Annotated in this window: 55 protein-coding genes (1 of these 55 running past the window's edge); 31 read left to right on the top strand and 24 right to left on the bottom strand. The window is 61.7% G+C overall.

The genetic code is table 11. The features are described from left to right. From EGN72_RS08170 to EGN72_RS08150, 5 genes are all read right to left on the bottom strand, one after another. A protein-coding gene (locus EGN72_RS08170) for a LuxR C-terminal-related transcriptional regulator (RefSeq protein ID WP_127046409.1) crosses the window boundary here: on the bottom strand, nt 1-56 show its start. It extends 457 nt beyond the left edge of the window; only the first 56 of its 513 coding nucleotides appear in the window; it begins with the start codon at nt 54-56; its stop codon lies beyond the left edge, outside the window. Continuing rightward, complete coding sequence (locus tag EGN72_RS08165) at nt 46-597, bottom strand: cytochrome b/b6 domain-containing protein (RefSeq protein ID WP_127046407.1); 552 nt, start codon at nt 595-597, stop codon at nt 46-48. Before EGN72_RS08165 ends, EGN72_RS08170 begins: the two co-directional genes overlap by 11 nt. Before the next feature lie 23 nt (nt 598-620). Continuing rightward, nucleotides 621-878, bottom strand: a complete 258-nt coding sequence (locus EGN72_RS08160; RefSeq protein WP_127046405.1) for a PepSY domain-containing protein — start codon at nt 876-878, stop codon at nt 621-623. Nucleotides 879-1,027: 149 nt separating this feature from the next. Then, complete coding sequence (locus tag EGN72_RS08155; protein WP_127046403.1) at nt 1,028-1,468, bottom strand: heme-degrading domain-containing protein; 441 nt, start codon at nt 1,466-1,468, stop codon at nt 1,028-1,030. Nucleotides 1,469-1,480: 12 nt separating this feature from the next. Beyond that, entirely contained in the window at nt 1,481-2,113 is a 633-nt protein-coding gene (locus tag EGN72_RS08150; protein WP_127046401.1) for a TetR/AcrR family transcriptional regulator, read from the bottom strand. 123 nt (nt 2,114-2,236) lie between these two features. Here EGN72_RS08150 and EGN72_RS08145 point away from each other — a divergent pair, with 123 nt between their 5' ends. The 14 genes from EGN72_RS08145 (at nt 2,237) to EGN72_RS08080 (ending at nt 15,985) form a co-directional block, all read left to right on the top strand. Beyond that, nucleotides 2,237-3,487 (top strand): Zn-dependent hydrolase, encoded by a 1,251-nt coding sequence (locus EGN72_RS08145; RefSeq protein ID WP_127046399.1) that lies wholly within the window; start codon nt 2,237-2,239, stop codon nt 3,485-3,487. Next, on the top strand, nt 3,487-3,756 hold the full coding sequence (locus tag EGN72_RS08140) for a hypothetical protein (protein WP_127046397.1): 270 nt from the start codon (nt 3,487-3,489) through the stop codon (nt 3,754-3,756). The genes EGN72_RS08145 and EGN72_RS08140 overlap by 1 nt, the downstream gene beginning before the upstream one ends. Nucleotides 3,757-3,780: 24 nt before the next feature. After that, nucleotides 3,781-4,512 carry an endo alpha-1,4 polygalactosaminidase gene (locus tag EGN72_RS08135; protein ID WP_127046395.1) on the top strand — a complete coding sequence of 244 codons (732 nt, stop codon included), beginning with the start codon at nt 3,781-3,783 and terminating at the stop codon, nt 4,510-4,512. A 101-nt stretch (nt 4,513-4,613) separates the two neighbouring features. Continuing rightward, complete coding sequence (gene hydA, locus EGN72_RS08130) at nt 4,614-6,065, top strand: dihydropyrimidinase (protein WP_127046615.1); 1,452 nt, start codon at nt 4,614-4,616, stop codon at nt 6,063-6,065. A 52-nt stretch (nt 6,066-6,117) separates the two neighbouring features. Beyond that, complete coding sequence (locus EGN72_RS08125) at nt 6,118-6,900, top strand: ABC transporter ATP-binding protein (RefSeq protein WP_127046393.1); 783 nt, start codon at nt 6,118-6,120, stop codon at nt 6,898-6,900. Between the two features lie 102 nt (nt 6,901-7,002). Next, nucleotides 7,003-7,893, top strand: coding sequence for an ABC transporter permease (locus tag EGN72_RS08120; RefSeq protein WP_127046391.1), 891 nt, complete (start codon nt 7,003-7,005; stop codon nt 7,891-7,893). Continuing rightward, nucleotides 7,893-8,843, top strand: coding sequence for an ABC transporter permease (locus EGN72_RS08115; protein ID WP_127046389.1), 951 nt, complete (start codon nt 7,893-7,895; stop codon nt 8,841-8,843). The genes EGN72_RS08120 and EGN72_RS08115 overlap by 1 nt, the downstream gene beginning before the upstream one ends. A 73-nt stretch (nt 8,844-8,916) precedes the next feature. Beyond that, the gene (locus EGN72_RS08110; protein ID WP_127046387.1) at nt 8,917-9,222 is read left to right on the top strand and encodes a hypothetical protein; all 306 of its coding nucleotides are present in this window, start codon (nt 8,917-8,919) and stop codon (nt 9,220-9,222) included. Nucleotides 9,223-9,228: 6 nt separating this feature from the next. After that, the gene (locus EGN72_RS08105; RefSeq protein WP_127046385.1) at nt 9,229-9,894 is read left to right on the top strand and encodes a class I SAM-dependent methyltransferase; all 666 of its coding nucleotides are present in this window, start codon (nt 9,229-9,231) and stop codon (nt 9,892-9,894) included. Between the two features lie 225 nt (nt 9,895-10,119). Further along, complete coding sequence (locus tag EGN72_RS08100; RefSeq protein WP_127046383.1) at nt 10,120-11,103, top strand: ABC transporter substrate-binding protein; 984 nt, start codon at nt 10,120-10,122, stop codon at nt 11,101-11,103. Nucleotides 11,104-11,276: 173 nt separating this feature from the next. Then, the gene (locus EGN72_RS08095; protein ID WP_127046381.1) at nt 11,277-12,581 is read left to right on the top strand and encodes a short-chain fatty acyl-CoA regulator family protein; all 1,305 of its coding nucleotides are present in this window, start codon (nt 11,277-11,279) and stop codon (nt 12,579-12,581) included. An 81-nt stretch (nt 12,582-12,662) separates the two neighbouring features. Continuing rightward, a complete protein-coding gene (locus EGN72_RS08090; RefSeq protein ID WP_127046379.1) occupies nt 12,663-13,031 on the top strand; it encodes a response regulator transcription factor in 369 nt (122 codons plus the stop codon). Continuing rightward, a complete protein-coding gene (locus EGN72_RS08085; protein ID WP_127046377.1) occupies nt 13,028-13,303 on the top strand; it encodes a hypothetical protein in 276 nt (91 codons plus the stop codon). The genes EGN72_RS08090 and EGN72_RS08085 overlap by 4 nt, the downstream gene beginning before the upstream one ends. Then, on the top strand, nt 13,304-15,985 hold the full coding sequence (locus EGN72_RS08080) for an ATP-binding protein (RefSeq protein WP_127046375.1): 2,682 nt from the start codon (nt 13,304-13,306) through the stop codon (nt 15,983-15,985). Nucleotides 15,986-16,033: 48 nt separating this feature from the next. Here the strand turns inward: EGN72_RS08080 and EGN72_RS08075 are convergent, their stop codons facing one another. Further along, complete coding sequence (locus EGN72_RS08075; protein WP_127046373.1) at nt 16,034-16,489, bottom strand: hypothetical protein; 456 nt, start codon at nt 16,487-16,489, stop codon at nt 16,034-16,036. Between the two features lie 142 nt (nt 16,490-16,631). On the opposite strand from EGN72_RS08075, the gene EGN72_RS08070 reads away from it, so the two are divergent. Continuing rightward, on the top strand, nt 16,632-17,054 hold the full coding sequence (locus tag EGN72_RS08070) for a SufE family protein (protein WP_127046371.1): 423 nt from the start codon (nt 16,632-16,634) through the stop codon (nt 17,052-17,054). A 90-nt stretch (nt 17,055-17,144) separates the two neighbouring features. Next, nucleotides 17,145-18,395 (top strand): calcium-binding protein, encoded by a 1,251-nt coding sequence (locus EGN72_RS08060; RefSeq protein ID WP_158623161.1) that lies wholly within the window; start codon nt 17,145-17,147, stop codon nt 18,393-18,395. 34 nt (nt 18,396-18,429) lie between these two features. On the opposite strand, the gene EGN72_RS08055 is transcribed toward EGN72_RS08060, so the two are convergent. The 6 genes from EGN72_RS08055 to modA form a co-directional block, all read right to left on the bottom strand. Next, nucleotides 18,430-20,226: an aminopeptidase P family protein gene (locus tag EGN72_RS08055; RefSeq protein WP_127046367.1), complete on the bottom strand. Its 1,797-nt coding sequence runs from the start codon at nt 20,224-20,226 to the stop codon at nt 18,430-18,432. Continuing rightward, nucleotides 20,227-22,101: a cobaltochelatase subunit CobT gene (cobT, locus tag EGN72_RS08050; protein ID WP_127046365.1), complete on the bottom strand. Its 1,875-nt coding sequence runs from the start codon at nt 22,099-22,101 to the stop codon at nt 20,227-20,229. A gap of 71 nt (nt 22,102-22,172) precedes the next feature. After that, nucleotides 22,173-23,150 (bottom strand): cobaltochelatase subunit CobS, encoded by a 978-nt coding sequence (gene cobS, locus EGN72_RS08045; RefSeq protein WP_127046363.1) that lies wholly within the window; start codon nt 23,148-23,150, stop codon nt 22,173-22,175. 129 nt (nt 23,151-23,279) lie between these two features. Next, on the bottom strand, nt 23,280-24,386 hold the full coding sequence (gene modC, locus EGN72_RS08040; protein WP_370323219.1) for a molybdenum ABC transporter ATP-binding protein: 1,107 nt from the start codon (nt 24,384-24,386) through the stop codon (nt 23,280-23,282). Beyond that, nucleotides 24,386-25,060, bottom strand: coding sequence for a molybdate ABC transporter permease subunit (gene modB / locus EGN72_RS08035; protein WP_127046359.1), 675 nt, complete (start codon nt 25,058-25,060; stop codon nt 24,386-24,388). Before modB ends, modC begins: the two co-directional genes overlap by 1 nt. Next, the gene (modA, locus tag EGN72_RS08030) at nt 25,060-25,797 is read right to left on the bottom strand and encodes a molybdate ABC transporter substrate-binding protein (RefSeq protein ID WP_127046357.1); all 738 of its coding nucleotides are present in this window, start codon (nt 25,795-25,797) and stop codon (nt 25,060-25,062) included. Before modA ends, modB begins: the two co-directional genes overlap by 1 nt. A gap of 143 nt (nt 25,798-25,940) precedes the next feature. Between modA and tgt the strand changes: the two genes are divergently transcribed. The 6 genes from tgt to EGN72_RS08000 are packed head-to-tail and all read left to right on the top strand — an operon-like array spanning nt 25,941 to nt 29,879. Further along, complete coding sequence (gene tgt, locus EGN72_RS08025) at nt 25,941-27,071, top strand: tRNA guanosine(34) transglycosylase Tgt (protein ID WP_127046355.1); 1,131 nt, start codon at nt 25,941-25,943, stop codon at nt 27,069-27,071. A 57-nt stretch (nt 27,072-27,128) separates the two neighbouring features. Beyond that, nucleotides 27,129-27,764: a heme ABC exporter ATP-binding protein CcmA gene (ccmA, locus tag EGN72_RS08020; protein WP_127046353.1), complete on the top strand. Its 636-nt coding sequence runs from the start codon at nt 27,129-27,131 to the stop codon at nt 27,762-27,764. Beyond that, nucleotides 27,761-28,417, top strand: a complete 657-nt coding sequence (gene ccmB, locus EGN72_RS08015) for a heme exporter protein CcmB (RefSeq protein WP_127046351.1) — start codon at nt 27,761-27,763, stop codon at nt 28,415-28,417. The genes ccmA and ccmB overlap by 4 nt, the downstream gene beginning before the upstream one ends. 52 nt (nt 28,418-28,469) lie before the next feature. Next, nucleotides 28,470-29,198: a heme ABC transporter permease gene (locus EGN72_RS08010; protein ID WP_127046349.1), complete on the top strand. Its 729-nt coding sequence runs from the start codon at nt 28,470-28,472 to the stop codon at nt 29,196-29,198. A gap of 2 nt (nt 29,199-29,200) precedes the next feature. Continuing rightward, nucleotides 29,201-29,359 carry a heme exporter protein CcmD gene (ccmD, locus tag EGN72_RS08005; protein WP_370323218.1) on the top strand — a complete coding sequence of 53 codons (159 nt, stop codon included), beginning with the start codon at nt 29,201-29,203 and terminating at the stop codon, nt 29,357-29,359. Next, nucleotides 29,352-29,879 (top strand): DsbE family thiol:disulfide interchange protein, encoded by a 528-nt coding sequence (locus EGN72_RS08000; RefSeq protein WP_127046345.1) that lies wholly within the window; start codon nt 29,352-29,354, stop codon nt 29,877-29,879. Before ccmD ends, EGN72_RS08000 begins: the two co-directional genes overlap by 8 nt. Nucleotides 29,880-29,908: 29 nt before the next feature. On the opposite strand, the gene EGN72_RS19155 is transcribed toward EGN72_RS08000, so the two are convergent. Further along, nucleotides 29,909-30,055: a hypothetical protein gene (locus tag EGN72_RS19155; protein WP_158623160.1), complete on the bottom strand. Its 147-nt coding sequence runs from the start codon at nt 30,053-30,055 to the stop codon at nt 29,909-29,911. A 134-nt stretch (nt 30,056-30,189) separates the two neighbouring features. After that, nucleotides 30,190-32,877, bottom strand: coding sequence for an aconitate hydratase AcnA (acnA, locus tag EGN72_RS07995; RefSeq protein WP_127046343.1), 2,688 nt, complete (start codon nt 32,875-32,877; stop codon nt 30,190-30,192). A gap of 258 nt (nt 32,878-33,135) precedes the next feature. On the opposite strand from acnA, the gene EGN72_RS07990 reads away from it, so the two are divergent. Continuing rightward, the gene (locus tag EGN72_RS07990; RefSeq protein WP_127046341.1) at nt 33,136-33,837 is read left to right on the top strand and encodes a thioredoxin family protein; all 702 of its coding nucleotides are present in this window, start codon (nt 33,136-33,138) and stop codon (nt 33,835-33,837) included. 6 nt (nt 33,838-33,843) lie between these two features. On the opposite strand, the gene EGN72_RS07985 is transcribed toward EGN72_RS07990, so the two are convergent. The 8 genes from EGN72_RS07985 to dddP form a co-directional block, all read right to left on the bottom strand. Next, nucleotides 33,844-34,710 carry a lysophospholipid acyltransferase family protein gene (locus EGN72_RS07985; RefSeq protein ID WP_127046339.1) on the bottom strand — a complete coding sequence of 289 codons (867 nt, stop codon included), beginning with the start codon at nt 34,708-34,710 and terminating at the stop codon, nt 33,844-33,846. Then, a complete protein-coding gene (locus EGN72_RS07980; RefSeq protein WP_127046337.1) occupies nt 34,710-35,612 on the bottom strand; it encodes a DMT family transporter in 903 nt (300 codons plus the stop codon). The genes EGN72_RS07985 and EGN72_RS07980 overlap by 1 nt, the downstream gene beginning before the upstream one ends. 106 nt (nt 35,613-35,718) lie before the next feature. Further along, on the bottom strand, nt 35,719-36,798 hold the full coding sequence (locus EGN72_RS07975) for a flagellar motor switch protein FliG (RefSeq protein ID WP_233587081.1): 1,080 nt from the start codon (nt 36,796-36,798) through the stop codon (nt 35,719-35,721). Nucleotides 36,799-36,897: 99 nt separating this feature from the next. Continuing rightward, nucleotides 36,898-37,053, bottom strand: coding sequence for a carbohydrate-binding module family 14 protein (locus EGN72_RS07970; protein WP_127046335.1), 156 nt, complete (start codon nt 37,051-37,053; stop codon nt 36,898-36,900). Nucleotides 37,054-37,108: 55 nt separating this feature from the next. Continuing rightward, the gene (locus EGN72_RS07965; protein WP_127046333.1) at nt 37,109-37,645 is read right to left on the bottom strand and encodes a tetratricopeptide repeat protein; all 537 of its coding nucleotides are present in this window, start codon (nt 37,643-37,645) and stop codon (nt 37,109-37,111) included. Nucleotides 37,646-37,766: 121 nt separating this feature from the next. After that, nucleotides 37,767-39,071 (bottom strand): adenylosuccinate lyase, encoded by a 1,305-nt coding sequence (gene purB, locus EGN72_RS07960; RefSeq protein ID WP_127046331.1) that lies wholly within the window; start codon nt 39,069-39,071, stop codon nt 37,767-37,769. A 93-nt stretch (nt 39,072-39,164) separates the two neighbouring features. Then, nucleotides 39,165-40,385, bottom strand: coding sequence for an alpha/beta fold hydrolase (locus EGN72_RS07955; RefSeq protein WP_127046329.1), 1,221 nt, complete (start codon nt 40,383-40,385; stop codon nt 39,165-39,167). 71 nt (nt 40,386-40,456) lie between these two features. After that, complete coding sequence (gene dddP, locus EGN72_RS07950; RefSeq protein ID WP_127046327.1) at nt 40,457-41,806, bottom strand: dimethylsulfonioproprionate lyase DddP; 1,350 nt, start codon at nt 41,804-41,806, stop codon at nt 40,457-40,459. Between dddP and EGN72_RS07945 the strand changes: the two genes are divergently transcribed. The 4 genes from EGN72_RS07945 to EGN72_RS07930 all read left to right on the top strand — a co-directional run bounded on the left by EGN72_RS07945 (nt 41,805) and on the right by EGN72_RS07930 (nt 47,874). Beyond that, nucleotides 41,805-42,713: a DUF3445 domain-containing protein gene (locus tag EGN72_RS07945; protein ID WP_233587080.1), complete on the top strand. Its 909-nt coding sequence runs from the start codon at nt 41,805-41,807 to the stop codon at nt 42,711-42,713. The genes dddP and EGN72_RS07945 overlap by 2 nt on opposite strands. 130 nt (nt 42,714-42,843) lie before the next feature. Next, nucleotides 42,844-44,292, top strand: coding sequence for an IMP dehydrogenase (guaB, locus tag EGN72_RS07940; RefSeq protein WP_127046325.1), 1,449 nt, complete (start codon nt 42,844-42,846; stop codon nt 44,290-44,292). Nucleotides 44,293-44,295: 3 nt separating this feature from the next. Beyond that, a complete protein-coding gene (locus tag EGN72_RS07935) occupies nt 44,296-45,462 on the top strand; it encodes an RsmB/NOP family class I SAM-dependent RNA methyltransferase (RefSeq protein ID WP_127046323.1) in 1,167 nt (388 codons plus the stop codon). Between the two features lie 117 nt (nt 45,463-45,579). Beyond that, a complete protein-coding gene (locus tag EGN72_RS07930; protein ID WP_370323226.1) occupies nt 45,580-47,874 on the top strand; it encodes an ATP-binding protein in 2,295 nt (764 codons plus the stop codon). Between the two features lie 6 nt (nt 47,875-47,880). Here EGN72_RS07930 and EGN72_RS07925 read toward each other — a convergent pair whose 3' ends face one another. Next, nucleotides 47,881-48,477: a hypothetical protein gene (locus EGN72_RS07925; protein WP_127046321.1), complete on the bottom strand. Its 597-nt coding sequence runs from the start codon at nt 48,475-48,477 to the stop codon at nt 47,881-47,883. Between the two features lie 192 nt (nt 48,478-48,669). Between EGN72_RS07925 and recA the strand changes: the two genes are divergently transcribed. The 4 genes from recA (at nt 48,670) to EGN72_RS07905 (ending at nt 53,822) form a co-directional block, all read left to right on the top strand. Continuing rightward, nucleotides 48,670-49,743 carry a recombinase RecA gene (recA, locus tag EGN72_RS07920; protein WP_127046319.1) on the top strand — a complete coding sequence of 358 codons (1,074 nt, stop codon included), beginning with the start codon at nt 48,670-48,672 and terminating at the stop codon, nt 49,741-49,743. Between the two features lie 142 nt (nt 49,744-49,885). Continuing rightward, a complete protein-coding gene (gene alaS / locus EGN72_RS07915) occupies nt 49,886-52,543 on the top strand; it encodes an alanine--tRNA ligase (RefSeq protein WP_127046317.1) in 2,658 nt (885 codons plus the stop codon). Beyond that, on the top strand, nt 52,544-52,834 hold the full coding sequence (locus EGN72_RS07910) for a DUF1330 domain-containing protein (protein ID WP_127046315.1): 291 nt from the start codon (nt 52,544-52,546) through the stop codon (nt 52,832-52,834). 193 nt (nt 52,835-53,027) lie between these two features. Then, entirely contained in the window at nt 53,028-53,822 is a 795-nt protein-coding gene (locus tag EGN72_RS07905) for a class II glutamine amidotransferase (protein WP_127046313.1), read from the top strand. A gap of 378 nt (nt 53,823-54,200) precedes the next feature. Here the strand turns inward: EGN72_RS07905 and typA are convergent, their stop codons facing one another. Beyond that, on the bottom strand, nt 54,201-56,018 hold the full coding sequence (gene typA / locus EGN72_RS07900; RefSeq protein WP_127046311.1) for a translational GTPase TypA: 1,818 nt from the start codon (nt 56,016-56,018) through the stop codon (nt 54,201-54,203). Nucleotides 56,019-56,237 lie beyond the last annotated feature (219 nt).

Raw genomic sequence — 56,237 nt, 5'->3', positions numbered from 1 at the left:
AAAACCCCCCGCCGCAGCGATAGCCGTCTGGAGCGTTGCTCCGTTTCAGTGGTCATCCACACGCTTTCTTCCGGTCACCATGGCCCGGATCAGGTTTTCAGAATGGCGATAGCTGGCCAGCAGCACCCCGCCAATATGCAAGGCGATCAGCACAAGCAGCCCATTGGCCAAGGCTTCATGTGCCTCTTCGACCCAGTTTTTGCCGAAATACCGATCCATACCCATCATATAGCCTGTCGCACCGATCAGGCCAAGCGTGACCAGCAGCGCCACGATCATTGCGGCCCCGGCCGGGTTATGGCCCAGATAGCGCGCCTCGCGTCCGCGCAGGATATCGCGCAGATAGCCAATCAGGCGGGCAGGGCCGGGCAGAAAGCTGGCAAACCGCGCATGGCGCGACCCGATAATCCCCCAGCCCAGACGAAAGGCCAGAAGGGCCAGCACGATATAGCCAAGGTTGCGATGGATCTTGCGCAGATCTTCGGTCAGATAGGCCCCTGCGACCATCGCGACCAAGGACCAGTGAAAGAGGCGCAAGCCGATATCCCAGACGCGGACCGTTGTGCCCGTTGCGCGGGGGTGCGTTTTATGTGTCATGCTGCGCCTCCCTCTCTGGTCGCTCAATCCGCGATACGGTCGAGTTCGGTGCCGGTGTTCGGGTCAAAGAACACCTCCATCTTGGTGCCGTTCAGCGTGCCGTAAATTTCATAGCAGCCCCCGTCATTGATCTTGAAGGCAAGAACCTTGCCGCCTTCGTCTTCAAAGCTTTTCAGCGATTCCCAAACGGGTTTCAGGGTTTCGCCGGGGGTGCAGGCGGGTTCGGCCAGAACCGGGGCGGCAAGGGCGGTGAAGGCGGCGGTCAGCAAAAAGCGTTTCATGGTTGGTCCAGTGTGTTGCAAACCCTCAACGACATGTTGCGGGCTGCGGACTGGATAGCCGGGCAGGTTGCGGCTGGGATATTGGTCTGGGGCTTAGATGGGCCGTGTAAACCAAAGTTTACGGCTGGCTTTTTGCCCGGAGCGGGGCCTTAGCCCGCGCTGCCAAGCACTTTGGCGATGCCGCGCAGCACCAGCGCGTGATCTTCCAGTTGTGGCAGGCCCGACACTGTGGCCACCGCCACCATCAAGCCATTGGTCAGCCGGATCGGCACCGCGCCGCCATGGGTGGCATATTCGGCGGGCGACAGGCCGTCGCTGGTTACATCCGCGCCTTTCACCGCCTTGGCCTGCCCCACCGCGAGCGAGGATTGATGGTATTTCAGCACCGTGTTGGATTTGCGCCGCGCCCAATCATCGTTCAGCGGGGTGGAACCGGGCAAAGCCGCGTGGAAATAGCACCGGGTGGCGCTGCGGATATTGATGACCACGGGCAGGCTGTCGGCCTGCGCCAGTTCCACCAGTGCCAGCCCAAGGGCCAAGGCAGTGCTTTCGTCAAAATGCGCAAAGCGCGGGTCGGTTTCGCCTGTCATCCTCTGTTCCCCCTATACCACGCCAATGCCGCGCAGGATGATATCCTTGACCTGTTGCTTGGCCATCTGCCAATCCGCATCCGACAAGGGCTTGCCATTGTTGAGCGTTTCGACCTGATGCCCGAAATCGGCGTAATGCTGGGTGGTGGCCCATAGCATATACAGCAAATGGCGCGGGCTGATCGGGGCCATCTTTCCGGCATCAATCCAGCCTTGGATCACGGCAATCCGCCCTTCGGTCCAGTCGCGCAGCGTGCCTTCCAGATAATCCTGAATGACCGGCGCGCCATGCATCACCTCGGACGCCCAGACCTTGGACCCATTGGGATGGCGGCGCGAGATTTCCATCTTGGCGTCAATATAGGCCCCGATGCCACTGGCCGGGTCTGCGGCATTGTCAAAACTGTCGGCGGCATGCAGCCAGATTTCAAAGATATCCTGCACCACACGGCGATAGAGATCCTCTTTCGTGGCAAAGTAGTAATGCAGATTGGCCTTTGGCAGGCCCGCAAGATCAGCGATAAGCTGCATCGTGGCCCCGCCAAACCCGGCCTCGGCGAATACTTTTTCCGCCGCAGAAAGGATCGCCCGCTCATTTTCGCGGCGCGTCTCAAGGCGTTTGGAAGGGCGGGTCTGGCTTGTCATCGGCGGCTTTGCGAATTTTCTTGACCGCTTGGTCAGGTTGTGTTGCGCTATGATCAAAGCATAGGGCGGCGAGGAGACTCGCGGCAAGGGGCAATAGACCCCAGCGGCAACGGGAGAGATAAGATGGCGGCATCAGGGCAGAACCTTCGGATTGATAAAGAACGCCTGTGGGACAGCCTGATGGAAATGGCAAAGATCGGCCCCGGCGTGGCGGGCGGTAACAATCGCCAGACCCTGACGGATGATGATGCCAAGGGCCGCGCGCTGTTTCAAAGCTGGTGTGAGGCGGCGGGGATGACCATGGGTGTCGACACCATGGGCACCATGTTTGCCACCCGCGCGGGCACTGACCCGGCGGCGCTGCCGGTCTATATGGGCAGCCATCTGGATACCCAGCCGACGGGCGGCAAATATGATGGGGTGTTGGGCGTCTTGGGCGCGCTGGAAGTGGTGCGCAGCCTGAATGATGCGGGCATCAAGACCAAGCACCCGATCGTGGTGACAAACTGGACCAATGAAGAAGGCACCCGCTTTGCCCCGGCCATGCTGGCCAGTGGGGTCTTTGCCGGGATGCATGACCAAGACTGGGCCTATGCCCGCCGCGATGCCGAGGGCAAAGCCTTTGGCGATGAGTTGAAGCGTATCGGCTGGGTCGGGCAGGAGCAGGTCGGCGCGCGCAAGATGCATGCGATGTTGGAACTGCATATCGAACAGGGCCCGATACTGGAGGCCGAGGGCAAGGATGTGGGCGTTGTTACCCATGGGCAGGGGCTTTGGTGGTTGCAGATCACCCTCACCGGCAAGGATGCCCATACCGGCAGCACGCCGATGAACATGCGGGTGAATGCGGGGCTTGGCATGGCGCGGATCACCGAGCGCGTGCATCAGATCGCGATGAGCCACCAACCAGGTGCGGTGGGGGCGGTGGGGCATGCCAATGTCTACCCCAATTCGCGCAATGTGATCCCCGGCAAGGCGGTGTTCACGGTGGATATCCGCAGCCCCGATCAAGCCAAGCTGGACGCGATGAAAGCCGAAGTGACACGCGCTGCCCATGCGGTGGCGGCAGAGCTGGGTCTGGGGGTGGAGATCGAAGATGTCGGGCATTTTGATCCCGTGACCTTTGATCCGGGCTTGGTGAAAGTGGTGCGCGCCTCGGCTGAACGCTTGGGCTATAGCCATATGGATATCATTTCCGGCGCGGGGCATGATGCCTGCTGGATCAACCGCGTGGCACCCACCGTGATGATCATGTGCCCCTGTGTCGACGGGCTCAGCCATAATGAGGCCGAGGAAATCACGCCGGAATGGGCGGCTGCGGGAACGGATGTGATGTTCCACGCGGTGCTTGACGTGGCGCAGGTGGTGCCGTGATGCGCGGGCTGATGGTTTTGCCCTTGCTGCTGGCGGCTTGTGTGGCGCAAGCGCCAGACCCGCAGGCAGCAGGCCCAAAGGCGGCGGACCCCGAGGCAGCGGGCTTCACCCCGATTGACGTGGCCTATAACGCGGACCTGAAACGCTATTTGCCACCCGGCGTTTCGGCCTCAAACCTGCTGCTGAGCGCCGATACCTGCTATTATTATGAGCAAGACGGAAAGATTTTGCCCGTCAGAACCGAAGCCGGGCGCTATTGCATAGGCTAGCTTTGGGCGAAAGGGGAACAGGCCATGAGTATTCTGCTTGCGTCTTTGGTGCTGATCGAGATCGGTGAAAGCTTTGACGTGCAATATACCGAACCTTACCGGCTGGACCGGAAGGTGCAGACTCTGGTTCTGGATGCCGATGAGTTTGGCCCCGAAACCGTGCTGGGGCTGCGGGCTGCGGGCACCAAGGTCATGTGTTATGTCTCGGTCGGGACGCTGGAAACCTATCGGGCGGATTTTGACGCCTTTCCGGCCAAGGCGATTGGCAAGGGCCTGCCGGATTGGCCCGAAGAACGCTATATCGACATTCGCCACAAGGCGATCTTGCCGCTGATGGAACAGCGGTTTCAAAAGTGCAAGGATGCCGGGTTTGAAGGGATCAGCCCGGACAATATGGACGTCTATGCCAATGAGAGCGGCTTTGATCTGAGCGAGGCGGATGCCGTGGCCTATGTGACGGCGCTGGCGCAAATGGCGCATGGCATGGGGTTGCTGATCGGCCACAAGAACGCGCCGGACCTTGCCGGGGCCTTGTCGGCGCAGTTGGATTTCGTGATCACCGAAAGCTGCTGGAAATGGGATTTCTGCGATGCGTATCAAAGCTATACCGAGGCGGGGAAGCCGATTTTCGATATTGAATATACTGATGATTTCCCCGATTTCGACGCGGCCTGCTTGCGCGCGCGTGAGGTTGGGATTTCGATGATCCTGAAAGCGCGGGATTTGACGGGGGAAACCTACCAAAGCTGCCGCTAGGGCGGAGGCCGGGGGGCTGTCTGCCCCCCGGACCCCCCGAGGATATTTGAAAATAGATGAATGAGGCGAAAGCCTTTAACGGCGAAACGGGAGATGGCGCGATGAGCACGGTTATCAAGAACGGCACGATTGTGACGCATGATCTGACCTATAAGGCGGATGTGTTGATTGAAGGCGGGCGGATTGCGGCGATCGGGCCGGGGCTTTCGGGGAACGAGTTGCTGGATGCGACGGGGTGTTTTGTGATGCCCGGTGGGATTGATCCGCATACGCATCTGGAGATGCCGTTCATGGGCACCTATTCCAGCGATGATTTTGAAAGCGGGACGCGGGCGGCGCTGGCGGGGGGCACCACGATGGTGATTGATTTCGCCTTGCCCAGCCCCGGGCAGGGCCTGCTGGACGCGTTGGAGATGTGGCACAATAAATCGGGCCGGGCCAATTGCGATTACTCCTATCACATGGCGGTGACATGGTGGGGGGAGAATGTGTTTGAGGATATGGCGAAGGTCGTGGACAAGGGTATCACCAGCTTCAAGCATTTCCTCGCCTATAAGGGCGCGCTGATGGTCAATGATGACGAGCTTTATGCCTCTTTCCAGCGGGTTGCGGCATTGGGTGGGATTGCCATGGTGCATGCCGAGAATGGCGATGTGGTGGCCGAACTGTCGGCGCGGCTGCTGGCAGAGGGTAACACCGGGCCCGAGGCGCATGCCTATTCCCGCCCGCCGCAGGTGGAAGGCGAGGCCACGAACCGTGCGATCATGATTGCCGATATGGCAGGGGCGCCGCTTTATGTGGTGCATACCTCGTGCGAGGATAGTCATGAGGCCATTCGCCGCGCGCGGGCGCAAGGCAAACGCGTCTGGGGGGAGCCGTTGATCCAGCATCTGACGCTGGATGAGAGCGAGTATTTCAACCCTGATTGGGACCATGCCGCGCGCCGCGTGATGAGCCCGCCGTTCCGCAACAAGCAGCATCAGGACAGCCTGTGGGCCGGATTGGCCAGCGGGTCGCTTTCGGTGGTGGCGACGGATCATTGTGCGTTCACCACCGAGCAGAAGCGCTTTGGCATGGGGGATTTCACCAAGATCCCGAATGGCACGGGGGGGCTGGAGGACCGGATGCCGATGCTGTGGACCAATGGGGTGAACACGGGCCGGATCACGATGAATGAGTTTGTGGCGGTGACCTCGACCAATGTGGCCAAGATTTTCGGGATGTATCCGAAGAAAGGGGCTGTGGCCGTTGGGTCGGATGCCGATCTGGTGGTATGGGACCCGGCGAAGGAAAAGGTGATTTCGGCAGGGGCGCAGCAATCTGCCATTGATTACAATGTGTTTGAAGGCAAAGCGGTGAAGGGTTTGCCGCGCTTCACGCTGACGCGGGGCCAGGTGGCGGTGCATGATGGCGAGATCCGTTGCCAGGAAGGCCATGGCGAATTTGTGGCGCGAGAGCCGAACGGGGCTGTGAACCGGGCTTTGAGCACCTGGAAGGATTTGACGGCGCCGCGTCCGGTGCAGCGGTCAGGCATCCCGGCGAGTGGGGTGTGATGTGCGGCTGTGATGCATTAGGGTCGACGAGAAACGTGAAGGAGAGGCCCGAGTGACGGGAACGGTGATTGAAGCCAAGGGCGTCGGCTTGACGTTTCAGACGGGAGACGGGCCAGTGCATGCGCTGAAAGGCGTGGATCTGGTGATTGAAAAGGGGGATTTTGTCTCGTTCATCGGGCCGTCGGGCTGTGGCAAGACCACGTTCTTGCGCTGCATGGCGGCGCTGGAAACCCCGACCGAGGGCAAACTGACCGTGAACGGGATGAGCCCGGAAGACGCGCGGCAGGCGCGGGCCTATGGCTATGTGTTTCAGGCGGCGGGGCTTTACCCTTGGCGCACGATTGGTGGGAATATCCGTTTGCCGCTGGAGATCATGGGCCTGTCCAAGGCCGAGCAGGCAAGCCGGGTGGAGCGGGTGCTGGAGCTGGTGGATCTGAAAGGCTTTGGCAAGAAGTACCCCTGGCAGCTTTCGGGCGGGATGCAGCAGCGGGCCAGCATCGCGCGGGCGCTGAGTTTTGACGCCGATATTTTGCTGATGGATGAACCTTTTGGCGCGCTGGATGAGATTGTGCGCGACCATCTGAATGAGCAGCTTTTGGCGCTGTGGGCGCGGACGGAAAAGACGATTGCCTTTGTGACCCACTCCATCCCCGAGGCGGTGTATCTGTCCACCAAGATCGTGGTAATGAGCCCGCGACCGGGACGGATTGCCGATGTGATTGAGAGCCCTTTGCCGCGCGAACGCCCTTTGGATATTCGCGACAGCCCGGAGTTTATTGCGGTGGCGCATCGGGTGCGGGATGGGTTGCGGGCGGGGCATTCCTATGACGATTGAGCGCATGGGGCAGGGCGCGGGGGACAGTCTGTCCCCCCTTGGCCTTGCGGCCAATTCCCCCCTGGAAGGTATTTTTGCCAAGATGAAAACCGGGGGCGGGGTATGAGATCTTTTGGCCCGGTTCTGGTCGTCCTGGGGGTTATTTTGGCGATCTGGTATGCGGCGGCGGTGCTGATGAACGCGCAATGGGAGCGCGATCAGGCAAGCCGTGCCGGGGCCGTGATTGGCTGGGCCGAGATTCTGCCTGCGACCCTGCGGCAAGAGCGCCCGGTCTTGCCCGCGCCGCATCAGGTGGCGGCGGAATTCTGGGCGCTGACATGGGGCGAGGAAGTCTCTGGGCGGCGCGGGATTGTGCGCTCGGGCAGCCTGTCGAACCGGGGGTTGGTTTTGCATGCCTGGGTGACATTGTCGGCGACGATGCTGGGTTTTGTCATCGGGGCGGGTTTTGGCATTTTGCTGGCGGTGGGCATTGTGCATAACCGGGCGATGGATGCCTCGGTCATGCCTTGGGCAATTGCGAGCCAGACCATTCCGATTGTGGCGATTGCGCCGATGATCATCGTGGTGTTGAATTCGATCGGGGTGTCGGGTTTGGTGCCCAAGGCGATCATCGCGGCGTATTTGAGCTTTTTTCCCGTGGTGGTGGGCATGGTGAAAGGGTTGCGCAGCCCGGATGCGATGCAGTTGGACCTGTTGCGCACCTATAATGCGACGGCGCTGCAAGGCTTGTGGAAGCTGCGGCTGCCGGCGGCGATGCCGTTTCTCTTTGCATCGCTGAAGGTTGGGGTGGCGGCGTCCTTTGTGGGAACGATTGTGGCGGAGCTGCCTTTGGGTGGGGCCGGGTTGGGCACGCGTTTGCTGGCGGGGTCTTATTACGGGCAGACGATTCAGATCTGGGCAACCTTGGTGATGGCAAGCCTGCTGGCGGCGGCGATGGTGGCCGTGGTCGGTGGTATTCAGGCGCGGGTTCTGACGCGGATGGGGATGAGGTAATGAGCAGAACGGCGAGCGGAACGGCCGATATCACGCGCAGGGCCTCGGACTTTCTGTTTGGTCTGGACGGGCTGATCGCCCTGATAGCGGGTGCGCTGGTGGTGCTGGCATGGGATTGGCGGGTCACGGTGTTGTTGGCGCTGTGGCTGGGGGCCTGGCTGGTGAACAACGGGTTGTCGCGGTTGGGCGGGCGCTGGCGCATGCGCTTGGTGCCGGTGATCTTTGGCCTGACCATCTTGGCTTTGTGGGAGATGACGGTGACGATGTTTGCCGTGCCATCGGTCATTTTGCCGGGGCCGCTTGCAATTGCGGCCCGTTTTGCCAGCAGCCTTGATGTGCTTTGGGCCGATTTCGTGCAGACCTTTGTGAAGGGTGCGCTGAGTGGCTATGCGATGGGTTGCGGGGCGGCGGTGCTGACGGCCATCGCGGTGGATAGGTCGGCCTTCTTGCAGCGCGGGCTGTTGCCGGTGGGCAATTTTGTCGCCGCTTTGCCGGTGGTGGGTATCGCGCCGATTTTGGTGATGTGGTTCGGCTTTGACTGGCAATCCAAGGCGGCGGTGGTTGTGGTGATGGTGTTCTTTCCGGTTCTGGTGAACACAGTTGCCGGGTTGCAGGCCAGCGACCGGATGCAGCGCGATCTGATGGCCACCTATTCGGCCAGCTATGCGCAAGCCTTGTTCAAGCTGCGCTTGCCCGCGGCGATGCCGTTCATCTTCAACGGTTTGAAAATCGCCACCACTCTGGCGATGATCGGCGCGATCGTGGCAGAGTTTTTTGGCAGCCCGACACAAGGCATGGGCTTTCGCATCAGCACCGAGGTCGGGCGGCTGGGGCTGGATATGGTCTGGGCCGAGATTGCGGTGGCGGCCATCGCCGGATCGGCCTTCTACGGCGTTGTCGCGGTGATCGAGCGGCGCGTCACCTTCTGGCACCCCAGCCAGCGCCGCTGAGAATCCGCATGAAGCGAATCGGCAACGGGTGTAGTCTTTGCCCATTATTGCCACGCTTTTTGAGGGGGAACCCATGGACTCCAAGGAATTTGCAGTGATGGCCAATACGTTCAAGGCGCTGATTGCCGCCAATGAACAACAGATCAAGGTTTTACAGGTTGTCAACAAAGGGTATCAGCAGGCCTTGGCCGCCGCGCTGAAGGCGCAAAAGATCAAGGAAAAGGCCGAGGTCGAAAAGGTGCTTTACGAGATCATGAAGGTCGCGCGGGATGCCGAGAAAATGGCCCAGCAGGCGCGCAAGGAACAGGCGATTTCCGAGGCGCAATCCAAGCTGGCCCATAAGCAGATGGCCACGGCCCAGAAAAACGCCAAGGGCTGAGGCGCTGTGCTGCCCGACGGCTCCCCCCAGTTCTATCTGTATCAAAGCGTATTTGCCGATGCGCTGGCCGAGATGGAGCGGGCGGCGGCGCTGAACCAGCGGCTGGTGCGGTTGGTCGACGGGTTTTGCGCGGATTTGCTGGGCGCGGATGTGACCGATGCGGCAGAGGTGCTGCCGGAGGGCAGTTTTGGTTATATCGCCTATGATCTTGCGCTGTTTCTGGGCGATATGCAGGTGCTGGACGGGCTTTTGGCCAAAGATCCTGATTATGCCAGCGCCGGGCTGCGCTATCGTCCGGTGCGCTATCTGGAGATTGGCTGTGGGGCAGGGCGCAACCTGCTGGCGCTGAAATACAGCGAGGCGCTGGATTGGGTGGCGCTGCACGGCTTTGATATTCAGGCCGCCCTGATCGCTGCCGGGCAATCGCGGTTGGGGCTGGCCGAGGAGTTGTTTGTCGCGGACGCGATGACGGCCGATTACAGCGCCTATGATGTGGTGTTTTCCTACCGTCCGTTTCGCGATGACGCGTTGCAAAAACGGTTTGAGGCGCATTTGCACAAGAGCCTGCCGGTGGGGGCCTATGTGGTGGCGCCCTTGTCGCTGAACGCCGCGCCCTCACGCCGGATGCGGCTGATGGGGGACAGCAACCATATCTGGAAAAAGGTCGCCTGAGCCTGTTTTCGGCGCGCTGCCCAAGCGGCGGGCAAAACGGTTTCGCTTTGGGCAAAGCGCATGCGAAATCTGCGCTAAACCACAAGAAAGGCGCAGAAAATCATGAGATTCTATTTGCGGGGCGGGGGGGGGACGCGTCTATACTGTCGCCATGACGATGACGACAGCGGGCGTTTTGCCCGGATCACAAAGAGGCCGCAGAGCGGCCCGAACAGGGAGATCACGATGAAAAAGCTGGTAGCAGGAACGATGGCCGCGGTGTTGATGGGCTCTGCGGCTTGGGCTGCGGATGATGTGACCTTGCAGTTGAAATGGGTCACGCAGGCGCAGTTTGCGGGCTATTATGTGGCGGCTGAAAAAGGCTTTTACGAAGAAGAGGATCTGAACGTCACCATCAAGCCGGGTGGCCCCGATGTAGCCCCGGTGCAGGTGCTTATGGGCGGTGGGGCCGATGTGATGGTGGACTGGATGCCTTCGGCTTTGGCGGCCCGCGAACAGGGCGCACCGGTGGTCAATATCGCGCAGCCGTTCAAATCATCGGGCATGATGCTGACCTGCCTGAAGGAAAGCGGCGTGGCCAGCCCGGCGGATTTCAAGGGCAAGACCTTGGGCGTCTGGTTCTTTGGCAATGAATACCCGTTCCTGAGCTGGATGAGCACGCTTGGCATTCCCACCACGGGCGGCGCTGATGGGGTAGAGGTGCTTAAGCAAGGCTTCAACGTCGATCCGCTGTTGCAAAAGCAGGCGGCCTGCATTTCCACCATGACCTATAACGAATATTGGCAGGTGATTGATGCCGGTATCGCGGCCGAAGACCTTGTCACCTTCAAATATGAAGACGAAGGCGTCTCGACGCTGGAGGACGGGCTTTATGTGCTGGAGGCTAATCTTGCCGACCCGGCCTTTGAGGATAAGATGGTGCGCTTTGTGCGGGCCTCGATGAAGGGCTGGAAATATGCCGAAGAAAACCCGGATGAAGCGGCGATGATCGTCTTGGACAATGACGAAACCGGCGCGCAGACCGAAGCGCATCAAAAGCGGATGATGGGCGAAGTGGCCAAGCTGACCGCAGGGTCCAACGGCGCGCTGGATATGGCAGATTATGAGCGGACGGTCGCCACGCTGCTGGGCGGCGGGTCTGATCCGGTTATCTCCAAGACGCCGGAAGGGGCCTATACCACTGCGATCACCGACAAGGCGCTGCAATAACTCAGCCACCGCTTGACCATTGGGGCGCGCCATCTGGTGCGCCCTTTTGCATGTGGCCCGCGCTTGAAACTGGCGCGTGAGACTGCCGCCAAAAACCGGGGCTTGGCCGTGTTTTCAGGATTTGTAAAACGCCGCTTGTCGTGTAAATTTGCTGTCACGCAGGAGGGTTGACCATGCCGATGACAGGATTGACAGGCAGCCGCGTGCGCGAGCGGCGGCTGGCGGCGGGCATCGGGCAGGCCGATCTGGCGCGGGCAGCGGGGATTTCGCCGTCCTACCTCAACCTGATCGAACATAACCGCCGCCGCATCGGCGATGAGGTCCTGAACCGGCTTGCGGGTGTGTTGGGCGTGGATGTCGGACTGCTGGCCGAAGGGGCCGAGGCGGGCATCCTGCAAGACCTGCGCGCGGCAGCCGAAATGGCCGCCAGCACCAAGCCCGAGATGGAGCGGCTTGACGAATTGCTGGGCCGCTTTCCGGGCTGGGCCGATTTGCTGGCGGTGCAGTTTCGCCGTATCGGCCATCTGGAGCGGATGGTTGCCGCGCTGAATGACCGCATCAGCCATGACCCGCATCTGTCGCAAGCCTTGCATGAGGTGTTGTCGGCGGTCAGTTCGGTGCGGTCCACGGCGGCGATTCTGGCTGAAACCGAAGACATAGAACCCGAATGGCGGGCGCGGTTTCATGGCAATCTGCATGCCGATAGTGAACGGTTGGCGCAGGGGGCAGAGGCGCTGGTCGCATATCTTGACGGGTCAGAGCAAGAGGCCGACACCGGGGCCGCCGCCCCGCAAGAGGAGTTGGAGGATTGGCTGGCCGAACGCGGCTGGCATCTGGCGGCACTGGAGGCAGGGGCCGCAGGCATTGCGGGGTTGGAGCCAGAGGTGGCCGCGCTTGCCTCGGGCGCGGCGCGGGCCTTGGCCAAGGATTGGATCGTGCAGGCCGCAGCAGATGCCGAAAGCCTGCCACTGGCCGCGTTTGAGGCGGCCTTGGACAAGGACGGCACCGGGGACCCGTTGCGGCTTGCCCAGCATTTTGGCACCGATGTTCTGGCCGTGTTCCGCCGCCTCGCCTTTCGTAAGGATGCGCCCGAAGGTCTGGTGGTCTGCGACGGCTCTGGCGCGCTGTTGGTGCGCAAACCGGTGGAGGGGTTTTTGCTGCCACGGCACGGGTCTGCCTGCGCGCTTTGGCCGTTGTATTCCGCGCTGGCACGGCCCGCCCAGCCGATTTCGGCCTATGCCGAGATGCCGGGCCTTGCCCCGCGCCGCTATCAGTTGCGGGCCTATTGCGCGGTGCAGCACCCTTTGGGCTTTGCCGGGCCGGAATTGCGCGACGCCGCCATGCTGATCGCGCCTTTGTCGGCGGCGACTGGGGCCGAGGCGCAGGCCGCGTTGAAAATCGGCAGTTCCTGTCGTATCTGCCCCCGCGCGGGCTGCATTGCCCGGCGAGAGCCGTCGATCATGGCCGAAACCGGGTGATGATCTTTTGACAGTCGCGCAGGAAGCCGCAATACTCTGCTGAGGCGATACCGCATCGGTCTTTGGGGGAGGGGGCGCGGCTTGGGCAAACATGTTTTGCTGATAGAGGATGAGCCGAATATCGCAGAGGCGATCCGGTTCATCCTGACCCGTGACGGCTGGCAGGTCAGCACCTATGCGGGCGGCGAGGGGGCGGTGCAAACGGTGCAGGCACAACGCCCCGATGTGCTTATTCTGGATGTGATGTTGCCGGGGATGAGCGGATTTGAAATCCTCAGCCAGTTGCGGGCGATGCCGGAATTTGCCGATCTGCGCGTGCTGATGCTGACCGCCAAAGGCCAAGGGCGCGACCGCGAGACGGCGGAACAGATGGGGGCTGATATGTTCATGACCAAACCCTTTTCCAACGCGGACATTCTGGCCTCGGTCCGGGCCTTGGTTGCACCGTGAAGCGGCCCTTGTTCCTTGCCCGGCGCAGTTACCGCCAGCGGCGCTTGCGCGATGCGGCGCGGCTGTTGCCCATTCTTGCGGGGTTTCTGATTATCCTGCCGATGCTATGGGGTGATGCCGATAGTGATTTGCGGCGCACGGCCAGCGACGGGATTTACCTGTTCGCCGTCTGGTTGTTCCTGATCGTCGCGGCGGCCCTTGTCGCGCGCAACCTGACGGAGGAGCCTGAAATCCGGGCAAAACATCCGCTGGATGCCGAGGATAAGCGTTAAATGCCCTTTAATCTTCTGGTCGTTGCCGCACTTGCCTATGTGATCTTTCTGTTTCTGGTCGCCTTCGTGGTCGAACGGCGCGCGGCTTTGGGGGCGGCAGGGTGGCTGCGCTCTCCGCTTATTTATACGCTGTCGCTGTCGGTCTATTGCACGGCATGGACGTTTTACGGCGCGGTGGGCTATGCCGCGCGGTCGGGGCTGGAATATCTGACCATCTATCTTGGGCCGACGATTGTGTTCGTGGGCTGGTGGTGGGTGCTGCGCAAGCTGGTGCGGATCGGGCGGCAAAACCGCGTCACCTCCATCGCGGATCTGATTTCCAGCCGCTATGGCAAATCCAACCTGCTGGGCGTGATTGTAACGGTGATCTGCGTGATGGCGGCCACGCCATATATCGCGCTGCAATTGCAATCGGTCACGCTGTCTTTCGGGGTGTTTGCCAGTGCGACAGCAGATGGCTGGGCCAAACCGGATGGTGATGTCACCTCGATCTGGGTGGCAGGGGGCCTGGCGCTGTTCACCATTTTATTCGGCACCCGCAATCTGGATGCCAATGAACAGCATACCGGCGTTGTCACCGCCATCGCGGTCGAGGCGGTGGTGAAACTGGTCGCCTTGGTCGGGGTGGGGGTGTTCGTGGTCTGGGGCATCGCCGGGGGGCCCGCCGATATTCTGGCGCGGATTGATGCCAGCCCGATGTCGGAGTGGCATATGAAACCCTCGCGCTGGTCGGGGCTGATCTTTTTGTCGGCGGCGGCGGTGATCTGCTTGCCGCGCATGTTTCAGGTGCTGGTGGTCGAAAACAGCGATGAGCGGCATCTGGCCACGGCAAGCTGGGCCTTCCCGCTCTATGTCTTTGCGATGAGCTTGTTTGTCGTGCCCATCGCCGTGGTGGGGCTGGAGGTGATGCCCGAAGGCGCGAACCCTGACCTGTTCGTGCTGACCCTGCCGCTGAACCAAGGGCAAGGCGGTTTGGCGATGCTGGCCTTTCTGGGCGGGTTTTCCAGCGCCACGTCGATGGTGATCGTGGCGGCGATTGCATTGGCGACGATGGTCTCCAACCATATCGTCATGCCGTTCTGGTTGTCGCTGCGCCCTGCCAAGGCGGTGCCGGGCGATGTGCGGCGGTTGGTTCTGCTGTCGCGGCGGCTGTCGATCGGGGCAATTCTGGCCTTGGGCTATGCCTATTACCGCGGTTCTGGCGGCTCGGCGGCGCTGGCGGCGATTGGCCTGATCTCTTTTGTCGGGGTGGCGCAGATTTTGCCCGCGATGCTGGGCGGTATCTTCTGGCGCGGGGCCACGCGGATCGGCGCGGTGCTGGGCCTGTGCATCGGCTTTGCGGTCTGGGCCTATACGCTGTTTTTGCCGTCCTTCGGGGCGGATGCGGTTTTGTCGGCGCAGGTGATGGCCGAGGGGCCGCTGGGCCTGCATTGGTTGCGCCCGCAAGCCTTGTTCGGGGTGGAAGGGATGGACCCGCTGATCCATGCGCTATTCTGGTCCATCGCGCTGAATACGATCGCCTTTTGCGCAGGCTCACTGCTCACCTTTCCTGGCCCGGTAGAGCGGGTGCAGGGCGCGGCCTTTGTGAACGCCTTTGAATCCGAGGCAGGGCAGGCGCGCGGCTGGTCCATGCAAGGGGCCGAAGGGGCCGAGGACCTGTTGGTCATGGCACAGCGTATCTTGGGCGATGACGAAGGGCTGAGTTTCTTTGAGGCCGAAGCCCGCGCCCAAGGCCGTGCGGGCTATTTGCCCGACCCGACGCCTGCCTTTATCGACCTGCTGGAACGGCGGCTGGCAGGGTCTGTCGGGGCGGCCACGGCCCATGCCATGATTTCACAGATCGCAGGCCGCGCGGCGGTTTCGGTCGAGGATCTGATGGCCGTGGCCAATGAGGCCGCGCAGATCATGGAATATTCCGCCACGCTGGAGGAACAGCAAGAGGAACTGACCCGCACGGCGCGGCAATTGCGCGATGCCAATGAAAAGCTGACCCAGCTTTCGGTGCAAAAAGACGCCTTCCTCAGCCAGATCAGCCATGAATTGCGCACGCCCATGACCTCGATCCGCGCCTTTTCCGAAATTTTGACCGAAGGTGATCTGCCCAGCGAACTGGTGGCGAAATATGGCGGCGTGATCCATGAGGAAACCAAACGCCTGACGCGGCTGCTGGATGATCTGCTGGACCTGAGCGTGCTGGAAAACGGCACGGTGCAGTTGAACCTTGAACTGAGCAATCTGCGCAACATGATTGACCGGGCGCTGGCGGCGGCCAGCCATACCCAGCCCAACCGCAGCTTCATCATCCATCGCGATCTGCCGGGAGAGGATATCTTTCTGCGCACCGACAGCGACCGCTTGACGCAGGTTTTCATCAACCTGATTTCCAACGCCCGCAAATATTGCGACGCCGAACACCCGGAATTGCGCATCTTGGTCCGGCGCAAGGGCGGGCGCGTCACCGTGGATTTCATCGACAATGGCAGCGGGATTCCCAAGGACAAGCAAGCCTTGATCTTTGAAAAATTCGCCCGGTTGACGGATCAGACCAAAGCGGGCGGGGCCGGGCTTGGCCTTGCGATCTGCCGCGAGGTGATGGCAAATCTTGGCGGCACCATCGGGTATCTGCCGGGGCGCTGGGGGGCGGCTTTCCGCGTCACCTTGCCTTTGCGGCTGGAAAAATAGAACCTGCGGCGCGGTGTCGGGCTGGGGCCGTTGCCGCCAGCCCAGAGATCAGCGGCGGCTGGTGCGCGCGTTGGTTTCGCCTTGCACGGTGATCTGGCGAATGCTGTCCAGCTTGATATTGGACAGGAAGGCCGCCACCGTCACTTCGCGCGATTGCGGTGTGGAAACAGCCGCGCCGCCCAGCGGTGGGAAAACACGGAAATCATAGACGATCTTGCCATCTTCCACCGGGCGCGCGACCAGCTCGGCGTCCCAATAGCCTTGGGTCGGCGGCAGGCCCGTGGCGCGGATGATCACCCCGCCGGGCATTCTTTCCAGTTGCATTTCAGTGACTTGCGACACCAATAAGCGCGGATCGGCAGGCCGTTCCGTCGGTGAAAGCACTGCAACGGTTTCCTCTGACCCGCCAAACCAGTTGAACGGGTTCAGGCGTGATTTCCCAATCGTTGAACAGGCCCCAAGGGCAAGGGTTGCGCAAAGGGCGGCGATCAGCGGTTTGTTCATGGCGTTTTCCCGGTCATCTCTGCCCCTTGGGTAGCCGAAAGCGAAGCGTTTGAAAAGCACTAGCTTTCGTGAAACCGCGCCCGTGCTGGACCTTGGGGGCGATCCGCGCTACCTCTGACCCAATCAGCACCGGAGCATCCCCATGGCCAGCGCCGCCTTTGAAGACCTTGCCGAAACCTTTGCCTTTCTGGACGATTGGGAAGACCGCTATCGTCATGTGATCGACATGGGCAAGGAAATGCCCGCGCTGGACCCGGCCTTCAAGGTGCCGCAGTTGAAGGTGGAAGGCTGCGCCAGTCAGGTCTGGTTGCGCCCCTTGCTGGAAGGCACCGGGCCACAGGCGATTTTTGACTTTGAAGGCGAAAGCGATGCGATGATCGTGCGCGGGTTGATCGCGGTTCTGCACGCGCTCTATTCCGGTCTGACAGTGGCAGAGGTGCTGAAGGTTGACGCCCCGGCTGAACTGGCCCGGCTTGGGCTGAATGAACACCTGTCTTCGCAACGCTCTAACGGGGTGCGGTCGATGGTGGACCGTATTCGCGAAACGGCTGCCAAAGCCGCTTGATTGTTTCTAAAATCGCTATTGCCAGAGGCCTTAGAATAGCGGCTATTCATTCATGTTTACCTTGTTTTCTGGATTTAACCGGAGGTTGCCATGCTTGAGCTGTTTCTGGTGCCATTGTTGGCGGCGATGTTGCTAGGTGTTTCTGTCGCCAACAGCGGTGACTCGGACGATGATGCTGCGCCGCGCGATGTCGATGAGGGCGGCGAGGGTGGTGAAGGCGGCGGCGACGGTGGTGAAGGCGGCGGCGAGGGTGGTGAAGGCGGCGAAGGCGGTGGCGGCGAAGGTGGTGGTGGAACCGGCTCGGCGCCAACCGCTGGCGATGACTTGCTGACCCTTGGCCCCGAAGCACGCGGCACAGTCGATGCGCTTGCGGGAGATGACACGATCACTGTCACAGCCGCAACAGGCGGCACGTTTGAAGATGTAACCCCGTTCCAATTTGCGTGGAACACGGACTCCAGCGATGCGCCTTTGCAGGTGCAGGGCGGGGCGGGCGATGACAGCATCACCGTCACGGGCAACGGGGTAGAGGTGAACGGCGGCGAAGGCGCCGATGAGATCCGGGTCGAAGGGCTGCGCAATGCCGTGATCTTTGGCGGTGACATGGATACGGTTCAGGGGCAGGCCGCCGAAAGCCCGGCGCTGTCGGCGAATGATCTGGATGTGATTTACAATCTGACAGGCCGCGCGACTTTCTTTGGTGGCACGTCAGATGAGGTGGTCGCCACCACCGGCGCAGGCGCGGTTGTCAACGGGGGCGGCGGCAACGATGTTCTGCGCGATTTCGGCGGTTCGGTCACGCTTTCGGGGGGCGAGGGCAATGACACCTTGCAAGCAGACCTCAGCGAAAGCGCGTTTCTCCCCTCGGCCACGGATTCCTTGGGCTTCTACCTTGGCAATGATGCAGATGTGCTGTTTGGCGGCGCGGGCGATGACCTGCTGCTTGCCAGCCATGGTGATACGCTGACAGGCGGCGCGGGCGTGGACCGGTTTGGCATTTACACCGATAATAACGGTGCGCCGGGGGCGACAGTCACGGATTTTGACCCAGATAGCGAAAGCCTGTTTGTGGTGTTTGACAGCTACGGTTCTCCCGGCGGTTCCGCCACCGAAACACCGGCAACCTTGCCCGGTCGGATTACGACCGATCTTGGCCCCGATGGCTCTCAGCGTATTCTGGGCGATGGAGAGGTGCTGGTAACGCTGACAGGCGTGACAGATGCCCGTATCGGGTTGGAAACCGGGGAGGATGGGGCAAGCTTTGCCCGCTTGGATGGCACTGCCGCCACAGCGGCTGATTTTGACGTGATCGTGCGGATGTATGCCAATAGCAGCAGCTAAGGCGACAGGCCAATCTGCGGCGCTTGGCCTCGCATCAAAGCGGCGCGCAGGCCTGTTCCAGCCAAGCCTTCGCCGGGGCTGACACCCGCGCGCCCAGCTTTTCCAGCACCTCGGCGTGATAGGCGTTCAGCCAGTCCTGTTCGCCCGGTGACAGCATGTCAACCGCGATCAGGCGGCGGTCCAGCGGCACGAAGGTCAGCGTTTCAAAGCAAAGCTGCGCCCGGTCATCCACCAGTTTCGGCGCAGGCGTCACCACGATCAGGTTTTCCAACCGGATGCCAAAAGCGCCTTCGCGGTAATACCCCGGCTCATTCGACAGGATCATCCCGGCTTGCAGCGGCACCTCTGACACGCGGCTGATGCGCTGCGGGCCTTCATGCACGGACAGGAACGCCCCCACGCCATGCCCGGTGCCATGGTCAAAATCCATCCCCGCCATCCACAAAGGCGCGCGGGCCAGCGGATCAAGGTCGCGCCCGGCAAGACCAACAGGCCAGCGCGCCCGTGAAATCGCAATCATGCCTTGCAACACAAGCGTATAGGCCACAGCCGCGCCATCGGGCACCGGGCCCACGGCCATGGTGCGGGTGATGTCGGTTGTGCCGTCGAAATATTGCGCGCCGCTGTCGACCAGCAGCAACTCACCGGGGCGGACGGGGCGATTGCTGTCATCGGTCACGCGGTAATGCATGATCGCGCCATGCTCCCCCGCGCCGCAGATGGTTTCAAAGCTGATATCATGCAACTGGTTGGTGGCACGGCGATAGCCTTCCAGCGCTGTGACGACATCAATCTCGGTCAGCCCGCCTTTGGGGGCCTCTTGGTCCAGCCAGCACAGGAATTCGACCATCGCGGCCCCATCACGAAGATGGGCGCTGCGGGTGGCGGCAATCTCGGCCTCTGTCTTGCAGGCTTTGGGCAGGCGGCACGGGTCATCGCCCCAGACCACTTCCACCCCGGCCTCCTCCAGTTCCAGCGACACGGCCAAGGGCGCGGTGCCGCGATCCACCCGCACGGGGCCTTGCAGCGTGTGCAGCGCGGGCACAAAGGCGCTGGCGGGGCGCAGGGTCACATTGGGGCCAAGATGGGCGCGCACCGCTTCATCCAGCTTTTCGGGCGCGGTGAACAGGGTGACGCGGGCATCATCATAGAGCACGGCAAACCCGTGCAGCACCGGGTTGCGCGGCACATCTGCCCCGCGAATGTTCAACAGCCAGCACAGCGAATCCGGCAGGGTAATCACAGCAGCCCGCTGGCCTGCCTTGCGCAGGGTTTCGGCCAGTGCCGCGCGCTTGTCGGCGCTGGAACGGCCCGCCAGTTCCTCTGGGTGAACAAAGGCTTTGCCCATGGGCGCGGCGGGTTGGTCGGGCCAGATGATATCCACAAAATTCTTTGTGGATGAGAGGCTTACGCCGTGACCTTCAAGTGCTTTCTCAATGGCGGCAATCTCATCTGCGCTGTGCAGCCACGGATCAAACCCAATCCTGCCTTGCGCCAGATGGTCCGCAATCCACGGCCCCGGCTTTACATCGGGCCATGGCACAGGGGTGAAATGCGCAAGGTCCACTTGCCCTTTGACTTGCGTGCGATAGCGCCCGTCGATGAACACACCCGCCAGATCAGGCAGCACGATGCAAAACCCGGCAGAGCCGGTAAACCCGGTCAGCCATTGCAAACGCTCATCGCGCGCGGCGACATATTCGCCCTGATGCGCATCGGCGCGGGGAATGATGAAGCCGGCCAAGCCCTCGGCGGCCAAAGCCTTGCGCAATTGCGCCAGACGGGCGGGGCCTTGGGCCGGGGTGGCGGTTGCGTGAAAGCTTTGCAGCATCTATCCGACCTTTCGCATCCCCAGCACCCGCGCGCGTTTGCGCGGATCGGTATCGAACAACCCGGCGAGCTGTTCCGTCATCGCGCCGGCCAATTGCTCCACATCCGTGATCGTGACGGCGCGGTTGTAATAGCGCGTCACATCATGGCCGATGCCAATGGCGATCAGCTCCACCGCTTTTTTCTTTTCCACCATGGCGATCACATCGCGCAGGTGTTTTTCCAGATAATTCGCAGGGTTAACGGACAAAGTTGAATCGTCCACCGGCGCGCCATCAGAAATCACCATCAGAATCTTGCGCGCCTCGGGGCGGGCTACCATGCGCCGATGCGCCCATTCCAGCGCCTCACCGTCGATGTTTTCCTTCAACAGCCCTTCCTTCATCATCAGCCCAAGATTGGGCCTTGCCCGCCGCCAAGGCGCATCGGCGGATTTATAGATGATATGGCGCAGATCATTCAGGCGGCCCGGTTGCTGCACCCGGCCCGCACCCAGCCAGCGTTCGCGGCTTTGCCCGCCTTTCCACGCGCGGGTGGTAAAGCCCAAAATCTCTACCTTGACCGAGCAGCGTTCCAGCGTGCGGGCCAGAACATCGGCGCAAATTGCCGCAATCGAAATTGGCCGCCCCCGCATGGAGCCGGAGTTGTCGAGCAGCAGCGTCACGCAGGTATCGCGAAACTCGGTGTCTTTTTCCTGCTTGAACGACAAGGGCGTCGTGGGGTTGGCCACCACGCGGGCAAGGCGGCCTGCGTCCAGCGTGCCTTCCTCCAGGTCAAACAGCCAGGATCGGTTTTGCTGTGCTTGCAGGCGGCGTTGCAACTTGTTGGCAAGGCGCGATACGGCCCCTTTCAGCGGTTCCAACTGCTGATCGAGATAGGCGCGCAGCCGTTCCAATTCCACCGCTTCGGCCAAATCCTCGGCGCGGATTTCTTCATCAAAATCAGTGGTGTATACGGAATAGTTCGGATCGGCATCGGAATGCGGTGCGGGGGGCGGCGGCTCCATCGGGGCCTCGCCTTCGGGCATTTCGGCCTCTTCGCCTTCCTCCATGTCCGACATGTCGTCTTCGGAGACTTGCGCCTGAGAGGCGTCTTGCTGTTCCTCCTGGCTTTGCTCGGGCGAGGCTTCGGCGTCCTCCTCCTGGCTGTCATCCTCGCCGGTGCTGTCTTGCTGGTCCTCGTCCTGCTGCGCCTCATCGCCGCTGTCGGGGTCTTCCTCCTCGGCGTCGGGGTCGTCGCCCAATTGGTCGCCATAGCCCAGATCGGCGATGACCTTGCGGGCCAGTCGGGCAAAGGCGGCTTGGTCGGCCAGCACGCGGTCAATGTTTTCCAGCGTGGCCCCGGCGCTTTCCTCCATGAAGCCGCGCCATAGGTTCATGACGTTCTCCGCGCCTTTGGGCAGGTCGCGCCCGGTGGCCAGATGCCGCACCAGATAGCCCGCCGCCACGGGCAGGGGCGCATCGGCGGATTGCGTGATCTCGGCATAGCCTTTGCGCGTGGCCTCATGCCCGATCTTGGCGTCGATATTGCCTGCGGTGCCGGGCATGTCGCGGGCGCCCACGGCTTCGCAGCGTGCGGTTTCCATCGCCTCGTAAATCTCACGGGCGAGGGTGCCTGTTGGGGCGTATTTCGCCGCTGTGGCATCATCGTGATATTTGCGGCGCAGGGCAAAAGCATCCGCTGTGCCACGGGCGAGCAGCACCTCATCCCGCGTCATGCGGCGCGACACCTGCGGCAGGCGCACACCTTCCTTGGTCATGCCCGACGGGTCCACCGAATAGGTGACGGTCATCTCCGGGTCATCGGCCATGACCTTGGTCGCCTCGGCCAAGGCTTTCTTAAACGGATCGGCGGGGTTATCGGTGGGTTTGCTCATTCTCTCGGCCCCTGTAGGGTGGGCAATCTGCCCACCGTTCCGGCGAAGGTGGGCAGATTGCCCACCCTACATCACTTCATCGCCATAGAGGCCGCTGATTCCGGCAGTTCCTCGTCAAAGCAGCGCTGGTAGAATTCGGCCACGGTCTGGCGTTCCAATTCGTCGCATTTGTTGAGGAAGGTCAGGCGGAAGGCATAGCCGACATTCTGGAAAATCCGCGCGTTTTCGGCCCAGGTGATGACGGTGCGCGGTGACATGACGGTGGACAGGTCGCCGTTCATAAAGGCAGTGCGCGTCAGGTCGGCCACGGTGACCATCTGGCTGATGGTCTTGCGGCCCTTTTCGGTGTTGTAATGCGCGGCGTTCTTGGCCAGCACGATCGCGGTTTCGGCGTCATGGCTGAGGTAGTTCAGCGTGGCCACCAGCGACCAGCGGTCCATCTGGGCCTGGTTGATCTGCTGGGTGCCGTGGTAAAGCCCGGTGGTATCGCCCAAGCCCACGGTGTTGGCCGTGGCAAACAGGCGGAAAGACGGGTGGGGGGTGATGATCTCATTCTGGTCAAGCAGGGTCAGCTTGCCGTCATGTTCCAGCACGCGCTGGATGACGAACATCACATCGGCGCGGCCTGCGTCATATTCATCGAAGACAATCGCCACCGGGTTGCGCAGCGCCCAAGGTAGGATGCCTTCGTGAAACTCGGTCACTTGTTTGCCATCGCGCAGTTTGATCGCGTCTTTGCCGATCAGGTCGATCCGGCTGATATGGCTGTCAAGGTTCACGCGCACCGTGGGCCAGTTCAGCCGCGCGCCGACCTGTTCGATATGGGTGGATTTGCCCGTGCCGTGATAGCCCTGCACCATGACGCGGCGGTTATAGCCAAAGCCTGCAAGGATCGCGAGCGTGGTATCGGGGTCGAATTTATAGGTCGGGTCGATGGTGGGCACACGGTCTGTCGGCTCGGCAAAACCCTTTACCTTCATATCCGTGTCGATCCCGAACACCTCGCGGACAGAGATTTCTTCGGTCGGTTTCATCATTCCATCAGCCATAGGTGTGCCCGTTTCCTCAAGTGGTCCGGGCAGGTGCGTGGTATGGCAGCCCGGTGTGTTTCGCGTCATCCGAGTGATGGAACATAATCCCAAAGGGTGCAAGGGAAAGGCATGAAAGTTTTGTGTCGGTCACAAGGCCGCAGTCGGCTTGTTGTCGCCACTGGCGCCGATGCTGCCCGGCGCCACCGCAACCGATTTCAGGATGGCAAAGCAATCCGTCCCCACCTCCAGCCCCAATGCCTGCGCCGAGCGGCGGGTGATGCGGGCCAGAATGCGGTCTTGCCCCAGTTGCAATTGCACCAATGCGCCGGGGCCAGACCCGATATGCAGCGCGGTGACTTTGGCGGGCAGGATGTTCAGCGCCGACAGTCCGGTAGGGGCGCTGCGGGCCAGAATGACATCTTGCGCAAGGATGCGCAGGCGCAGGGTGCTGCCCAAAGGGGCTTCTATCCGGGGCAAAAAGATCGGCCCGGCCGAGGCGTGCAGCCGGCTCAGCCCATCGGCTTCTTGTGCCACCAGAACCGTCGGGATCACGGCACCTGCTTCGCGCAGGCCAAGGGCCGGGGCGGTGGCGGGGTCTGCCAGCAGCGCCTCGGCGGGGCCTGCATGGGTAATACGGCCCGCGTCGATCAGCAGCAGATGCGTGGCCAGCCGCGCCACTTCGGCCATGTTATGGCTGACATAGAGAATGGGGGTGCGCAAACGGTCGCGCAGCCGTTCCAGATAGGGCAGAATCTCGGCCTTGCGCGTCTCATCCAATGCGGCCAGCGGTTCATCCATCAGCAGCATCCGGGGGCGCGTCAGCAAGGCCCGTCCGATGGCACAGCGCGACTGCTCGCCGCCCGACAGGCTGCCCGGATGGCGGGGCAACAGGGGGGCAAGGTCCAGCGCCGCGATCACCTCGTCCCGGCTGGGTCCGGGCAAGCCCTTTGCCCGCCTGTCGGCATAGGCCAGATTGCCCGCCACGGTCAGATGCGGAAACAGCCGGGTGTCCTGAAACACATAGCCAAGCCCACGCAAATGCGGCGGGGTGAAATGCCCCTGCGCTTGCCATGTGGTGTCGCCCCACGCCACACGGCCCTTTGCCCCGGCCTCCAGCCCTGCGATCACCCGCAGCAGCGTCGATTTGCCAGAGCCAGAGCGCCCGAACAGCGCCGTCACCCCGGTGGCGGGGATCGTCTGCGCCACCTCCATGGCAAAACCGGGATAGCGGAGTGTTACGTCAACAGACAGCATCAGCGCCGCCCCCCACCGGGAAAGCGGCGGTTCAGGCTGTAGACCAGCAGCAGGGTAACAAAGGAAAACACCAGCAGAATGGCCGCCAGCACATGCGCCTCGGCATAGCGGATGGTTTCCACATGCTCATAAATCGCGATGGAGATCACCTTGGTTTGCCCCGGAATATTGCCGCCCACCATCAGCACCACGCCAAATTCCCCCAGCGTATGCGCAAAACTCAGCACGCCTGCGGTCAGAAAGCCGCGTTTGGCCATGGGCAGGGCTACGGTGACGAAACGGTCAAGCGGGCTGGCGCGCAGCATGGCGGCGGCCTCCAACGGGGCGCGGCCCACGGCTTCAAAGGCGGCTTGCAGGGGTTGCACGGCAAAGGGCAGCGAATAGACCATCGAGGCGATGACCAAGCCGGTGAAAGAAAACGTCAGGGTTTCACCGGTGACTTGCACCCAAAAGGCCCCAAAGCCGGACGTTGGGCTGAACAGGATCAACAGGTAAAACCCCAGCACCGTGGGGGGCAACACAAGGGGCAGGGCGGTCAGCGCCTCTACCACCGGTTTGGCGCGGGATCTGGTTTGCGCCAGCCACCATGCCAAAGGCGTGCCCAGCAGCAACAGCAGCAGCGTTGTCACCCCCGCCAGATGTGCCGATAGCCAGAGTGGCCCCAGATCCACCATCACGGCACACCGTAACCGGAAGCGGCGATCCGGTCGCGCGCCTCTGCCGTGGTCAGATAGGCCAGAAAGCCAATGGCCGCCGGGTTCGCCGCCCCATGTTGCAGCAAAAGCGCGTCTTGCTGGATGGCGGGGTAAAGCGTTGGGGGCACATCCCAGATCAGCCCCTTCGCCTCTGGCCCCAAGGCAGAGCGGGCGATAAACCCGGCCTCTGCCGCGCCCGATTGCACAAGGGCAAAGGTTTGGCCGATGTTCTGGCCCATTACGATTTTGCCAGAAAGCGCAGCCTCCAGCCCCAATGCCTGCAAGGCGGCACGGGCCGCGGCCCCATAGGGGGCAAGATCGGGGTTGGCGATGGCGATATGGCGCAGGCTGTCGCCGCGCAGCAGGGCCTGCGCATCGGTATCGGCTGCGACACCGGGGGCCCAGAAGGTCAGAACGCCATAGGCATAGGGCTGCGGGGCACCATGCCCTTCGGCGTGCAGCCGCGCCGGGGTGGCCGCATCGGCCGACAGCATCAGATCAAAAGGGGCACCCGCAACGATCTGGGCATAAAGCTTGCCCGTGGCCCCGGTGGTCAATTGCAACGCATGCCCCGATTGCGCGGAATAATCAGCGGCCAACGCCTCGGCCACGCCCGCGAAATTCGCGGCCACGGCGACCAAAGCCGTTTCCGCCCGCGCCGGGGTTGGCTGGGCCGGCAAGGCGCAGCAGAACAGCAAAGCAATCAGGCGCAGCATCGGCCTCTCCTTGGCTTGGGTGCCCCTTTATCGGCGCGGGGCGGGCCTTGGGCAAGGGGGCGCATATGCGGCTTATGTCGCGGGGGCTTGGCATTCACCGCTGTTTTGCCCAAAAGGGGCGCAACGGCACAAGGGATAAGACAATGCAGCAGCGCTTCACGTTTGAGGTTCAGGCCCGCGATGGCCGCGCCCGCAAGGGGATCATCCAGACCCCGCGCGGTGAAATCCGCACCCCGGCCTTCATGCCCGTGGGCACGGCGGCCACGGTCAAGGCGATGATGCCGGAGTCGGTGCGCGCCACCGGGGCCGATATTTTGCTGGGCAATACCTATCACCTGATGCTGCGCCCCACCGCCGAACGCATTGCGGCCCTTGGCGGTTTGCACAAATTCATGAACTGGGAGCGCCCGATCCTGACGGATTCGGGGGGCTTTCAGGTGATGTCGCTGGCATCCTTGCGCAAGCTGACCGAAGAGGGCGTGCGCTTTTCCAGCCATATCGACGGGTCCAAACACATGCTCTCGCCCGAGCGCAGCATGGAAATCCAGAAGCTGTTGGGGTCGGACATTGTGATGTGTTTCGATGAATGTCCCGCGCTGCCTGCCACCGATGCCGAGGTGGCAAAATCCATGGCCCTGTCGATGCGCTGGGCGCAGCGGTCGCGCGATGCCTTTGGCGACCGTCCCGGCCATGCGCTGTTTGGCATTCAGCAAGGCGGTGTGACCCGCGATCTGCGCGCCGAAAGCGCCGAGGCCCTGCGCGCCATCGGCTTTGACGGCTATGCCGTAGGAGGCTTGGCCGTGGGAGAGGGGCAAGAGGCGATGTTTGGCGTGCTGGATTACGCGCCCGAGATGCTTCCGCAAGATAAGCCGCGCTATCTGATGGGGGTGGGCAAGCCTGACGACATCGTCGGCGCGGTGGAACGCGGGATCGACATGATGGATTGCGTGCTGCCCTCACGCTCGGGGCGCACGGGGCAGGGCTGGACGCGGCACGGGCAGGTGAACATGCGCAACGCCCGCCACAAGGATGACCCGCGCCCGCTGGATGAGGCCTGCACATGCCCAGCCTGCCGCAACTATTCCCGCGCTTACCTGCATCACGTCATCAAAGCGGATGAGATTATCGGCTCCATGCTGCTGACATGGCACAACCTGCATTACTACCAAGACCTGATGGCAGGCCTGCGCGAGGCGATTGCGGCAGGGACGCTGGCGGCCTTTGTCGCCGATTTCCACGCAGGCCGCGCGCAGGGTGATATTGAACCGCTGTAACGGCTGCGGCGGCTTGGCCCTTTTCGGGTGGCGCGCTTTGGGGTAGGGCTGATGCCTATGGATTTGACCGTAACTGATCTTGCTGTCGCCCGTGGGGGCGTGACCGTGTTGGAAGGGGTGCATTTCACCCTGTCGCCCGGTCGTGCCTTGGTGCTGCGCGGCCCCAATGGCATCGGCAAGACCACGCTGCTGCGCACGGTGGCAGGCTTGCAACCGCCTGTTGCGGGCCAGATTTCGGCAGGGGCCGAGGCGATTGCCTATGCCGCCCATGCCGATGGGCTGAAGGCCACGCTGACGGTGCGCGAGAATTTGGCATTCTGGGCCGCAGTCTATGGCGTGCAGGATGTGCAGGCCGCGATTGCGCGGATGAACCTGTCTGATCTGGCAGATCGTCAGGCTGCAAACCTGTCGGCGGGGCAAAAGCGGCGGCTGGGGCTTGCGCGGCTATTGGTCACGGGGCGCCCGGTTTGGGTGTTGGATGAACCCACAGTTTCGCTTGATATCGCCTCTGTCGCATTGTTTGCCGATGTGGTGCGCGGGCATCTGGCCGCCGGGGGGGCGGCGCTGATTGCCACCCACATTGATCTGGGGCTGGCCGAGGCCGATGTGCTGGAGCTTGGCCCCTTCCGCGCCCGCGCAAAAACCGAAGACCCGCGCGGCTTTGATGCCGCTTTCGGGGGGGATTTCGCATGATCGCCTTGTTGCTGCGCGATATGCGGCTTGCGGTGCGGGCAGGCGGGGGCTTTGGCCTTGGGCTGGCCTTCTTTCTGCTGGTCGCGGTGCTTGTGCCCTTGGGCGTGGGGCCGGAAAGCGCCACCTTGGCCAAGATCGCGCCGGGTATCCTGTGGGTGGGCGCGCTGCTGGCCTGCTTGCTGAGCCTTGATCGTATTTTTGCGCTGGATTTCGAGGATGGCTCGCTGGACCTGTTGGCCACGGCCCCAATCCCGCTGGAAGGCGCTGTCGCGGTCAAGGCGCTGGCACATTGGGCGGTGACGGGCCTGCCACTGACGCTTGCCGCCCCCGTGCTGGGCATCTTGCTGAACCTGCCGCAAGCGGGCTATGGCTGGCTTGTGATCTCGCTCGCGCTGGGCACGCCTGCGCTGTCGGTCATCGGGGCCTTTGGTGCGGCGCTGACCGTGGGGCTGAAACGCGGCGGCTTGCTGTTGTCGCTTTTGGTGCTGCCGCTCTATGTGCCAACGCTGATTTTCGGGGCCGAGGTGGTGAAACGCGGCGCCGAAGGGATGGCAACCGCAACACCTTTGGCGCTGCTGGCGGGCATAACCGCAGGGGCGGCAGCGATGTTGCCCTTTGCAGCGGCTGCGGCAATCCGTATCAATCTGCGGTGAAAGAAACATGTTAAACCTTGCCCCGCACCTTTTGAAAGTCTAGCTGAACGCCATGTCATTTTGGGAATACGCAAATCCGCAGAAATTCATGCAGCTGTCGCGCCGGGTTTTGCCCTTTGTCGCGGTGGCTGCCGGGCTGTGCCTTGTGATCGGGCTTGTCTGGGGCTTCTTCTTTACCCCGGATGATTACAAGCAAGGCTCTACCGTCAAGATATTCTACCTGCATGTGCCCGCCGCGATGATGGCGATCAATGCTTGGGTAATGATGCTTGTCACCTCGCTGGTCTGGTTGATCCGGCGGCACCATGTTTCGGCGTTGGCGGCCAAGGCGGCGGCCCCGGTCGGGCTGATCTTTACGGTGATCGCGCTGATCACTGGCGCGCTTTGGGGCCAGCCGATGTGGGGAACGTGGTGGGAATGGGACCCGCGGCTGACCAGCTTTCTAATCCTCGCGCTGTTCTATCTGGGCTATATCGCGCTGTGGCAGGCGATTGACGACCCCGACACCGCCGCTGATCTGACCAGCGTGCTGTGCATCGTCGGCTCGGTTTTCGCGCTGCTGTCGCGCTATGCGGTGAATTTCTGGAATCAGGGCTTGCATCAGGGCGCGTCGCTGTCGCTGGACAAGGAAGAAAATGTGGCCGATGTGTTCTGGTATCCGGCTTTGCTGTGCATTGCGGGCTTTGTGCTGCTGTTCGTGACGCTAGTCTTGCTGCGCACCCGCACGGAAATCCGCGCGCGCAGGCTGGGCGCGCTGTTGGCACGGGAGCGGAGGGGATGATGATGCCGGACCTCGGGAAATATGCAGGCGCAGTGCTGGGCTCTTACGCGGCCACCATCGGGCTGATCGTTTTGCTGGTCGCGGTCAGCCTGTGGCGGTCGGCGAAAACCAAGGCCGCCTTGGCAGAGGTTGAGGCACGGCAAGGAAAAGACAATGGCTAAAGTATTGATGTTTCTGCCCCCGGTGCTGTTTGCCGGGTTGGCCGCTTTGTTCATCGTGGGGATGAACCGCGAGGATCCCGACAGCCTGCCCTCTGCCCTTGCGGGCAAGCAGGCCCCTGCGGTGCAGGTCACGGCTTTGGCAGAGTTTCCGGGTTTTACCGATGCCGATCTGCGCAAGCCGGGGGTGAAGCTGGTGAATTTCTGGGCCAGTTGGTGCGCGCCATGCCGGGCCGAGCATCCTTTGCTGGAACAACTCGCCAGTGAAGGCATCACCATTTACGGGGTGAATTACAAAGACCGCCCCGATGATGCCAAAGGTTTTCTGGCCGAACTGGGTAACCCTTTCGCCGCAATCGGGGCCGATCAAGGCCGGATGGCGCTGGATTGGGGCGTTTACGGCGTGCCGGAAACCTATGTGATCAATGGCGATGGCCAGATCGTGCTGCGCTTTGCTGGCCCGATTTCAGCGGCGGAACTGGAACGCAGCATCCGCCCGGCGATTGCCGAGGCATCACAGTAATTGCCCCGCCACGGGGCCTGCGCGCTGCGTCACAACAGGGTTTGCATCACCATAACCAGCGTCAGGCCGACCAAGGCGGGCAGCCATGGCAGGGGCCGCGTGTCAAAATTGCGCGGCTTGGCCCGGCGCAACTGTGCGTCAATATCTGATTGGCTTGGCAGAATGGGAAAGCGCATCGCAGCCCCTGTTGATGGTGAATCCTGCATTCACTGTGCCGTTCAGAACTTAACAGGAACATAACATCGCGCCGATCCGCGAAAAAAAACAAGCGCCCCTAAGGGCGCTTGTTGTTGTTGCCATTTGCGCTGGATCAGGCCGCTTTGGCCAGATCGCGCAGCACGTAATGCAGCACGCCACCGTGTTCGATATATTCGATCTCGATCGCGGTATCGATGCGGCATTTCAAAGTGATGGTCTTGCTGCTGCCATCGGCTTTCGTGATGACACAAGGCACCTCTTGCAGCGGCTGGATCGTATCCAGACCCGAGATGGACACCGTTTCATCGCCGGTCAGGCCCAGCGATTTGCGGGTGTCTCCGCCGGTGAATTCGAATGGAATCACGCCCATCCCAACGAGGTTGGAACGGTGAATACGCTCGAACGACTCCGCGATAACCGCTTTCACGCCCAGCAAAGCCGTGCCCTTGGCCGCCCAGTCCCGGCTGGAACCTGCGCCATATTGCTCACCGCCAAAGATCACCAGCGGGGTGCCAGCGGCCTGATAGGCCATGGCCGCATCATAGATCGAGGTCTGCGCCCCGTCCGGCCCTTTGGTGTAGCCGCCTTCAACCCCGTCCAGCATCTCGTTCTTGATGCGGATATTGGCGAAGGTGCCGCGCATCATCACCTCATGGTTGCCACGACGCGACCCGTAAGAATTGAATTCGCGCGGGGCGACCTGACGTTCCACAAGGTATTTCCCGGCAGGCGTGGTTTCCTTGAACGACCCGGCAGGCGAGATATGGTCGGTGGTGATCATATCGCCCAGCAGCGCCAGAACCTTAGCCCCGTCGATGTTCGAGATTTTGCCGGGGTTCGGGCCCATACCTTTGAAATAGGGCGGGTTTTGCACATAGGTCGACGAAACCGGCCAGTCATAGGTTTTCTGGTCGGTCGTTTCCACGCCCTGCCATTTCTCATCGCCTTTGAACACATCGGCGTATTTGGTCAGGAAGGCTTCGCGCGTCACAGTCTGCTCGACCAACTCGGCCACTTCCTGCGTGGTCGGCCAGATGTCTTTCAGATAGACGTCCTGCCCATTGCTGCCTTTGCCAATCGGCTCGGATGTCAGGTCGATATCCAGCGTGCCGGCCAATGCATAGGCCACAACCAAGGGCGGCGAGGCCAGATAGTTGGCGCGCACATCCGGGCTGATCCGGCCTTCAAAGTTGCGGTTGCCCGACAGCACAGCCGTCGCCACCAGATCGCCTTCGGCAATTGCCTTGGAAATCTCGGGCTGCAAGGGGCCAGAGTTGCCGATACAAGTGGTGCAACCATAGCCGACAAGGTTAAAGCCGATCTTGTCCAGATCATCTTGCAGGCCGGCGGCTTCCAGATAGGCCGAAACGACCTGCGATCCGGGGGCCAGCGAGGTTTTCACCCAAGGTTTGCGGTTCAGGCCCAAAGCTGCCGCCTTGCGCGCCACCAAACCCGCGCCGATCATGACATAGGGGTTGGAGGTGTTGGTGCAAGAGGTGATGGAGGCGATCACGACCTTGCCGCTTTCCATCGTGTAATCTTCGCCAGCCACCGGCACGGTCTTGCCCAAGGGGCGTTTGAACGTGTTGGCCATTTCGCGGGTAAAGGCTTCTTTGGCATTGGTCAGCGCCACGAAATCCTGCGGGCGCTTGGGGCCAGAGATGGCCGGAACGATGGAGGACATGTCCAGTTCCAGCGTATCGGTATAGATCGGCGCGTAATCCGCACCGCGCCACATGCCGTTTTCCTTGGCATAGGCTTCGACCAAGGCCACACGGGCCTCATCGCGGCCGGTGTTGCGCAGGTAGCGCAGGGTCTCACCGTCAATCGGGAAGAAGCCGCAGGTCGCGCCATATTCCGGCGCCATGTTGGCGATGGTGGCACGGTCGGCCAGCGGCAGATGGTCAAGCCCCTCGCCATAGAATTCCACGAACTTGTTCACCACACCCTTGGCGCGCAGCATTTCCACCACTTTCAGCACGAGGTCGGTGCCGGTGGTGCCTTCCATCATGCGGCCGGTCAGCTTGAAGCCGATGACCTCGGGGATCAGCATGGAAATCGGCTGGCCCAGCATCGCGGCCTCGGCCTCGATCCCGCCAACGCCCCAGCCCAGAACGGCGGCACCATTGACCATGGTGGTGTGGCTGTCGGTGCCGACCAGCGTGTCGGGATAGGCGACTTCTTCGCCGTGCTGGTCCTTGTCGGTCCAGACAGTCTGCGACAGGTATTCAAGGTTCACCTGATGGCAAATCCCGGTGCCGGGCGGCACAACGCGGAAGTTGTTAAAGGCGTTCTGCCCCCATTTCAGGAAGGTATAACGCTCCATGTTCCGCTCATACTCGCGGTCCACGTTCATCTGGAAGGCGCGCGGGTTGCCGAATTCGTCAATCATGACCGAGTGGTCGATGACCAGATCAACCGGGTTCAGCGGGTTGATCTTTTCCGGGTCGCCGCCCAAAGCGATGATCGCATCGCGCATCGCGGCAAGGTCCACTACCGCCGGAACGCCGGTAAAATCCTGCAACAGCACGCGGGCCGGGCGATAGGCAATCTCACGCGGGTTCTTGCCGCCGTTTGCGCCCCATTCGGCAAAGGCGCGGATGTCATCCACGCTGACGGTTTTGCCATCTTCGAAACGAAGCATGTTTTCCAGCACCACTTTCAGCGAAGCGGGCAGGCGCGAAAAATCGCCCAATCCGGCCTCTTGTGCGGCGGGGATAGAGTAATAGGCAACGCTGGCACCGCCTGCTTTAAGGGTGCGGCGGGTCTTTGTGCTGTCATGTCCGACGGTTACGGTCATTCGGGCCTCCTGGGCTGGCGCGTGAATTATGGGGCTTCCCCCGCGTAATGCCCAATTCGGGGCAATTTAACAAGAGGAGTCGCGCCTTTGTATGCAATTGTATGCCGAAAATCCAGCCCAAATTTGAACAAGTTTTTCGGCAAAGCTGCGGCAGGCAGACGCAGCGCGGCAATGTAACGGACACTCGCAAAACCTTGATTGGCCCGGACCCGTGGTTTTGGGTAGACAGACAAGGCACACAGAAATGGGACACAGTTCATGAAACACCTACTCGCAACCGCCTGCGCGGCTTGGATGGCTTTGTCTGGTTTGGCCCAGGCGCAAAGCAGCGATGCGGTTGTGGTGGAATTGTTCACCTCGCAGGGCTGTTCGTCTTGCCCGGCGGCGGATGCGATTTTGGGCAAGTTGAGCGCGGATAGCCGTGTGATCGCGCTGTCGCTGCATGTCGACTACTGGGATTACCTTGGTTGGAAAGACAAGTTCGCCAGCCCCAAGTTCACCGCCCGGCAAAAGGAATATGCCCATCACGCCCGCGACAAGATGGTCTATACCCCGCAAATGGTAATCCAAGGGCAGGTGCGGGTTGTGGGCAGCCGTGGCGCCGAGGTGGAAGCCGCGATTGGCGCGCATCTGGGCACCGCCCAGAATACCGCCTTGCGGCTGGAGCGGGCGGGCGATGTGCTGACCATCCGGGCAGAGCCTTTGACAGGCCATAGCGGCCCGATCCGCGTGCAACTGGTGCGCTTTTCACCATCCGAGGAGGTAGTGATCAAACGCGGGGAAAACGCGGGCAAGACCATCACTTATCATAATGTGGTGCGGTCTTGGCAGGTGTTGGGTAAATGGGATGGCAACAGCCCCTTGACCATGCAGGCCGAGGCAGGCGGCACAGCCCCGATGGCCGTTATCCTGCAAGCGGATGGCCCAGCCAAGATATTGGCCGCCGCCGTCCTGCGCTGAACTGTGTTACTTCCAGCGGCGATGGATCCAGAACCACTGGTCCATATGCTGCCGGATCAGCTTTTCCAGTGAATCGTTCAACGCCTGTGTCATTGCCTCGGGTGTGCCATGCGGAATGGGCGGCTCGATGATGATATCGAAATCCAAGCCACCTTCGCGCCGCACCGCATAGGTGGGCACCACCAGCGCATCATATTTCAATGCCAGCTCCGCCGCCGACAAGGCTGTCATCGCGGGATGGTCAAAGAAGGTCAACTCGGCGCCATGGCCTATATGCTGATCCATCAGCAGGCCCAACATCCCGCCCGAGCGCAAGAACCGCACCATATCGGCCAATCCGGCCCGCCCGCGAGGAAACACCGGGGTGCCAATGCGCGAAATCGCTTTGACGTAATGCGCATTGAAATCGGCATCACCCATCGGCCGATACAGCGCGCCGACGCGGTAGCCCCGCGCGATCAGGGCGGCGCGGCTGGCATCGTAATTGCCGAAATGCCCCGTCACCAGTATGACGGGCCGCCCGCTGGCATGGGCTGCATCCAAGGCCGCAAGCCCCTCGCCCTTCAGCGGTTCTGCCGTGGCGCGGGCCACGAATTCCGCGCCTGAATAAATCTCGATCAAGGTGCGGCCCACGTTGCGCGGCACCGCGCGCATCAGGCGGCGCACCTCTGCCTCGGGCAGATCGGGCATGATCAACGCCAGATTTTCGCGCACCCGTTTGTCATAGCCCGCAATCGGCGCGATGACATAGGCCATCACCCAACCACATAGCGGCACGCGCAGCCGATAGGGCAGGGCAAGCAACAGCCCGATCAACCCCCGCAACGCAATATTCCGCCAGCGTTCGGTTCTGCTTTTTGTGGTTTCTGCCATCACTCTGCCCGGTTTTGCGCCCGCAAGGCGCGGGTTTCCCGATGCCAGACATAAAGTCCCGCCGCCACGATCACAAGCGCACCGATCACCGTCCAGCGGTCGGGAAGGGTGCCAAAGAACAGATATCCCCAGATTGCCGCAAAAAGAATCCCGATATAGGCGAAGGGGGCCACGATCGCCGCTTCGGCCAAGGTGAAGGCGCGGATCAGGCAAAGCTGGGCAATGGTGCCAAGCACCCCGATCAGCGCAAAGCGCGGCAGGTCGCCTGCATCAATCGGCACCCAGAAGAACGGCAGCGACAGGCTGGCGAGGCCGGTGCAGATTACCGAGGTCAGCGCCATCGAGGTCCAAGCGCTTTCCTGTTGGCCGACCCAGCGGGTGATCAGCGCGTTGGCGGCATAGCTGACCGCGCCCAGCAGGGGCAGCAAGGCCGCCGGGGTGAAAATGCCCGCGCCGGGGCGGATCACGATCAGCGCCCCCGCAAGGGCCGCCAGCACGCCAAACATCCGCCGCGGCCCCAGCTGTTCGCCCAGAAACAGCGCGGCCCCCAAGGTGATCAGCACCGGGTTGATATCAATCAGCGCGGTCGCTTCGGCCAGACCGATATAGGCAAGCGAGGTGAAAAACAGCCCCGTCGCCCCCATCTGCGTCACCGCACGGGCCAGATGCACCACCGGAAACCGCGTGCGCAGATGCGCCAGAAACCGGTGCCGCAGTAAGATCACCACCAACAGAAACTGCCCCATGAAGCGCATCCAGACCAGCATCGGGGCGGGGTAACGATCGACCAGCCCCTTCACCGTGGCATCCATCAGCGTGAAGCACAGAATGGCAAGCAACATCAACAAGATGCCGCGCGTGTTTGCGGCAAGCGGTAACCGGTTCGGGACGGTGAAGGCCATGGATCATCCAAGCTGCGGGCTGATCTGCGGCACCCTAACGATTTTCAAAGGGATGTAGAGGGCAAAAGCGCCGGGCCGGACAAAAGGCTGCCGCCGCGGCCAGCGCTTATTCCTCCTCTTGCAGCAGGGCCACTTCGCCTGCGGCCTCCAGACTTCGGATCGCGGCGATCACCGCGCCTTGCGCCGCCTCGCCATCCTTGTCCTTGATCTTGCCCCGCTCTGCCATCTCCTCGCGCAGCGATTGCGCCATGCGCTGTGACATATTGCTTAGGAAAAATTCGGCCGTGGCGGCGGTTTCGGGTTTGGTTTCGGAATAGCACAGCGCCGTGACCAAAAGCCCCTGATCGACGATACGGATGATCTTGGGCACATCGCGCGGGCTGATACGGCTGGGCACATGCACAAAGGTGAAAATGGCCTTGCGCACCAGTTGCGCAAAATCCTGATCGTCTTCGTCCAACCCGGCAAGCACCTCTTCGCGGATGGTTTGCGGGGCCACGTTCAGAATCGCCCCCACCCGTTCCACCGGCCCCGCATCAAAGGCGCGGGCGGGTTGGTTTTCCAGTTGTGCAGCCAGCGACAGGCCAATGCGGCGCACGGTTTCGGGGTCTACATTCCCGGTCAGCGATACGGCATAGGCCACCCGCCGCGCCCGTTCGCCCGGCAATTGCCCCAGCAATTCCGCCGCTTTCGGCACCGCAAGCTTGGACAGCATCACAGCGGCCACCTCGATGCTTTCTTCCTCCAGCACGGGGCGCAGGCGTTCCAGATCCAGCGCCGCGATTCGATCCCACGGGTCCGCCTTGGACGATGCCCCGGCCAGCCGCCGCAAGCGATTGGCCGCGGTGGTCGAGATATGGCCATCCATGATCGACAGCGCCCCTTCAATCCCGCCGGGAAAGGACAGGCCAACCTCCTCCAACTCCGACAGGAATTCCGAGACAACCTGGTTGAGCGTGGCACGATCCACCAGCCGCATCTTGCTCATCTGTTCGGCAAGGGCGGCTTGGATATGTTCGGGCATGCCCGAAATGGTGATGGGCGACCCTTTGGCGACCATCAGCCGCACGATCACAGCGGCTTTTTCGCGGTTGGTCAGGCTGCGCCGCGTCGCCCGGCGTTCGCGGTTCGGGGCGATTTGCTGCACTGGTGTAATCTGTGCAAGTTGCGTCATCTCGTCTGGCATAGGACCCCCATGAATTCTTCACTTGGGGCCAAGCTGGCAGCGCAAGGTTAACACGGGCTTACGCAGGCTTCCCCGCGCGCCCGTGTAATCCGTTCAATTTTAACCAGAAACCGACACGCAGGAATTGGTCTTGGTGTCAAACACCTTGCCCTCGGCGCAGCTCATGGCGGCATGCTCTTCCGAGGCGCAGGCGGCCATGACCAGATTGGGCAGGAAGGTCAGGGCGATCACGGCAAGAATGGTCTTGGTTTTCATCAGCTTTCCTTTCAGTCAATGGCCCGCCTTGGTCTGGCGGGCCGGTTTCAAGGGCTTAGTAATTCAGCGTCTGTCCGGTGCCGACAGCATGGGCAAGCGAGGCTTCGGCCCAGCTTCCCGCCCCGCCACGGATGCGAATTTCGTCCAACTGGCGCGCGGCGGCGGCAATATCTCCTTGCTCTACCAATGCCTGCCCCATGTAGGACCGGGCGAGGATGTTATCGGGGTTCACCTCCAGCGCGCGGGCGTAATAGGCCATGCCCCCCGCCATATCGCCGGATTTGCGGGTGATGAAGCCCAGATAGGTCAGCACCCGGTCGCTTTCACCTTCGGACATTGCGTCAAGGGCGGCGCGCGCCTCGGTGTAGCGGCCCGCATAGGCCAATTCGCGGACGGCCCCGAAACGGATATCATCGCCAAGGCTGGCATCTTGCGGGTTTTTGCATTTCTGCGCCTCGGCATCGTAAATCTGCCCATCGGTGCAGGTTGTGGTGGTTTCGGTCGGGGTCGGCGGGGTGGTATCGTCGCTGCCTGCGGCAAAGGCGGCAAAGGGCAGGGCAGAGGCGAGAAGAACGGCGGCAAGCTTGTGCATGATAAGATCCTTCTTTGATGCTAAGGTAGCATGAAATGAAAAAGGGCAAGCAGAAAACCTGCTTGCCCCCAGTCTGATCGGCATGTCACCGCTTGGCTGTTCCGCGTGGAACAGGCCGCACTCAGGCCCCGAACACCCGCTTGAAAATCGTGTCGACGTGCTTGGTGTGATAGCCCATGTCAAACTTGGCGCGGATACCATCCTCGCCCAAGGCGGCGACCACCTCGGCATCGGCCAGCAAAAGCTCTTGGAAATCAAGGCGTTCTTCCCAGACCTTCAAGGCATTGCGCTGCACCATGGAATAGGCCGCCTCGCGCGATACACCGGCTTGCGTCAGGGCCAGCAGCACGCGCTGGCTCATCACCAGACCGGGAAATTTGTTCATATTGTCCAGCATGTTCTGCGGGAAGATCAGCATCTTGTCGACAACGCCTGTCAACCGGTTCAGCGCGAAATCCAGCGTGATGGTGGCATCGGGGCCAATCGCCCGCTCCACCGAGGAGTGGGAGATATCGCGCTCATGCCAAAGGGCTACGTTCTCCATCGCCGGGATCACCGCCATCCGTACCAGACGCGCAAGGCCCGTCAGGTTTTCCGTCAGCACGGGGTTCTTTTTGTGCGGCATAGCCGACGATCCCTTTTGCCCCATCGAGAAAAACTCTGCCCCTTCCAGCACTTCGGTGCGCTGCATATGGCGGATTTCAATGGCGACGTTTTCGATCGAGGATGCAATCACCCCAAGGGTCGCAAAGAACATCGCGTGACGGTCGCGCGGGATCACTTGGGTGGAGATCGGTTCCGGCGTCAGGCCCAGCTTGGCGCAAACATGCTCTTCGACGCGGGGGTCGATATTGGCGAATGTGCCAACCGCGCCGGAAATCGCCCCGGTGGCAATTTCGGTGCGGGCAGCGCGCAGGCGGGCAAGGTTGCGATCCATTTCCGCGTAAAAGCGCGCAAAGGTCAGGCCCATGGTTGTGGGTTCGGCGTGGATGCCGTGGCTGCGGCCCACGCGCACCGTATTCTTATGCTCCATCGCGCGCTTTTTCAGCGCGGCCAGCAGCGCCTCCATATCCGCGATCAGAATATCCGCGGCGCGGACAAGCTGCACATTCAGGCAGGTATCCAACACGTCAGAGGAGGTCATGCCCTGATGCACAAAGCGCGCCTCGTCGCTGCCGACATGTTCGGCCAGATGGGTCAGAAAGGCGATCACGTCATGTTTGGTGACGGCCTCGATCTCATCAATCCGGGCCACATCAAATTCCACGTCCTTGGCTTTCCAGACCGCATCGGCATTTTCGCGCGGGATCACGCCCAGATCGGCCATGGCGTCGCAGGCATGGGCCTCGATCTCATACCAGATTTTGAACTTGGTTTCCGGCGACCAGATGGCAACCATATCGGGGCGGGAATAACGCGGGATCATGGGGCAGGGCCTTTTCATTAGGGGCTGTGCAGGATGCGCGCCTTCCCTTAGTGCCCCAAGCCCAAAAGGGCAAGGGGAGGCCCTGTCGCAACGTCACCCCGGATCGCTGGCAAGCCGCGTGCGGATGACGGATTCGGCTTCCAGCGTGCGGTGGACGGGGCATTTATCGGCAATCGCCAGCAGCTTGTCGCGCTGCGCGGCATCCAGCGCGCCTGTCAGGGTGATGATGCGTTCAAACACATCAATCTTTTCGCCTTTTTCGCAGGTTTCACAATCGCTTGCATGCTGTTTTTCATGCAACACATCAACCGAGACATGCCCTAGGTCCCAGCCCTTGCGCCTTGCATACATGCGGATGGTCATGGCGGTGCAGGCCCCCAGCCCAGCGGCAAGGTATTGATAGGGCGATGGCCCCAGATCGGTGCCGCCAAAGCTTTGTGGTTCATCCGCTTTCAGGTGATGGCGGCCCATATGCACGTCTTGCAAGAACCCCTGCGGGTCCGCCTCTGCCACCCGTGTGATGCCTTCCGGGGCTTTGGGCGCGGGCTCTGGCTCGGCCAGTTCCAGATAGCGCGCGGCCCAGACGGCGATGGTATCGGCGGCATAATCGGCATCCTGCGCCCGGCTGAGCAGATGGTCGGCGCCGTCCAGTGTCACAAAGCTTTTGGGGTGGCGCGCGGCGATAAACAGCGAAGAGGCGTTGTCTATCCCCACCACCGCATCCAAAGGCGCGTGCAGGATCAGCAGCGCGCGGTGCAAATGGCGCAGATGGTCGGTCAGCGTGGTGTCATGCAGATCGCGCAGGAACTTGCGGCTGATGGTGAAATCGCGCCCGGCAAGGCTGACATCGGCGGTGCCCTCGGCCTCGATCTCCTCGGCGGCATGGGAAAAGTGATGGGTCACATGGGCCGGATCGGCTGGCGCGCCGATGACGGCTACCGCCTTGACCGAAGGCAGCGCGCCTGCTGCCGCAATCACCGCTGCCCCCCCAAGGCTGTGACCGACCAGCAAGCCGGGGGCCAGCCCTTGCGCGCCCAAGGCTTCGGCGGCAGCCTGCAAATCCTCGACATTGCCGGAAAAGCCGGAATTCGCGAATTCCCCGTCGGAATGGCCCAATCCGGTGAAGTCAAACCGCAGCACCGCGATGCCTTGCGCGGCCAGACGGCGGCTGATGCGGCGGGCGGCAAAGATATCCTTGCCACAGGTGAAGCAATGGGCAAACAGCGCCACCGCACGCGGCGCGCCCTGCGGGCGTTCCAGCCGACCGCGCAGGGTCTGGCCGTCTTTGCCTTTGAATTCAAACGCCTCTGCCATCGCGCCCTCCTATCCCTATAGGGGGCATATTGGGGCGGCGCACGCGGGGTGTAACCCTTTGTAACCCCGCCTCACAGGCTTGTGTTGCCCATCAACGCGGCATCGAACGGGTATTTCGTCAGGTTTTCATACCCGGTTTCGGTGATCAGCACCTGATCTTCCAGCTTGATCGAGAAATCGCCGCCTTCGGGCGAAATCAACGCCTCGACGCAAAGGCACATGCCGGGTTCCAGCGCATAATCAAACGCGCCTTCGACCGCCTGATCGGGATAGGCCACCAAGGGCCATTCATCGCACAGACCCACGCCATGCATCATGCAGCCGTATTTCAGCTTTTGATAGTGGTCGGGCAAGCGGTGGCATCTGGCCGAAAGCTCGGGGATGGTCACGCCGGGTTTCAGCATCGCCATGTTCTGCGCGATATGTTCTACCCCGATCCGCATCGCCTCGATCATATCGGGGCGGGGCGCGCGATCGCCCACCCACCATGTCCGGCTGATATCGACACAAATGCCATAAGCGCCGATCAGGTCGGTATCGAAGGCCACGATTTCATTGTTCTGCACGATGCGCTGGCCGCATTCCTGAAACCACGGATTCGTGCGCGGGCCTGATGACAGCAGCCGCGTTTCAATCCATTCGCCGCCGCGCCGGATGTTTTCGGCATGCAGAACGGCCCAGATATCATCTTCCGACATATGGCCCAGCGGCACGCCTGTGCGGGCGGCGCGTTCCATTTCGGCCACCGCCGCCTCACAGGCATGGGAGGCGCAGCGCATCGCCAGAATTTCATCCGGGCCTTTGATGCTGCGCGCCTTCTCGGTCAGCTCCTCGCCGGGGATCACCGCAAATCCCACCGCTTCCAGCGCGCGAAGCCCGTGCAGCATCACCTTATCCACGCCCAGCCGCATATTGCCGCCGCCATGCTCGGCGATGATAGCGCGCACCTCGTTGGCAAAAACATCCGCCGCGGGGTCCAGCTTGTCGCCGCGATCGAAATAGAACAGATCGGCCCCGCTGCGCTGTTCGCGCACCAAAGGGTTGAATTTGCTTAGGAACATCGCCTGCTTGTAATCCCAGACGACCATATAGCCATCGGCGCAGACCAGACAGGCGCGAAAGGCGTTATGGGTGTTCCACAGCTGCATATTGGTGCTGTCGGTGGCATAGCGGATGTTCAGCGGGTCAAACATCAGCACCCCGCCATACCCCCGCGCCACCACGCCCTGCACCAGCCGATTGTGCCGGAAGGCGCGCATCGCGGGCAGGTCGGGCAGTTGCAGCCCCACGGCGGCCCATTCGGCATAGGCAAGCTGGGTCGGCCCAATCTCTACCCGGTCATTGTCATTGGGGCTGCCATCGGCCAAGCGGTCCCCGCGTGTGGGGTCGATCTTGCGGCGGGCGGAATAGGGGACATTCATGCAAGGCCCTTTCGGATGTGATGACAAATGGTGCGGCCAAGCCTGCCCGGGGGTCTTGCCCAATCCCGACGCAGGCATGTCGGAATTCGCTTTGCATTTCCGCCCCGCAGCCCGCAGATTGTGCGGCATGACCGCGATCCTGAACCACAGCCTGCCCGCCTTGCCTTGGGCCGATCCGCGCCTTGCGCGCCTGCCCGGAACCTTGCCCGTGGCAGGGGATCGCTGGTTCACGGTTGCTGAAACCTATGCCGCCCAGATGGCCGAGCGGGACCGGCTGATCGCAAGCGCCGCCCCCGTTCATGCGCTGCTGCCCGAGGCCGAAGCCGCCGCAGCCGAGCTTTATGACCTGACGCTGGACAAGCTGCGCGCAACGCCCGGTTTCAGCTTTGGCGCGCAGGCCGTGACGCGCCCGGATGGTGTGCAGGTGGCCTTGCAGCGCGCGCAGCCCTTGCTGACGCTTGGCCGATTGCTGCAAGAGGATCTGTGCCTGCTGACAAAGGGCACCAACGATGAACATTGTCTGACCGCTGCCATCTTGTGTTTTCCCGCGTCCTGGACATTGGCCGAAAAGCTGGGCCGCCCGATGTCGGCCATTCACATCCCGGTGCCGGCCTATGACGCAAATATCACCAAACGCGTGCAGCGCCTTCTGGATGCGGTGCGCGCGGGCCAGCCGCTGTGGCGGATGAACCATAACCTTTATGCCAATCCCGATCTGTTCCACCCCCGGACCGAGGCCGCGCCGCGCAGTGATGCCGCCCCGCGCTATCTGCGGGCCGAACATCAATGCCTCGCCCGTTTGCCGCAAACCGGCGCGATCCTGTTTTCCATCCATACCTATGTGATGGCGTTTGGCGACCTTGCGCCCGAGGATTTGCGCAGCCTGCTGGCCGCCCATCGCCGCTGATCCCGACAAACGGGGGCGCAGCCAAGGCGGAAAGCCCGTTTTGCCCCATGCAGGGCGGGATTTGGGCTTGCCATCTACGGCCATGCGTGAAACAGCAAACCGCCAAACGACCGCTCCCACGGAGGTTCCCATGGAGATTCGCGAGGCCCTTACTTTTGATGACGTTCTGCTGGTTCCGGCGGCAAGTTCTGTGCTGCCCTCCGATGCGGATACATCAACCTTTGTCACCCAATCCATCCGGATGAACATTCCGCTGTTGTCCTCGGCCATGGATACGGTGACGGAAAGCCGCATGGCGATTGCCATGGCGCAGGCGGGGGGCATCGGCGTTGTGCATCGCAACCTGAGCGTGGAACAGCAGGCGCAGGAAGTGCGGCGGGTAAAGCGGTTTGAATCGGGCATCGTTTACAGCCCGATCACCCTGACCCCGGATCAGACGCTAGCCGATGCCAAGGCGTTGCAGGCGCGCTACAACGTCACCGGGTTTCCGGTGGTGGATGAAACGGGCCGCGTTGTCGGCATCGTGACCAACCGCGATATGCGCTTCGCCTCGGATGATCGCACGCCCGTCAAGGTGATGATGACCAGCGATAATCTGGCCATTCTGGCCGAGCCTGCGGACCGCGACGCCGCGATTTCCCTGATGAAGGCCCGGCGCATCGAAAAGCTGCTGGTGACCGATGGCAAAGGCAAGCTGACTGGCTTGTTGACCCTGAAAGACACCGAACAATCGGTGCTGAACCCCAATGCCTGCAAGGATGAGTTGGGGCGCCTGCGGGTTGCTGCTGCCTCGACCGTGGGTGATGCGGGGTTCGAACGCTCTCAGGCGCTGATCGAGGCGGGCGTGGATATGGTGGTGATTGATACCGCCCATGGCCATTCCGAAGGTGTTGCCCGCGCGGTGGAGCGTATCAAGGCGCTGTCCAATGCTGTGCAGGTGGTGGCAGGCAATGTCGCCACGGCCGAGGCTACGCGCGCGCTGATCGGGTCGGGCGCGGATGCGGTGAAAGTGGGTATTGGCCCCGGTTCCATCTGCACCACGCGGATTGTGGCGGGCGTTGGCGTGCCACAATTGACAGCGATCATGGATGCCGCACAGGCGGCGGGCAATGTGCCGGTGATTGCTGATGGTGGCATCAAATATTCCGGCGATTTCGCCAAGGCGATTGCGGCGGGGGCGTCCTGCGCCATGGTCGGCTCGGCCATCGCGGGCACCGACGAATCCCCCGGCGAGGTGATCTTGTATCAGGGCCGCTCGTTCAAATCTTATCGCGGCATGGGCAGCCTTGGTGCCATGGCGCGCGGCTCGGCGGATCGGTATTTCCAGAAAGATGCCGCCAGCGACAAGCTGGTTCCCGAAGGGATTGAAGGGCAAGTGCCCTACAAAGGCTCTGCTGCGGCGGTGGTGCATCAACTGGTCGGTGGTTTGCGCGCGGCCATGGGCTATACCGGCAACGCAACCGTGGCCGATATGCGCAAGAACTGCACCTTCGTAAAGATCACCGGGGCCGGGCTGAAGGAAAGCCATGTCCATGACGTGCAGATCACCCGCGAAAGCCCGAACTACCGGATCGGCTAAGCCATGAACCCCGCCGCCCGCTATGCCGCTGCCATCGAGATTCTGGACAAGGTTCTGGGCGGTGCGGCGGCGGAAAAGGTGCTGACCAATTGGGCGCGGTCCAACCGCTATGCCGGGTCGGGGGATCGCCATGCCGTGCGCGATATCGTCTTTGACGCGCTGCGCTGCAAACGCTCTTACGCCAGCCTTGGGGGGGCGGACACCGGGCGCGGGTTGGTTCTGGGCGGCTTGCGCCGGGCCGGGGTGGCGGCGGATGCGGTGTTCACCGGTGCAGGCTATGCCCCGCCCGCGCTGAGCGAGGCCGAAGCCGGGGCAGGGGCAGAGCCTGCGGGCAATGCCGCACTGGATTGTCCCGATTGGCTGGAACCTGCCCTGCGCGCCAGCCTTGGCACCGATTTCGCCCCGGTCATGCGTTGCCTGCAATCGCGCGCCCCGGTCTATCTGCGCGTCAACCTGCGCAAGACCACCCCCGCCAAAGCCATAGCCGCCCTTGCCGCCGAAGGCATCGAAACCCAACCCGCCCCTTTGGCCGATACCGCGCTGGAGGTGGTGACAAATCCCCGCAAGGTCCAAGCCAGCAAGGCCTATCTCGATGGGCTGGTAGAGCTTCAGGACGCCGCCTCGCAGGCCATTGTGGCGGCCTTGCCCTTGGCGGCAGATCAACGCGTGCTGGATTATTGCGCGGGCGGTGGCGGCAAAACCCTTGCCATGGCCGGGCAAGCCGCCGCGCGGTTCTATGCGCATGATATTTCATCGGCCCGTATGCATGACCTGCCCGCCCGCGCCAAACGCGCAGGGGTCAAGGTGGATCTGCTGGGCACGCCCGCGCTGGCCAAGGCAGGCCCTTTCGATCTGGTCTTTGCCGATGCGCCGTGCAGTGGCTCTGGCAGTTGGCGCCGCGCGCCCGAGGCGAAATGGGCGCTGACACCGGACCGCTTGGCCGAACTTTGCGCGATTCAGGCGCAGATCATGGATCAGGCCAGCGCGCTTGTCGCCACCGAAGGCTGCTTTGCCTATGCCACCTGTTCACTGCTGGAGGCGGAAAATGCGGCGCAGGTGGCTGGTTTTCTGGCCCGCCACCCCGGTTGGACGCTGCTGTCCAGCCGTGTGCTGACGCCACTGGATGGCGGCGATGGCTTTTATATCGCTGTCCTTAAAAGGTTGCGGTAGTATTTCCCTACAACCTGTGCTTGTTTTCGTGGACGCATTAAGGGGCGGTTAAGGAATTTGCCCCCTAGTATCGGACAGCACAGACCGAGGTGGAGTAGGGCCGTGGCGAAAGCCCAAATGATGCAGCGCAATCTGGTGGACGTGGCGACCAATCTGGGCGGCAAAGCCTGGCTGCTTTTGGCCGCCGCAATGGGCTGTCTGGTGATCAGCGCCTTCGCGACGGATGTGACCATGCAACGCACGGCTGTGGTGGCAGGGGTCACATTTGCCTGTCTGGTGCTGTTGATCCGCGGCACGGTTTTTTGGGCGCAGCGCGCCGACCGGCTGCGGGCAAAACACTTGCAAGCACTGGTTGGCAAGGATGCCACACCTTGTTTCACCACCGATGCTTTCGGGCATATCCTGTTCATGAACCCTGCCGCGCTGTCCCGGTTCTCCTCGTCCGAGGGCAGCACGCTGATTGCCAAGCTCAACGATCATTTCGCCAGCCCGGCTTCCGTTTTGTTCCGCCTGCAAAGCCGGGCCAAGAACGCAGGCTCTGCCCGCGAAGATGTGGTGACACGGCACGGCCACACGCGGCTTTCCGTTCATGCGCTGACGGTGGATCGGTTCTTGTGGCGGCTGGAGGAGTTTGTGGACAGGTCGCAAGCCGGGCGCGGGGCAGAAATGCTCAGCCTGCCGATGCTGGTGGCCAATAAAACCGGCGTTGTGCTGTTCACGAATGAGGCGATGCGCCGTCTGTTGGGTGCAAGGCCGAAACGGCTGGACCGCGTCTTCAACTCGCCCGTCCTGCATTCGGGGGAGGAGGTGGAGGTTGCCTCTGCCGAAGGTCCGGTGCGCGCGATTCTGGCCGAGATTGCAGGCGCTGGCGAACGGCGAGAGATTTACCTGCTGCCCGTGCGCGAACGCGCCGATGGTACGGAAATGGTTGCAGATTTCGAACATCTGCCAATTGCGCTGATCAAGTTTCGCGCCGATGGCTCCATGCGCTCGGCCAATGCCTCCGCCCGTGATCTGACCAAGCTGCGCCCCGATGACATGCCGCAGATTCATGATCTGTTTGAAGGGCTTGGCCGCTCCGTCTCGGATTGGATGGATGATGTGATGGCCGAGCGCGTGCCGGGCGCGGCCGAGGTGATGCGCCTGCACCGCGAAGGCAGCGATGTCTTTGTGCAGGTCGCCTTGCGCCGGATTGTCGAAAACGGGCGCCCGGCGGTGCTGGCGATCCTGCAAGACGCGACCGCGCTGAAAACGCTGGAGGCGCAATTCGTCCAAAGCCAGAAAATGCAAGCCATCGGTCAGCTTGCAGGCGGAATCGCCCATGATTTCAACAATCTGCTGACCGCGATTTCCGGCCATTGCGATCTTTTGTTGCTGCGCCACACCCAGACAGACCCCGAATATGCCGACCTTGTGCAGATTCATCAGAACGTCAACCGTGCCGCCAGCCTTGTCGGGCAGTTGCTGGCCTTTTCGCGCAAGCAGACGTTGAAGCCCGAACATATTGATGTGCATGATGTTCTGGCCGATATGACGCATCTGCTCAACCGCTTGGTGGGCGAGCGCGTCAAGCTGGAACTGACCCATGCGGCGGCCTTGGGCACGATCCGGGCTGACAAGCGGCAACTGGAACAGGTGTTGATGAACCTCGTCGTCAATGCCCGCGACGCGATGCCCGAAGGGGGTGTGATCCGGATTGAGACGGAAGCCGTGACGCTGGAAAAAGACACGCCTTATCAGCGGGTTGTCATCCCCGCCCGGGCCTATTCGGTGATCCGGGTGATTGATGAAGGCTGCGGCATCGCGCCGGACTGGTTGCAAAAGATTTTTGAACCTTTCGTGACCACTAAAGGTGTCGGGCAGGGCACCGGGCTTGGCCTGTCCACGGTTTACGGCATTGTCAAACAATCCGGCGGGTTCATCTTTGTGGATAGTGAACTGGGCAAAGGCTCTGTCTTTACGCTTTATTTCCCGGTGCATGAAGATCAGGCGCCCAAAGCTGTGCCAGCCCCGGTTGCCAAACCTGCAAGCCCCCATAAACCCGGCGAAGGGGTGATCTTGCTGGTCGAGGATGAGGCGCCGGTGCGGGCCTTTGCCTCCCGTGCGCTGCGACTGCGCGGATATACGGTGCTGGAGGCCGAGAATGCCGAAGCCGCGTTGAAAACACTGGAAGATCCGGCGCTGGAGATTGATGTTTTCGTGACCGATGTGGTCATGCCCGGCATGGATGGCCCGGCCTGGGTGCGTGAGGCGCTGCAACAGCGCCCCGATGTGCGGGTGGTCTTTGTGTCCGGCTATGCCGAGGATTGCCTGTCAGAAAATCAGGCGCGCATCCCGAATTCGGTGTTTTTGGCCAAACCCTTCTCGCTCAATGATCTGGCGACGGTGGTGCAAGGCCAGATGGTGCATTAACCCCGGTCAGGCCTGTGGGATGGCGTGATAAAGCCGGAAGTCATCGGCCGCGAATTCACGCAGCTTCGCCTCGGTCGCGGGGTCCAGTTCCAACGAGGCCAGCGGCGAGACATTGAGGCGCGGCAAGATGATCTCGCATCCCAGCCGATCCTCGAGGAAGGTGACAAAGCGGTCGATATCCTCATAGCGGAACAGATGGTCGACGCCTTTCTCCTTGCGCGGTTTCAGAAACTGCGCCTGTGACCCGACGGCCGCAAACTCCGGCTGATCGTCGGAACAATAGGCGAGGACAAATTCGTCAAAGCTTTTGCCAATGGTGCTTTTGCGCGGATCGACCACCTCATCGCGCTGGCGATAGCGGAACCAACTGCCCAACCAGTCGCGCGGCTCTCGCATCATGGCGCAAACGGTGAAAGGATGGCCGGAGGCAACCTCCAGATAGGGCCCAAGAAACCGGTGAAACCGCTGCACGCTGGTATGTTTCAACACCGGCGGGCGCTGCACGACAACGGCTGAAAGCGATTCTAACGCGGCCTCGATCGCGGTTGATCCGGTCTTCGGCGTTGCCAAAAACGCCAGCTTCTGATCCCAAAATACCAACATGCCTGCTCTTTCCATGTTTTTCTGTATCTGCACCCTCAGCCGTAAACTATCCCTTAACGAATTTGGGCAAAAGCTGATTTTAGAAGAATTCGATTTAAATGTTCTTGTTTTTCCCCAGAAAACATGAGAACAAGTCAGGAACAAATACCATGATTGCCGCTTGCGGGCGGCTGTGGAATAAAGGGGCGAGAAATGGCTACGGCAAACCTTCTGGATCTGAACGGAAAACGCGAGATGGATAAGGCAAAGGCGCTGGAAAGCGCATTGGCACAGATTGAACGTCAATTCGGCAAAGGCTCTATCATGAAGCTGGGCGCCGAAAATGCCGTGATGGATGTGGAGGCAACCTCGACCGGCTCGCTCGGCCTCGATATTGCACTGGGCATCGGCGGCTTGCCGCAGGGCCGGATTATTGAGATTTACGGGCCGGAAAGCTCTGGCAAGACCACGTTGACGTTGCATGTGGTGGCCGAGATGCAGAAGAAAGGCGGCGTTTGCGCCTTTGTCGATGCCGAACATGCGCTGGACCCGCAATATGCCAAAAAGCTGGGCGTCAATCTGGATGAGCTGCTGATCAGCCAACCCGACACGGGCGAGCAGGCGCTGGAGATTGTGGACACGCTGGTCCGCTCGGGCGCGGTGAATATCATCGTGGTTGATTCGGTCGCGGCCCTTGTGCCGAAATCCGAGATCGAGGGCGATATGGGCGATATGCAGATGGGCTCTCAGGCCCGTTTGATGAGCCAGGCCATGCGCAAACTGACCGCCTCGATCGGGCGCAGCAATTGCATGGTGATCTTCATCAACCAGATCCGCATGAAAATCGGCGTGATGTTCGGCAGCCCGGAAACCACGACCGGCGGCAATGCGCTGAAATTCTATGCGTCAGTGCGTCTGGATATCCGCCGCATCGGCGCGATCAAGGACCGGGATGAGGTTGTCGGCAACTCGACCCGCGTCAAAGTGGTGAAAAACAAGGTGGCCCCGCCCTTCAAACAGGTGGAATTCGACATCATGTATGGCGAAGGCATCTCCAAGACCGGGGAACTGGTTGATCTGGGCGTCAAGGCAGGCGTGGTGGAAAAATCCGGTTCCTGGTATTCCTACGGGGACGAGCGGATCGGGCAGGGGCGTGAGAATGCCAAGCTGTTCCTGAAGTCAAACCCCGCCACCGCGCAGGAGATTGAAGATAAAATCCGCGCCTCGCATGGGTTGGATTTCCATATGGATGATGGCGGTGCCTCTGAGGCCCTGCTGGACGATTAAGCCGAAGTCACAGGTTTCGACGGTTTGGCCGGGGTGCAATGCCCCGGCCTTTTTCATTGGATGTGACAGGGTTGTGGACAGTCTTGCCTTGCCCCGTTAAACGAATGTCGAAACTGCCATTCGCCTGATGAGGGGCCGCCCGATGCCATCGCTAAACGATATCCGTTCCACCTTTCTGGATTACTTCAACCGCAACGGTCACCGCGTTGTCGACAGCAGCCCCTTGGTGCCGCGCAATGATCCGACCTTGATGTTTGCCAATTCGGGCATGGTGCAGTTCAAAAACTGTTTCACCGGGGTAGAACAGCGCGATTATGTGCGGGCGACCACGGCGCAGAAATGTGTGCGCGCCGGGGGCAAGCATAACGATCTGGACAATGTCGGCTATACAGCCCGCCACCACACGTTTTTCGAGATGCTGGGCAATTTCAGCTTTGGCGATTATTTCAAATCCGAGGCCATCCCTTTTGCTTGGGAATTGCTGACCCGCGATTTTGATATCCCCAAAGACAAGCTGTTGGTCACCGTTTATCACACGGATGATGAGGCGGCGAACCTGTGGAAAAAGGTTGCGGGCCTGACGGATGACCGCATCATCCGCATCGCCACTGATGACAATTTCTGGCGCATGGGCCCCACTGGCCCTTGCGGCCCCTGCACCGAGATTTTCTTTGACCATGGCGACAAGATCTGGGGCGGCCCCCCCGGCAGCGCCGAGGAAGATGGCGACCGCTTCATCGAAATCTGGAACCTCGTTTTCATGCAGAACGAGCAGCACGCCGATGGCAGCCTGACCCCGCTTCCCAAGCAAAGCATTGATACCGGCATGGGGCTGGAGCGGATTGGCGCGCTGCTGCAAGGCAAGCATGACAATTACGACACCGACCTGATGCGCAGCCTGATCGAGGCATCGGCCCATGCCACCAGCTCGGACCCTGATGGCCCCGGCAAGACGCATCACCGCGTGATTGCCGACCATCTGCGCTCCACCTCTTTCCTGATTGCCGATGGGGTGATGCCCAGCAACGAAGGGCGCGGCTATGTGCTGCGCCGGATCATGCGCCGCGCGATGCGCCACGCCCACCAGCTTGGCGCGCAGGACCCGGTGATGCACCGTCTGGTGCCCGCTTTGGTGCGCCAGATGGGCGCCGCTTACCCTGAATTGAACCGCGCGCAGGCCTTGATCGAGGAAACGCTGCGGCTGGAGGAAAGCAAATTCCGCCAGACCCTGGACCGTGGTTTGAAGCTGCTGGATGATGAGCTGTCGAAAATCCCCGAAGGCGCTGACCTGCCGGGTGAGGCGGCGTTCAAGCTGTATGATACTTATGGCTTCCCGCTGGATCTGACGCAGGACGCGCTGCGCGAAAAGGGCCGCGCGGTGGATACCTCGGGTTTTGAGGCGGCGATGGCCGAGCAAAAGGCCAAGGCGCGCGCAAGCTGGGCCGGGTCGGGCGAAACCAAGGATGCCGCGATCTGGTATGATCTGGCCGAGGCGCATGGCGCGACTGAATTCCTTGGCTATGACCTTGAGGCCGCCGAGGGGCAGGTGCTGGCGCTGGTCAGCGCCGGGGCCGAAGTGGCCAAATCGGGCAAGGGCCAGTCGGTGCAGATCATCCTGAACCAGACGCCGTTTTATGCGGAATCGGGCGGGCAGGTTGGCGATGAAGGTGTGGTGAAAACCGCCACCGGCCGCGCGCGCATCACCGATACCAAGAAGAGCCAAGGCCTGTTCATCCATCTGGCCGAAGTGACCGAGGGCGAGATTGCCAAAGGGCAGGGGGCCACGCTGACGGTCGATCATGCGCGCCGGTCGGCGATCCGGGCCAACCACTCGGCCACCCATTTGCTGCATGAAGCGCTGCGCCGCGCGCTTGGCGATCATGTGGCGCAGCGCGGCTCGCTGAACGCGCCGGACCGCTTGCGCTTTGATTTCAGCCATGGTCAGGCCGTGACCCCCGCCGAACTGGCGCAGGTAGAGGCCGAGGTGAACGCCTATATCCGGCAAAATGGCGCGGTAGATACCCGCATCATGACCCCGGATGACGCGCGGGGCCTTGGCGCGCAGGCGCTGTTTGGCGAGAAATACGGCGATGAGGTGCGCGTCGTCTCGATGGGGCTGCTGGAGGGTTCGGGCAAGGGCGCGGATGGGCGGACCTATTCGCTGGAACTTTGCGGCGGCACCCATGTGTCGCGGCTGGGCGAGATTGGGCTGTTCGTTCTGCTGGGCGATTCCGCCTCCTCGGCGGGTGTGCGCCGGATTGAGGCGCTGACGGGGGAAGGCGCGCTGGCCTATCTGAAAGAGCAGATGGGTTATCTGGCCGATGTTTCAGCGGCGCTGAAGGCGACACCGGCCGATCTGGCTGGCCGGGCAAAGGCCTTGCTGGAGGAACGTCGCAAGCTGGAAAACGAAGTCGCGCAATTGCGGCGGGAGCTGGCGATGGGCGGCTCTGCCGCTGGGCCGGAGGTCAAGGAGATTGGCGGCGTCAAGCTGATCGCGCAGGTTCTGACCGGGGTTTCCGGCAAGGATTTGCCGGGCCTGATCGACGAGATGAAGGCGCGCCTCGGGTCCGGTGCGGTGCTGTTGATTGCCGATACCGGGGCCAAGCCTGCGGTGGCGGCAGGCGTGACCGAGGATCTTACGGGCTCGGTTTCGGCGGTTGATCTGGTCAAGGCGGCAGCCGCGGCTTTGGGCGGCAAGGGGGGCGGTGGCCGCCCCGATATGGCGCAGGCGGGTGGCGCGGATATTGCCGGGGCAGAGGCTGCGATCGCCGCTGTCGAGGCCATTCTGGAGGGGAAATAAATGCCGACAGCGCTTTGGATTGCCCATGTAGAGGTGACGGACCCCGAGGCTTACGGAAAATATGCGGCGGCGGCTGGCCCGGCGATTGCGGCACATGGCGGGATGTTTCTGGCCCGTGGCGGGCGCTATGTCCAGCTTGAGGGCAAGGACCGGCCCCGCAATGTGGTCGCCCGTTTTCCAAGCCTTGAGGCAGGCGTTGCCTGCTATCATTCCCCGGAATATCAGGCCGCGCTGGCCCATGCCAAAGGGGCGAGCATTCGCGATCTGATGGTGCTGGAGGAGGCGGAGTAAGCCGCCAGCCCTTGCGGAATCGCGCGCGGACACTTCGCTAACTGATTGATAAACAGGGTAAAGATGGAAAATCTTTACCCTATTTTAATGTTTGCACCGCAGCCCGCGCGCCCTCTTTTATCGACGCAATCTTTACTTTATGCTGTGACAATCAAGCGCAGCATCAGACCGCGCCGGGCAGAAGGGTGATTTCATGTGCCGTTGGGCCGCCTATATTGGCAAACCGATTTTTCTGGAAGAGGTGGTCAGCCGCCCCAAACATTCGCTGATCCATCAAAGCCAATGCGCCACCGAATGCAAATCGGCGATCAATGCCGATGGGTTCGGGCTGGCATGGTATGACACGCGGCCAGAGCCGGGGCAGTTTCGCGATGTGTCGCCCGCTTGGTCGGATTGCAATCTGAAAAGCATCATCACGCAGGTGAAATCGGGGCTGTTCCTGAGCCATGTGCGCGCCTCGACCGGGACGGCGACCAGCCGCAACAATTGCCATCCCTTCACCTCCAAGCAATGGTCTTTCATGCATAACGGGCAGGTGGGCGGGTTTGAACGCTTTCGCCGCGCGGGCGATATGCTGATCCCGGACGAATATTATGGCGAGCGGCGCGGGGCCACGGATAGCGAGGCGCTGTTTCTGGTCGCGCTGGCCGAAGGTCTGGCGGATGACCCGCGCGGCGCGCTGGAACGGTCTGTCGCGAAATTCGAAGGTTTGAGCCGCCAGCTTGGCACCGCCCCGCATATCCGCATGACAGCGGCAATCTCGGACGGGCAAAAGCTGTATGCCGTGCGCTATGCCACCGACCATCTGGCACCGACGCTGTATCACCGCTGGTCGAAAACCCATCAGGGCAGGGCCGTGGTGTCCGAACCGCTGGAAACCGATGAGGCGGATTGGGACCTGGTCCCGCCGGGGACGTTTTGCACCTTTGACGGGGAGGGGGTGAAGATGGAACCCTTTGCGCCGCTTGGGGTGGCTGTGGCGGCGTGAAACGGGGAACTGGAACAATTCAGCCGTTGCGGTTATGCAGAAGGTCCAACCCCATTTTGGAGTAGCGTGAACAATGCTTGTTTGGCTTAAAAGCTGGTGGAGGGGTGAATACATACCCTTTGAAAACGACCCTGAAAGCAGTGTTTTCATCGTCGGAGGAGATCAAAGGCGGCATTGGACATCACGTTATGCGCATGCAGTTCTGGATTTCTTGGCACGCGAATGGAAATGGGCAATTGGTGTAGTTATCGCGATAATAGGCTTAATCTTGGCTTATGCCAGACTTTCCTAAATAGGACAAATTGCCCGAACGGACGAGCTTCCTAGCTTGCGCGGTCAAAGAAAAAAAGCCCGCTCAACCGAGCGGGCTTTTCCCATTCAGGCCGATTTCGACTGGCGTTTCCGCTCATGGGGGTCGAGGAAGCGTTTGCGCAGGCGGATGTTCTTTGGCGTGACTTCGACCAGTTCATCATCTGCGATATAGGCGATGCTCTCTTCCAGCGACATGCGCACCGGGGTTGTCAGGCGCACGGCTTCATCGGTGCCGCTTGCGCGCACGTTGGTCAGCTGTTTGCCCTTCAGCGGGTTGATCTCCAGATCATTGTCGCGGGAATGTTCGCCCAGGATCATGCCCTGATACACCGCTTCCTGCGCGCCGATGAAGAATTTGCCGCGATCTTCCAGCTTCCACAGCGCATAGGCCACCGAAGTGCCGTTTTCCATGGAAATCAATACACCCTGACGGCGGCCTTGGATCGGGCCTTTATGCTCGGTCCAGCCGTGGAACAAGCGGTTCAGAACCCCGGTGCCGCGCGTATCGGTCAGGAACTGGCCGTGATAGCCGATCAGCCCGCGCGAGGGCACATGTGCCACGATGCGGGTTTTGCCCACACCTGCGGGTTTCATCTCGACCAGATCGCCCTTGCGTTCGCCCGTCAGTTTCTCGATCACCGCGCCGGAATATTCATCATCCACGTCGATGGTGACTTCTTCGACCGGTTCCATGCGCACGCCGTTTTCTTCCTTGAAGATCACGCGCGGGCGCGAGATCGACAGTTCGAACCCTTCGCGGCGCATGTTTTCAATCAGCACGCCCATCTGAAGTTCGCCACGGCCCGAAACCTCAAACGCCTCACCGCCGGGTGTGTCGGCGACCTTGATGGCGACATTGGTTTCGGCCTCATCCATCAGACGTTTGCGGATGATGCGCGACTGCACCTTGGTGCCATCCTTGCCAGCCAGCGGGCTGTCGTTGATGCCGAAGGTCACGGTGATGGTCGGCGGGTCGATGGGCTGCGCCTCAATCGGTTCTTCGACGACCGGATCGCAGAGCGTATCGGCCACGGTGGCTTTGGTCATGCCCGCGATGGTGACGATATCACCGGCCACGGCTTCTTCGATTGGCTGTTGGCCAAGGCCACGGAAGGCGAGGATTTTGGTGACGCGGAACTGTTCGATCCGCTCGCCCGTGCGCGACAGCGCCTTGAGTTGCGCGCCCACTTTCAAGGTGCCTTCTTCCACGCGGCCGGTCAGGATGCGGCCGATGAACGGGTCTGCCGACAGGGTGGTTGCCAGCATCTTGAACGGCTCGGCGGCTTTGGCCACCTGTTTCGGCGCGGGGACGTGTTTCACGATCAGGTCGAACAGCGCGGTCAGATCCTTGCGCGGGCCGTCGAGTTCGGTATCGGCCCAGCCAGCGCGGCCCGAGGCGTAAAGATGCGGGAAATCAAGCTGTTTGTCATCGGCGCCAAGGTTGGCGAACAAATCGAAACATTCGTCCAGCGCACGGTCGGGTTCGGCATCGGCCTTGTCGACCTTGTTCAGCACCACAATCGGGCGCAAACCAAGGGCCAGCGCCTTGGAGGTCACGAATTTGGTTTGCGGCATCGGGCCTTCGGCGGCATCGACCAGCAGGACAACACCGTCGACCATGTTCAGGATACGCTCCACCTCGCCGCCGAAATCGGCGTGGCCGGGGGTGTCGACGATATTGATGCGGATGCCGTTCCATTCCACCGAGGTGGCCTTGGCCAGAATGGTGATCCCGCGTTCGCGTTCGATGTCATTGCTGTCCATCGCGCGTTCGGTGGTGGCTTGGTTGTCGCGGTAGGTGCCGGATTGTTTCAGCAGCTCATCGACGAGGGTGGTCTTGCCATGGTCGACGTGCGCGATAATGGCGATGTTGCGAAGCTCCATCGGAGGGTCTCTTTTTCAAATCATTAGGGTTGGGGGGGCCATAACGGGTTTGCGTCCGAAAGGCTAGGGGGGGAATGAAAAAGAAGCGGGGGGCTGTGCTGGCCCCTGCGTCCATTGTGCTGGCACAATGGCGCGACTGAAGGAAGGCGGGGGGCTGCGCTGGCCCCTGCGTCCATTGTGCTTGCACAATGGCGCGCCTGAAGGAAGGCGGGGGGCTGC

Origin of the sequence: Pseudorhodobacter sp. E13 (assembly GCF_003991405.1) — a bacterium.
GTDB lineage: Bacteria > Pseudomonadota > Alphaproteobacteria > Rhodobacterales > Rhodobacteraceae > Pseudorhodobacter.
Note: the sequence above shows the minus strand (reverse complement) of the source record. Positions and strands in the feature narration are given on the sequence as shown.

Bases quoted from the DNA above. Each gene is read 5' to 3' on its own strand.
- EGN72_RS08095 (WP_127046381.1), top strand. From the start codon at position 11,277: ATGCCGATGACAGGATTGACAGGCAGCCGCGTGCGCGAGCGGCGGCTG.
- EGN72_RS08055 (WP_127046367.1), bottom strand. From the start codon at position 20,226: ATGCTGCAAAGCTTTCACGCAACCGCCACCCCGGCCCAAGGCCCCGCC.
- acnA (WP_127046343.1), bottom strand. From the start codon at position 32,877: ATGACCGTAACCGTCGGACATGACAGCACAAAGACCCGCCGCACCCTT.
- EGN72_RS07965 (WP_127046333.1), bottom strand. From the start codon at position 37,645: ATGCACAAGCTTGCCGCCGTTCTTCTCGCCTCTGCCCTGCCCTTTGCC.
- EGN72_RS08145 (WP_127046399.1), top strand. From the start codon at position 2,237: ATGGCGGCATCAGGGCAGAACCTTCGGATTGATAAAGAACGCCTGTGG.
- EGN72_RS07975 (WP_233587081.1), bottom strand. From the start codon at position 36,798: ATGCCAGACGAGATGACGCAACTTGCACAGATTACACCAGTGCAGCAA.
- EGN72_RS08150 (WP_127046401.1), bottom strand. From the start codon at position 2,113: ATGACAAGCCAGACCCGCCCTTCCAAACGCCTTGAGACGCGCCGCGAA.
- EGN72_RS08100 (WP_127046383.1), top strand. From the start codon at position 10,120: ATGAAAAAGCTGGTAGCAGGAACGATGGCCGCGGTGTTGATGGGCTCT.
- modB (WP_127046359.1), bottom strand. From the start codon at position 25,060: ATGGTGGATCTGGGGCCACTCTGGCTATCGGCACATCTGGCGGGGGTG.
- EGN72_RS08000 (WP_127046345.1), top strand. From the start codon at position 29,352: ATGGCTAAAGTATTGATGTTTCTGCCCCCGGTGCTGTTTGCCGGGTTG.
- EGN72_RS08160 (WP_127046405.1), bottom strand. From the start codon at position 878: ATGAAACGCTTTTTGCTGACCGCCGCCTTCACCGCCCTTGCCGCCCCG.
- EGN72_RS07925 (WP_127046321.1), bottom strand. From the start codon at position 48,477: ATGTTGGTATTTTGGGATCAGAAGCTGGCGTTTTTGGCAACGCCGAAG.
- EGN72_RS08140 (WP_127046397.1), top strand. From the start codon at position 3,487: ATGCGCGGGCTGATGGTTTTGCCCTTGCTGCTGGCGGCTTGTGTGGCG.
- EGN72_RS08070 (WP_127046371.1), top strand. From the start codon at position 16,632: ATGGCCAGCGCCGCCTTTGAAGACCTTGCCGAAACCTTTGCCTTTCTG.
- EGN72_RS08165 (WP_127046407.1), bottom strand. From the start codon at position 597: ATGACACATAAAACGCACCCCCGCGCAACGGGCACAACGGTCCGCGTC.
- EGN72_RS19155 (WP_158623160.1), bottom strand. From the start codon at position 30,055: ATGCGCTTTCCCATTCTGCCAAGCCAATCAGATATTGACGCACAGTTG.
- EGN72_RS07990 (WP_127046341.1), top strand. From the start codon at position 33,136: ATGAAACACCTACTCGCAACCGCCTGCGCGGCTTGGATGGCTTTGTCT.
- ccmB (WP_127046351.1), top strand. From the start codon at position 27,761: ATGATCGCCTTGTTGCTGCGCGATATGCGGCTTGCGGTGCGGGCAGGC.
- EGN72_RS08135 (WP_127046395.1), top strand. From the start codon at position 3,781: ATGAGTATTCTGCTTGCGTCTTTGGTGCTGATCGAGATCGGTGAAAGC.
- EGN72_RS08075 (WP_127046373.1), bottom strand. From the start codon at position 16,489: ATGAACAAACCGCTGATCGCCGCCCTTTGCGCAACCCTTGCCCTTGGG.
- cobS (WP_127046363.1), bottom strand. From the start codon at position 23,150: ATGGCTGATGGAATGATGAAACCGACCGAAGAAATCTCTGTCCGCGAG.
- EGN72_RS08060 (WP_158623161.1), top strand. From the start codon at position 17,145: ATGCTTGAGCTGTTTCTGGTGCCATTGTTGGCGGCGATGTTGCTAGGT.
- hydA (WP_127046615.1), top strand. From the start codon at position 4,614: ATGAGCACGGTTATCAAGAACGGCACGATTGTGACGCATGATCTGACC.
- EGN72_RS07930 (WP_370323226.1), top strand. From the start codon at position 45,580: ATGATGCAGCGCAATCTGGTGGACGTGGCGACCAATCTGGGCGGCAAA.
- EGN72_RS07985 (WP_127046339.1), bottom strand. From the start codon at position 34,710: ATGGCAGAAACCACAAAAAGCAGAACCGAACGCTGGCGGAATATTGCG.
- ccmD (WP_370323218.1), top strand. From the start codon at position 29,201: ATGCCGGACCTCGGGAAATATGCAGGCGCAGTGCTGGGCTCTTACGCG.
- tgt (WP_127046355.1), top strand. From the start codon at position 25,941: ATGCAGCAGCGCTTCACGTTTGAGGTTCAGGCCCGCGATGGCCGCGCC.
- EGN72_RS08155 (WP_127046403.1), bottom strand. From the start codon at position 1,468: ATGACAGGCGAAACCGACCCGCGCTTTGCGCATTTTGACGAAAGCACT.
- EGN72_RS08110 (WP_127046387.1), top strand. From the start codon at position 8,917: ATGGACTCCAAGGAATTTGCAGTGATGGCCAATACGTTCAAGGCGCTG.
- EGN72_RS08010 (WP_127046349.1), top strand. From the start codon at position 28,470: ATGTCATTTTGGGAATACGCAAATCCGCAGAAATTCATGCAGCTGTCG.
- modA (WP_127046357.1), bottom strand. From the start codon at position 25,797: ATGCTGCGCCTGATTGCTTTGCTGTTCTGCTGCGCCTTGCCGGCCCAG.
- EGN72_RS08120 (WP_127046391.1), top strand. From the start codon at position 7,003: ATGAGATCTTTTGGCCCGGTTCTGGTCGTCCTGGGGGTTATTTTGGCG.
- typA (WP_127046311.1), bottom strand. From the start codon at position 56,018: ATGGAGCTTCGCAACATCGCCATTATCGCGCACGTCGACCATGGCAAG.
- purB (WP_127046331.1), bottom strand. From the start codon at position 39,071: ATGATCCCGCGTTATTCCCGCCCCGATATGGTTGCCATCTGGTCGCCG.
- dddP (WP_127046327.1), bottom strand. From the start codon at position 41,806: ATGAATGTCCCCTATTCCGCCCGCCGCAAGATCGACCCCACACGCGGG.
- EGN72_RS07910 (WP_127046315.1), top strand. From the start codon at position 52,544: ATGCCGACAGCGCTTTGGATTGCCCATGTAGAGGTGACGGACCCCGAG.
- EGN72_RS08115 (WP_127046389.1), top strand. From the start codon at position 7,893: ATGAGCAGAACGGCGAGCGGAACGGCCGATATCACGCGCAGGGCCTCG.
- ccmA (WP_127046353.1), top strand. From the start codon at position 27,129: ATGGATTTGACCGTAACTGATCTTGCTGTCGCCCGTGGGGGCGTGACC.
- EGN72_RS07970 (WP_127046335.1), bottom strand. From the start codon at position 37,053: ATGAAAACCAAGACCATTCTTGCCGTGATCGCCCTGACCTTCCTGCCC.
- alaS (WP_127046317.1), top strand. From the start codon at position 49,886: ATGCCATCGCTAAACGATATCCGTTCCACCTTTCTGGATTACTTCAAC.
- EGN72_RS07945 (WP_233587080.1), top strand. From the start codon at position 41,805: ATGCAAGGCCCTTTCGGATGTGATGACAAATGGTGCGGCCAAGCCTGC.
- recA (WP_127046319.1), top strand. From the start codon at position 48,670: ATGGCTACGGCAAACCTTCTGGATCTGAACGGAAAACGCGAGATGGAT.
- EGN72_RS07980 (WP_127046337.1), bottom strand. From the start codon at position 35,612: ATGGCCTTCACCGTCCCGAACCGGTTACCGCTTGCCGCAAACACGCGC.
- EGN72_RS07905 (WP_127046313.1), top strand. From the start codon at position 53,028: ATGTGCCGTTGGGCCGCCTATATTGGCAAACCGATTTTTCTGGAAGAG.
- guaB (WP_127046325.1), top strand. From the start codon at position 42,844: ATGGAGATTCGCGAGGCCCTTACTTTTGATGACGTTCTGCTGGTTCCG.
- modC (WP_370323219.1), bottom strand. From the start codon at position 24,386: ATGCTGTCTGTTGACGTAACACTCCGCTATCCCGGTTTTGCCATGGAG.
- EGN72_RS08080 (WP_127046375.1), top strand. From the start codon at position 13,304: ATGCCCTTTAATCTTCTGGTCGTTGCCGCACTTGCCTATGTGATCTTT.
- EGN72_RS07955 (WP_127046329.1), bottom strand. From the start codon at position 40,385: ATGGCAGAGGCGTTTGAATTCAAAGGCAAAGACGGCCAGACCCTGCGC.
- EGN72_RS07935 (WP_127046323.1), top strand. From the start codon at position 44,296: ATGAACCCCGCCGCCCGCTATGCCGCTGCCATCGAGATTCTGGACAAG.
- cobT (WP_127046365.1), bottom strand. From the start codon at position 22,101: ATGAGCAAACCCACCGATAACCCCGCCGATCCGTTTAAGAAAGCCTTG.